The sequence below is a fragment of the Acidobacteriota bacterium genome (assembly GCA_028875725.1).
Classification (GTDB): domain Bacteria; phylum Acidobacteriota; class Thermoanaerobaculia; order Multivoradales; family Multivoraceae; genus Multivorans.
Window position 1 is genome coordinate 1 of record JAPPCR010000009.1, and the last position, 57671, is coordinate 57671.

Sequence of the window (57671 nt, forward strand, 5' to 3'; positions counted from 1 at the left end):
GGTGGAGGCCGCGATCTCACTGACTGTCCGGCCCTCCGCCAGCAGCGCGGCCACGCGGCTCTCGACCGGCGTCAGGTCGTACAACCTGGCGACCTGGCGCGTATCGACGCTCTGCTTGCCGCCGCCTAGCCTCGTCAGCAGGACTTGCACGGACACGCCGCGAGAGTCGAAGGTCGTATGGTCCGGCGCTACCGGGCAGGCACAAAGCAACAGCGGTTCGCTATCGGCCGGCCCACCGCAAGGATGGAGCGTCATCGAACCACCGACGCCCTTGCGGCAGCAAACGGAAAGAAGCCGGCCCAGCCTCGCAGCCGAGTCCGAACCTGGCGCCGACAACTGACCGTCCCGCTGCAGGATGACTTCGCCGGTTGCGAGCAGTTCCCGAGCGGGGGCGTTCGCTTCCAACACGCGACCGGTTCGGTCGAGGTAGAGCACCGCCAGACCGGATCGTTCGAGCAGACCGGTCAACGAAGCTTCTCTGGCGTCGGCCGACGCCAGCGCCTAGCGAACCCGAACGAAATGCCGAACGTGACGCAGGAGACGCTCGACGACAGCGATCTGTTCGGAACTCCAAACGCGGCCCATCGGCGCCGACAGACACCAGTGGATGTCCGTGTCATGCACGCCCTCGAGGCGCACGACAGCCTGGTTGTTGCTGCCGACTCGGGGCAGGAAACCGCAGTACAACGGCGACGTCTTCAGCTCGCGTTCGGTGAAGAGCTCCGTGTTGTGGACCAAACGTCCGTATGGCAGAGCCCGGAGGCGGGAACTGCGCTCATCTCGAGACGCGTAGTCCTGAACGTACGTCCGCTCCACGTCGTCGCGCGGCTCGCCGTGAATCAGGATTCGGCTGAACAGGAACTCCGAAGGCAACCCGCGCCGCGGAAGCACAGAGAGGTGACTGCCCTCGATGCGGGCTGCTTGGTCGATCAGCGCCGACGCAACAGGCCAGCGTTCCTCGTCGAGTGCTGCTTCCTGCAGCTCCCCGATAGCCCCCTCCAGCCGAGCAGCGACGGTGGCCACACTCACAGCACCGCTACCGTGGCCGCTCTCCGGCGGCCATCGACAGCACGAGTCGCACAAGGTCCGACTGCCGATGGACACCCAGCTTCGAGTGCAGGTTGCGCACGTGCCAGCGCACCGTGCTCTCCTTGCGGCCCGTGGACTCGGCAATCTCGCCCACCGTTCGGCCTTCCGCCAGCAGCACCGCCACCCCGCTCTCCGCGGCCGTCAGGTCGTACGCCTCCGCCAGCGACCGAGGATCGACGACGGGACCTGAGCCGGCCTCGGTCAGCAGCAGTTGCGCCGCGACGCCGCGCGTGTCGAAGCTCGTCAAGTCGGGACTCACTGGACAGGCCTGCAACGTCACCGGACCGGCATCGAGGGACTCACCGGTGGGCCGCACGGTCATCGAAGCGCCCACGCCGTCCAGGCAGCAGGCCGCAAGAAGCCGACCGAGCTTCGCATCGTCGCTGCGCCAGCGAGCACCCAGTTGACCGTCGCTCTTCGCGATCAGGCGGTCGCCGGCCCGCAACAGGGAACGGGCCGGCTCGTTGGCCTCCAGCACTCGCGCCCGGCTGTCCAGATGGATCACGCCGAGTCGCGTGCGATCGAGTAGTCCGGCCAGCGACTCGACCTGAGCGTTCGCAGCCGCCAGCGTCTGGCGCACATTGACGAACTGATGCACGTGAGGCAAGAGATGGTTGACGACACCGATCTGCCGCGACGACCAGTCACGGTCCGGCCGCGCCGAAAGAACCCAGACGATGTGATTGCCATGGAGACCATTCAGCCGAACGTTCATCTGGTTGTTGCTGCCGAACCTGGGAAGGAAGTCGCGATAGACAGCCGACGTCCGTTGCTCGGTCGGCGTGTACACCTCCCTGTTGTGAAGCAATCGTCCATTCGGCCAAGCCTCGAAGCGACGAACGCGCTCGTCCCGGAACGCGTACTCCTCGATGTAGGTCCGCTCGGTCTCAGGGTCGGGTTCGCCTCGAACCAAACAACTGCTGAACAGGAACTCGAAGGAACCGCCCCGCCGCGCCATAACCACGAGGTGATTCGAAAAGCCTCCGACGGCATCTTCGATCCGTGCCGACAGGGCGCTCCACCGCCTTTCGTCGAGAGCCGCCTGCTGCAGGCACCCAACGATTTCCTCCAGCCCGGAGGCAGCGGTCGCGGGGCCGCGCGGCGCCTTCGCGGTCACTGCTCCGCCGGCGCCGCAACGGCCGTCGACAGCACGAGGCGCACCAGGTCCGCCTGGCGATGGACGCCCAGCTTGGAGTGGAGGTTGCGGACGTGCCAGCGCACCGTGCTCTCCTTGCGGCCGGTGGTCGCCGCAATCTCGCTTACCGCCGCGCCCTCGGCCAGCAGCGCAGCCACCCGGCTCTCGGTCTCCGTGAGGTCATAGGTCACCGCGATGGGTGCGGGATCGATCGGTCCAACGGAGTGTGGTTCGGTCAGCAGTACCCGGGCGGCCACACCCCGAGTGTCCCAGTTCGTCAGGTCGGAAGGCACCGGAGAAGCGTGTAGCACCACCGGACCCGCGATGGAATCGTCGCAAGACGGACGGATCGTCATCGATCCGCCCACGCCCTCGCGACAGCAGGACGCAAGCAATCGGCCGAGCTTTGCGTCGTCGCTGCGCCAGCGGGCCCTCAGCCTGCCACTTCGCTCCCTCAAGCAACGCCCCGTGGCAAGCAGGCGACGTCCATGCGTGTTCACTTCCAACACGCGGGCCCGTTGATCAAGGAGGACGGCGCCCAGACCGATCGTCCCCATCAACTCGGTCAGCGAGGCGTCGCGGGCGTCCGCAACTGCCAGTGCTTGCCGGACACGCACGAAGTGGGCCGCGTGCGGAAGGAGACGCTCCAGGAAAGCCACCTGCTCCGACGTCCAATCAAGGCCAGCGGCTTTCGTCAAGGCCCAGACGATGTCGGTGTCGTGGAGTCCGTCAAGGCGCACGTTCAACTGATTGTTGGACCCGACCCGGGGAAGAAAGCTGCAGTAGACCGGCGACGTTCTCTGCTCCTGTTCCGTGTAGATCCGCCGGTTGTGCACCAGGCGCGCGTTCGGCAGATCCCGCAGCCGAGGCAAGCGTTCATCCCGGAATCCATACTCCTTGACGTAGAGCTCTTCGGCTTCTCCCATCGGTTCTCCGCGGAACAGACCCCGGCTGAACCGATACTCCGGAACGGAACGCCGTCCGGTCAGCACGACCAGGTGGCTGCCCATCAGGTCGCAAACGTCGTCAAGGGATCGTGAGACCTTTGCCCAACAGTCTTCGTCGAACGCCGCCTCCTGCAAGCCTGCGACGATTCCCTCGAAGCGAGACGCCGCAGCGGACCCGCCAGACCGTGCCCTGACAATCACTGCTGCCTTCCCGGATGCGTTTCTTCGTCCTCCGAGCCCACGCGCCGAACCGGCGGCGTCGCAGCCGCGGTCGAGAGCACGAGGCGCACCAGATCCGCCTGACGATGAACACCCAGCTTCGAGTGCAGGTTGCGGATGTGCCAGCGGACCGTGCTCTCCTTCCGACCCGTAGAGACGGCGATCTCGCCGACCGTACGGCCTTCCGCCAGCCACGCCGCCATCTCGCTCTCTGTCGGCGTCAAGCCGAGGGCCGCGGCCACGGGACCTGGATCGATCGGTCCGATAGAGCGAGGCTCGGTCAGCAGCACATGCGCAGCGACGCCGCGGGTGTCCCAACACCCCCGGTCAGGCGGGATCGGACAGGCATGCAGCACGAGCGGCCCGTCAAGGGCCTGGAGGCTCATCGAACCGCCGACGCCATCCCGGCAGGCGGCGGTGAGCAACTTGTTCAGCTTCGCGCCGTCCGCCCGCCAACGGGCTCGGAGCCGGCCGCCGCGTTCCGACAGGCAACGCCCCGCCTGCAGTATGGAACGCCCCTGCGCGTTCACTTCCAGCACGCGGCCCCTTCCGTCGAGGAAGACCACGCCCAGGCCGGCACTGTCGATCAGTCCAGCGAGGGACGTGGTACGGGTATCCGCTTCCGCCAGGGCCTGGCGTACGTTGACGAAGTGCTCGACATGGGGCAGCAAGCCGTTCAGGAGTGCGATGTGACCGGACGTCCAGTCACTGGAAGCCTCTCGAGTCAGCACCCAGACGATCTCGCTGTCGTTCCGGCCCGCCAAGCGCACGTTCAACTGGTTGTTCGAGCCGATGCGGGGAAGAACACCGGCGTACACGGGCGAGGTTTTCTGCTCGCGAGCGGTGTAGATCTCCGTGTTGTGGATCAGGCGCGCGTAGGGCAAGTCGGCCAGACGCGGCACGCGCTCGTCCCGAAACGCACACTCTTCAACATAGATGCGCTCGGCTTCTTCGTCAGCCACCCCGCGCCTCAGGAGCTGGCTGAATCGGAACGGCCAGGCCTCCCCAGAATCGGAGAGGACCGCCAGGTGGCTGGCCATCGCTCCGCAAGCGTCGTCGACTGCAGCCGAAGCAGCCGCCCAGCGGTCCTCGTCGAACGCCGCCTCCTGGAGCGTGGCTACGATGCTCGCCATCCGGCCTCCTGCGCCCGCCCCGGTCGAAGGCGCAGTCGTGCGAAGTGCAGCCGCCACACGGGGCTTGCTTGACCCTGACCCAAGGCTGACGCGATGCTGACTCAAAGGCTTGACTCTCAGCGTAGCGACGCCCACCAGTCGCCCGCAATACTCCCAACTGGGAGATCCGGACAGGGCGTTCGCCATCACAAGACGCGACCGTGCGCCGGCTGCGAGCGGCGATAGGGTCCGCCAAATGCGTAACCGTCTGCTTCTCGCGATTGCCGGTCTGGCCCTGGGCCTCGCCGCAACGGCCATCCCCGCAGCCGCCCAATCCGAGGCGACGACCGGCATCATCCGCGGCACGGTCCGCGGGCCCGACGGCGCCACCGTCGGGGGCGCCCTGGTTCTCATCCAGCACGCCGAGACCGGGTTCACGACATCCGTGGAGACCACAGCGGGAGGGACCTTCGCCCGCACTCTGCTGCCGCTCGGAACGTACGAACTGATCGTGACCAGGGACGACGAGGGACTGATGGAGCGGCTCGCCGGCCTGACCCTTCGCGTCGGCGAGAGCCTGAACCTCGACATCGAACTCAAGGAGGTCGTCGCCGAGGAGATCACGGTGTCAACGGACGCCTACGGCACGGCGGCCACCGAAGACGTTACGACCTCCCAGCGGCTCTCCGACGAGGTGATCGAGGGCCTGCCGGTGAACGGCCGCAACTTCTTCGACCTGACCCTGCTGACCCCGGGGGCCTCGCTCTCCCAGGGGCCGGACGGCGACGAACTGAACATCAGCGGCCAGCGCGGCATCTTCAACAACTTCATCGTCGACGGCGCCGACTTCAACAACTCCTTCTTCGGCGAGCAACGCGGCGGCCAGCGTCCGGCCTTCACCTTCAACCAGGACGCGATCCAGGAGATGGTGGTCATCAACCAGGGCGCGACGGCCGAGTTCGGCCGGTCGGCCGGCGGCTTCGTCAACGTGATCACGAAGTCCGGCACGAACGAGCTCGAGGGCACGCTGCACACGTTCCGGCAATGGGACGGGATCTCGTCCGAGCATCCTTCCGGTGAGGCGGCGAAGCCGGAGTTCGAGCGGCTGCAGTACGGCTTCACGCTCGGCGGGCCGGTCAAGCGGGAGCGCGTGTTCTTCTTCGGCGCGTACGACGAGCAGGACGCTTCGGAGACCAAGCAGCTCGTGCGCGGCGTCGCCGGGCCCGCCAACCTCGAGCGGCTCGACCGTTTCCTGCAGGACCGCTGGCCCGGCCTCTTCGACGACGAGTTCGGGCCCATCGAGCGCAGCGACGACAACCGCGCCCTGATCGCCAAGCTGGACTTCAACCTGAACGAGAGTCACCAGGCGTCGGTCAAGTACAACTACACCTGGTCGGAGCAGGAGAACGGCACGTTCGACGTCGACTCCTGGGGCCTGTCGGCGAACGGCATCGAGCAGGACTACTCGCACGCCGTCAACCTCAGCCTGCGCTCCCTCCTCAGCAACCGGACCTCGAACGAACTGCGCCTCCAATGGGCTCGCGAGCACCGTCCGCGGCGCTACGGCGGGCCGCTCCAGCCGGGAGTCGAGCCGCCGCCCCAGCCGCCCTACATGGCTCTGGGCGGCCGGCCCTTTCCGGACATCGCGATGGACTTCGCGGACGGCTTCCGCATCGGTCTGCCTTTCTTCCTGCCGATCGGCGCCGACGCGGCGGACGACCGGAAGCAGCTCGTCGACAACGTCTCGACGCTGCTCGGCGATCACCTGGTCAAGGCGGGGATCGAGGCGAACCGGACCGGCATCGCCCAGCAATTCCTGGGCTTCGGCAACAGCCGCTACATCTTCGACTCGGTGGACGGCTTCATCAACTTCATGGAACAGGGCAACCACTACGTGACCTGCTCCGACGGCACGAGCAGCGCCGCCGGCCACTGCCCACCGGGAACCGGGATCACCGGACCGGTCCTGCTCTACCTGCAGGCCGCGACCGTTCCCGGCATTCCGCCGGAAGACCTGGGCAAGCAGGCATTCGACGTCGACGAAGTCGGTCTCTTCCTCCAGGACACCTGGCAGGCGAGCGAACGGATCGTCCTGAATCTCGGGGTGCGCTGGGAGGGAACCTGGAATCCGGACCCGCTGATCGCCCCGCGCGACACCTGGTTCGCGCCCTACCTGGACGATCCGCGGTTCCCTTCGGACGGCACGATCCCCGACGATCTCGACAACTTCCAGCCCCGCCTCGGCCTGGTGTGGGACGCCTCGGGCGACGGCTCCAACGTGCTGCGGCTGAACGCCGGCTCCTACGTGTCGCGCATCCCCAGCCTGGTCCTGGCAGGTCCGCGCACGACGAACGGCGCCTTCCAGCAGGTCCTGTTCAGGAGCAGCGCCGCCTCGCCGGCGCTGGGCCCGGTACCGCCCATCGACCAGCAGATCGACGGCTCGGACACGGTTCCCTTCCTGCCCGACATCACCGTCGTCGACCGGGACCTGGAACTGCCGGAGACCTGGTCATTCGGCGCGGGCTTCGAGCGCCGGCTGGGCCGTGGCGTGACGGCCGAGCTCTCCTACCAGCACGCGCGAACCGACGAGCTGTTCCGCTTCGTGGACCGCAACCACCCGGGTTTCGGCGCGCCCTTCGGCATCGGCACCCATCCGGGCGGCGGCGGCATCAATGTCCTGAACAACACGGAAAGCTCGGCGCGCTCCCGCTACCACGGCCTGACCGCCACCCTGCGCGGGCGGGGCGCCTTCGACGGCCTGCTCACGTTCGAGGTGAACTACACCCTCAGCCGGGATCGCTCCGACGACGACAACGAGCGGGACCCCTTCACGTTCCGCTACGCCGATCCGACGAACCTCGGACCCGAGTTCGGCTGGTCCGACCGCGACCGCCGGCACCAGGTCGCGGGCTATCTGCTCTTCGCCCTGCCCGGCGAGGTCCAGTTCAGCAACGTGTTCCGCTACCTCTCGGCCTCGCCCGTGTCGGAATCCTGCGCGGAACCCGGTCGAAGAGCCGCCCAGCCGTCCGACCGCATCTGCGCAGGCGGGCGCATCCTCCAGCGGAACACGCTACGCCGCGACAACGACTTCCTGACCTGGGACGTCCGGCTTTCGCGCCCATTCACCCTCGGGCCCGGCATCACGCTCGAACCGGTCTTCGAGATCTTCAACCTGACGAACGCCGACAACCGCCTCGACGCCTCCCAGGGCTCCCTGCTCTTCAACTTCGACGGCACGATCCGCAGTGGCCTCGGCGACAGCCGCCGCGGCCAGATCGGCCTGCACCTTCACTTCTGAAGGGGCGCTGTCGAGGGCTCAGGCTCCGAGGATCCGCAGCTCCCTCGGCGACGACGTGAGCAGGTCGCAGCCCTCCGCGGTGACGCGTACGTTGTCCTCGATCCGCACGCCGCCCCAACCTTCGAGATAGAGGCCCGGCTCGATGGTGAACACGGCCCCCTCCTCGACAACGTCGGTGTTGCCCGCCATGACGGACGGCGGCTCGTGGATCTCCAGACCCAGGCCGTGCCCGGTGCGATGGGTCATGAACTCCTTGAAGCGCGCGGCGCGCAGGTTCGCCTGGCAGTTCTTGTGGACGTAGTCGTAGGTGACGCCGGGACGTGAGGCCGCCACTCCGCGGATGTTCGCCTGCAGCACGGCCTCGTAGACCTCCCGCATGCGGTCCGTCGGCGAGCCGCTGACGACGAACGTGCGGGTGATGTCGCAGTGGTAGCCGTCGAACGACGTGCCGAAGTCGATCAGCAGGAACTCGCCCTCCTCCATCTGCCGCTCGTCGGGGACTCCGTGGGGCAGCGCGCTCTTCGGACCGCTGAGAACGATCGGGCCAAAGGAGATGCCGCCTCCGCCGCGGCGCAGCAGCTCACTCGAGAGCTTGGCCGCGATCTCGCGCTCGGTGCGTCCCGGCTTGACGTCCCGCAGCGTGAACTCGAGCGCCGCCTCGGCGATCTTCGACGCCTGCTGGATCGCTTTCGCCTCCTCGTCGCTCTTCTTGAGCCGCAGTTCGCTCACGATCGATTCGGCGCTTTCGAGCCTCGCCTTCGGAAGCTCGCGGGACAGGTGCTGGACTTCCATGAAGCGCAGGCTGAGCGGTTCGACCGCCACCCGCGCCGCCTTCCCGAGATCCTTGAACGCGGCGGCCGCGGCTTTCTCCGGACCGTCCGCGTCGTCCCAGAGATGCACCGACTCGACCGCTGGCGCAACGCTCCGGAAGTTCGCCTCCTCCAGCGCGGGAACGATGGCCACCGGAGCGTCGGCGGTCGGCACGACGAGCAGGAAGAGCCGCTCGTGCCCGTCGAAGTGGTGGCCCAGGAGCCATCTCAACGTAGCTCCCGGCGTCAGCACCACGGCGTCGGCGCCGGATGAAGCCGCGGCCTGCCGCAATTGCTCGAGACGCACGGCATCGCGGCTCGAGGGCCTCGCTGCGCCGGCGTCCTCGGTCCCTTCCGCGAGCCCTTCTGCCACCGTGTCGTCGCCCATCTTGTCGTCGCCACCCTTCCCGAGGTTGTCCTTCGACGGAGTGTCGAACCCGACAGCTTACTCCGAACGCTCCAGGGTGCTGACGAGGACCCCCGGGCGCGATAAAGTCGCGCCCATCATGGACACATCGATCGGCTCCGAGTACGACTCCCTCCGCGAGGAGATTCGCTCCTTCCTCACCGCCAATGAGGACGTTGCCGTCCCGGCCGGTCCTGGCTTCGGCGGTGACGCATCGCAGATCCGTGAAAGAACCCTGGAGTGGCAGAAGCGGCTCTTCGACGCCGGCTACGCCGGCCGCACGATCCCCAAGCGCTACGGCGGCGCCGGCCACGAGCCCGATGCCCTCGCGAGCCTGGTGATCGAGGACGAGTTCCAGAACGCCGGGATCTCCCTTGGGATGGAGAACCAGGGCACCGGAATGTTCGTCCCGACGCTGCTGCACTTCGGCCGCGAGGACCAGAAGCAGGACCTGATTCGGCCCACGATGCGCGGCGAGCTGATCTGGTGCCAGGGGTACAGCGAGCCGGGATCCGGCTCCGACCTGGCATCGCTGCGGACCTCCGCGGTGCTCGACGGCGACGAGTACGTGATCAACGGTCAGAAGATCTGGACCAGCGGCGCTCGCGAGGCCGACATGATGTTCGCCCTGATTCGCACCGAAGCGGACGGCGGAAAGCACGGCGGCATCAGCTACATCGTCCTGTCGATGGACACTCCCGGCCTCGACGTGCGCCCGTTGATGACGATGACCGGCGACGCCTCCTTCAACGAAGTCTTCTTCACCGACGTGCGGGTGCCCGCCATGAACGTCGTGGGCCGCCCCGGCCAGGGCTGGGAGGTCGGCACCTACACCCTGCGCTTCGAGCGCAACATGCTCGGCCGCTCGAACACGACCGAGAACTACCTCGCCGGCTGCGTCGACATCCTGCGCGAGACCGGCCTGATCGACTCGCCCGTCTACCGGGACCGGCTGCTCAAGCTCGAGGGCCGGGTGCAGGCAATGAAGTACCACCAGTTGCGCCTTCTCACCGACAGGTTGAAGAAGCGCGACTCCGGCGCCGGTGGACTCATCGTCAAGCTGAACAGCTGCCAGTTGAACTACGACGTCTGCGCCCTGGCGATCGACGCGATGGCCGAGCGCGGCGTCCTGAAGCGCGGCTCGAAGCACGTGCGCGACTACGGCAACTGGCAGCGCAACTACATGTACGCCCTCGGCCTGATCATCGGCGGCGGCACCGCCCAGATCCAGAAGAACATCATCGGCGAGCGGGGCCTCGGCCTGCCGCGGGAGCCGAAGCCGGCAGCGGCCTGACGGCCGGGCCCACAAGGAGTCCTCGAACATGGACTTTGGACTGACGCAGCCGCAGGAGCTGCTCCGAGACTCGATCGCGCGCTTTCTGGCCCAGGACGTGGGCGTCGAGCGCGTCCGCCAGGTGATGGACTCGGAGTCCGGCCGCGACGCGGCGATCCACGGCCAGCTCGGCGACCAGGGCATCACGGGTCTCCTGATCGACATGGACCTGGGCGGTTCGGAACTCGGGATGCAGGAGGCGGCGATCGCCGCCCAGGAGATCGGGCGCGCCGCGGCGCCGGTGAACTTCCACTCGTCCTACGTCCTGGCGCCGCTGCTGATCGCCGGCGCCGACGCCGGCGAACGCCGAAGCGCCCTGCTCGAAGGGATCGCCGAGGGGAGGACCCTGCTCACGCCGATTCTCGACGCGCCGATCGAGAGCGGCCGGGTCGACGGTTCCGTTCTCTACCTGCCCGACGCCACCTGGGCGGACGCCTTCCTGCTCGAAGACGGGGGCAGTCTGCACCTGCTCGACGCGACCACGCCGGGCATCGACGTGGAGCCCCTTCAGACCGTCGACGACACCCGCCGGGTCGCCGAAGTCACCTTCTCCAACGTCGACCTGGGCGCGGCCGAGAACCTCGGCGGCAACTCCGACAGCACGCGGCGAGCCGTCCATGCGGCCCAGATCGCCCTCGCCGCCGACGCCCTGGGCGCCGCCCAGAAGGGGCTGTACATCGCGGTCGAGTACGCCAAGGAGCGCAAGCAGTTCGACCGCATCATCGGCTCCTTCCAGGCGGTCAAGCACATGTGCGCAGAGGTCCTCACCGAGGTCGAGCCGGTCCAGTCCCTGCTCTGGCACACCGCCGACGTCTGGGACGACGGATCGGACGAGATCGACCACCTCGCTCCCCTGCTCAAGGCCCACGCCACCGACGTGGCCAACCACGCCGTCACCATGACCACCCAGGTCTTCGGCGGCATCGGCTTCACGCACGAGTGCGACATGCACATCTTCTACAAGCGCGCCGGCTACGACCGCCAGATGCTGGGGAATCCGACGGCGCTGCGGGAAGAGGCGGCGGCGGTGATGTACGGCTGAGGCGGACGCCCTCAGTCCGCCGCGCCGAACAGCCGCACCATGCTCACCGTCACGCCTATCCCCTCCGCCTCCACAGCCGAGGGCACGGTGACCCGGACGTCCGGAAAGTCGGCCACCCAGGACTCGTCGCCGTACTCGCTGTAGGTCGCCTCGAATCGCAAGGCGATCCGGCGGGCGTACTCGCCGCTGCCGAACCGCTTCTCCAGACCGACGCCCCAGGTGGTGGCGACCGCATCCACGTCGCGGCCGTCGGCCCCGGAGACGAACTCGGAGGCTGAACACGGCTCGGCGTTCAGACACCCTTCGAAGGTCGTGCTGAAGCGCGACTTGAAGAGGCGAACGCCGCCGAGCAGGTAGAGGCTCACGTCCCGGGACTGGAGCGAGTCCGGCAGGAAACCAAGCCGCAGGGTCAGCCCGTAGCTGCGCTTCTTGTCGAGGGACCACGCATCGGGCCAGCTCTCGCCCAGTTGCTTGTGTTCGGGCGATGTGCCCACGCCGGCGAGCCGGCCATCCGGCTCGCCGCTGTGGAACATGACGTCGAGTTCCGTACTGAGGTACGCGCCGCCGGCGCCGGGGGCCGTGCGGTAGCCAACGATGAAGCCGGCCGCGAGATCCACCGTGTCGGCGGAGTCCTGATCGTGGAAGACCATGCCGCGCCGCGGCTCGGGCACGAGGGTGTCCGGATCCGTGTTGTCGACGTTCTTCGAAAAGGTGGCGTCGAACTGCTCGGCCGAGGCTGTGTAGCCGGCATAGAAGCCGCCTTCCTGGGCAAGAGATTCTCCGGCCAGGATCAGCAGCGACGCGGCGCCGAGGCCCACTGCCCTGAGCTTGCGCATCTTCATCTCCTCGCGCCTACTCCACGATCGCCTGATAGGTCAGCACTTCCATCGTCGGACGCAGGGGATAGGTGCCGGTAGGCAGCAACTGGGTCAGCACCATCGCGACGAGGTCCTCCTCCGGATCGACGAGGAAGTCGGTCGAGGCGGCGCCGCCCCAGCCGTAGGTGCCCGGCGAGGCCGGCAGACCGGTCAGTCCGGTGTCGGTGATCGAGTAGCCGCCGAGGCCGTAGCCCATGCCCTCGCTCATCCCCATGTCGAGATTGAGGCTCGACATCGGCGACGGCCCGTAGGCCGCTCCCAGGTGGTTGTCCATCATCAGGGCCACCGTCTCCGGTCCGAGGATCCGCACCCCGTCGAGCTCGCCGCCGTTCGCCAGCATCTGGGCAAAGCGCAGGTAGTCGCCGGCGGTGGCGACCAGGCCGGAACCGCCCATCTCGACCTTCGGCGGCTTGCGGTAGGCGCTGGCCTCGGGATCGTCGAAGACGACGATGCCGCCCTCGGGCGTCGGCGCGTAGTTCACGGCGAGACGATCGAGCTTCTCGTCCGGAACGTAGAAGTCCGTGTCGACCATGGCCAGCGGGTCGAAGATGCGCTCCTTCAGGAAGTCCCGGAAGCTCTGCCCCGAGACGACTTCGACCACCCGGCCCGCGACCTCCAGCCCGACGCTGTAGTTCCAGGCGGTGCCGGGGTGAGCGAGCAGAGGCTGCTTCGCCAGCTCCCGGACATAGTGCGCCAGGTCGTCGTGGGGAACGGCGTCCGCCGAACCCTCGAGTCCCGCCGTCGCGTAGCTGGCGGCCACCGGGCTGGGGATGAAGGTGTAGGTCAGCCCGGACGTGTGTGTCATCAGGTCGCGGATGACGATCGGCCGTCGCGGCGGCTCCGTCTCCATGTCATCGCCGTCGCCGGAGACGTAGACCTGCGTGCCGGCAAACTCGGGAAGGACCTGGGACAGAGGCGTCGACAGCAGGAAGTGGCCCTCCTCCCAGAGCATCATCAGCGCCGCCGAAGCGATCGGCTTGGTCATCGAGTACATGCGGAAGAGCGTGTCCTCGGTCATCGGCTCGCCGGCCTCGACGTCCTGGTAACCGCTGGCCTCGAAGTGCACGACCTGACCGTCGCGGGCGACGACGGTGATCACGCCGGACAGCTTGCCGTCCGTCACGTAGCGTTCGAACACCGGCCGGATCCGCTCGAGCCGTTCGCTCGACATGCCGGCGCTCTCGGGCGTTACGCGAGGCAGGCCCGCAAACGTGCCGGCGGCGTCCGTGCTGTCCGCCTCCTGTGGCGCGCACGCGGCGAGCAGGGCGGCGGCAAGGATGGAAGCGAGAGCGCCGCTGAAGATCTTTCGCTGGTGCATGTTCAAGTCCTCTCTCAGTCGTCGCCGAGCAGCCAGGTCTCATCGAAGCTGACGTGCTTGATGCTCTTTCCCTGGCCGCCGTCGTCGAGTGCGCCGGCGACGTGGTAGCTGTAAGTCACGTGGATGCGGCCGTCCCGCGCCTGGACGACGGACGGGTAGTGGTAGCGGCCGACGCCCTTCTCCTCGCGCTCGATGTAGCGCCTGCGCTTGAAGGTCCTGCCCTCGTCCTCGGAGACCGATACCGCGAGCCGGTAGCGGCCGTCCGGGATGTCGTTGTGGACGACGATCCAGCGGCCGCTCTCGAGCTTCAGGACTTCAAGGCCGGCGCCGGTCTCAACCAGGTCCGGGTGGTCGCGGGCGATGGACCACGTGGCGCCCAGATCCCGGGACTCCGCGACGTGAGCCCGCTTGGGCGGCGGGCCGTTGTCGCGCATGTAGGCGACGAGGGTGCCGTCGTCGCGAAGCGCGAAGGTGGGCTGGATGTTGCCGCCGCCGATGATCGGCTCGCTCATCGTCCAGGTGTGGCCGCCGTCGTCGCTGTACGTGGCGGAAGCGAAGCTGAAACCGTCCGAGTAGAGCCCCAGAAGCAGCCGCTGGCCCCCTTCGGGAAGCGGCAGGATGACCGGATGGGCGCGGGTGAACCAGCCGATGCGGCGGGTCAGCTTGTCCGCCGCCTGCTCCAGATTGCGGGCCGCCCACTGCCGGGCCGACTCCGGTGCGGCAGGATCCCTGGCGTCCGCGAAGCCGAGGCTCCGGAAGTACTCGTCCGTCCTCTCAGCCACAAGGTCGTGAAAACCGTCGCCGGGCTTCATGTGGAGCACGTCCTGCCACTGCCACACCGGCGGCCCCGGCCCGTCGAAGTCGGTCGAGACCTTGACCTTCATCAGCGCGCTTTCCCACAGGTTCGCCTGGATCGTGGGCCAGAACAGCCACAGCCGGTAGCCGCCCGCGCTGACCGGCTCGACCAGCAGGGTGCAGTTCGTGTCGGGAAATCCTGGCGTGTCCGCGAGCAGGAAAGGCTCGCTCCAGGCAGTGCCACCAGCCCGGAGGCGGGCGCCCATGATCCGCACGTCGTCGGATCGCCGCTCGCCCGATCCATGGAACCAGGCCACCAGCAGATCGCCGTTCGGAAGTTCGACCACGGAAGAGCCGTGGTTGTGCCAGTGCTCGAGCGGGAAGATCAGCTCCCCCACCGGACCCTGGGCATCCGATCCCGCCTGGGCGGAGGCCGGCACGGCCGCGAGAATCGCGGCCGACGCGAGGACCACGGCCAGCCGGATCGGCTCAACTGCCACGAGCGCTATTCGGCGGCCAGGGACACACGGATGATCTCCTCGTCATTGCGCGCGACGATGTGGCGGTTGGCATAGGCCGGGTGCGTCCAGTTCACCATCGCATCGAAGAGGCGCCGCGGACCGAAACCGGACTGCGTCGTCGGTTCGATCAGCCTGGTGCGATCGATCTCTTCGTAGCCGTCGCGCGAGAAGCGGGCGATGATCAGGTCACCGAGATCGTTGTTCACGAACCAGCGGTCGCCGTGCCTGACCATGAAGGCTGTCCCCCAGCGGCCCTGCCGGGTCATCTCGTCGCTCTCCCAGAGCCGGGAGCCATCGGCGGCGTTCAGACCCCGGAGCTGACCGTAGCTGCAGACGCCGTAGATCGTGTCGCCCTCCAGGATCGGCGTCGTGATCAGGGAGTGGAGTCCCTCCGTCTCCTCCGGCATCTCGCTGCGGCTCTGTCCGCGCCACAGCTCCCGCACCTCGGGCTTCTCGGAGTCGAACTCGAGCAGCAGCGAACCGCGATAGAACTGGCTGAAGAGCAGCCGGTCGCCGTCGATAACCGGAGTCGTCACGGTCATCCCCGAGGCCACTTCCCAGGGCACGCTCCAGTAGACCTCGCCGCTCGCCGGGTTGAGTGAGTTGACCGCCTTCGGCTCCCAGATGACGAGTTGCTCGACGCCGCCGCGCTCGAAGATCATCGGCTGGCCGTAGCCCATCTCCCAGTCCGAGGAAAGCGACCGCCAGACTTCTTCGCCCGTCTGCTTGTCGAAGGCGATCACCTTGCCGTCCGGTTCAGCGCCCACGACCTGAATCAACAGGTCGCCGTAAACGAGCGGCGAGCTCGTGAAGCCCCAGATCGTGATACTGGCGTTGCCCTGCTCCACGGAGTCGTAGCTCCAGATCACCTCGCCGGTCTCGGCTTCAAGCGCGATCAGATGGCCAACGGCGCCCATCACGTAGAGCGTGTCGCCGTCGACGGTCGGCGTCGAACGCGGACCGATCGCGTAGCTCTGCTGCAGCGCCGAGTAGTTCACGTCCCACTCGTGACTCCAGAGCTCCTCGCCGGTCTCCTCGTCGAGCGCCAGCACGCGTTCCTTGCCCGTGATGGCGCGCGTTCCCTCAATACGCTGCCAGTCGGTTACGAACACGCGGCCGTCCGCCACCACCGGCCCCGAGTAGCCGCCGCGGATGGGAACACGCCAAACCACCTCGAGGCCCCCCTCGGGGAACTGCTCCAGGATGCCGTCCTCCTGCCACACGCCGGAGCGGTCCGCGCCCCGCCACTGCGGCCAGTCGTCGGCTATCGCCGGCACGCACAGCGTCAGACCGAGCACCAGACCAAAGATGCGAATCGCTATGCCTTGCATGAGAAGGGACCTCCTGCTCCTTGGCTGCGCCCACTCGCTCGTCGGCGCGTGTTCTGCAATGACGGCGCAACGGTAGCAGCAACGTGCTCTGGGTGCGCGGGTCTTCTGACCCGCCCTCGGTCGGAGCCGCGAAGCGGCGCAGACGGGGCAACAAGGCCGCCGGCCGGAGGTCGGCGACCACTTTGGACGCCGCCTGCGGCGGCAGCCGGTGGGGGCGCCGGCGCACCCAGAATGCGCCGGCGCCGTGACCAGGTGCCTAGATGTCGTAGTACAGCGCGAACTCGTGCGGGTGCGGCCGCAAGGCCACCTCCTGGCACTCGCTCTCCCGCTTGTACGCGATGTGGTTCTCGATCACGTCCTCGTCGAAGACGCCGCCGGCGGTCAGGAACTCGTGGTCCTCCTCGAGGGCGTCGAGCGCTTCGTCCAGGGTCGCCGGCGTGGTCGGAACGCCCTGGCTCTCCTCCGGCGACAGATCGTAGATGTCGACGTCGAGCGAGCTGCCCGGGTCGATCTCGTTCTGAATGCCGTCGAGCGCCGCCATCAGCAGAGCCGCGAAGGCGAGGTACGGGTTGCAGCTCGGGTCGGGGCAACGGAACTCGACCCGCTTCGCCTTCGGCGACGGCGAGTACATCGGGATCCGCACCGCCGCGCTCCGGTTGCGCTGCGAGTACACAAGGTTCACCGGCGCCTCGAAGCCCGGCACGAGCCGCTTGTAGCTGTTCGTCGTCGGGTTGGTGAAGGCGAGCAGTGCCGGCGCGTGCTTGAGCAGGCCGCCGATCGCGTGCATCGCCATGTCCGAGAGGCCGGCGTAGCCGTCGCCCGCGAAGAGAGGCACTCCATCCTTCCAGAGCGAGAGGTGGGTGTGCATGCCGCTGCCGTTGTCCTCGAACAGGGGCTTCGGCATGAAGGTGACCGTCTTGCCGTGACGGGCGGCGGTGTTCTTGATGATGTACTTGTAGAGCATCATCGCGTCCGCCATCTCTACGAGGGGCGCGAACCGCAGGTCGATCTCGGCCTGACCGCCGGTGCCGACCTCGTGGTGCTGGCACTCGGGGTTGAGACCGAGCTCCTCCATCGTGAGGATCATCTCGCTCCGCATATCCTGGTGCTTGTCGGTCGGCGGCACCGGGAAGTAGCCCTCCTTGTACCGCGGCTTGTAGCCAAGGTTCGGACCTTCGTCGGCGCCGCTGTTCCAGCGGCCCTCGATCGAGTCGACCTCGTAGAAGCCGAAGTTCGGACCGCCGTCGAAACGCACGTCGTCGAAGATGAAGAACTCGGCCTCCGGGCCGAAGAAGGCGGTGTCCGCCAGACCCGTCGACTGCACGTAGGCCTCGGCCGCCCGGGCGACACCGCGCGGGTCGCGGCCGTAGCTCTCCCGCGTGATCGGATCGACGATGTTGCAGGTCATGACGAGCGTCTTGTGCTCGAAGTAAGGGTCGATGAACGCCGTGTCCGCGTCGGGGACCACCAGCATGTCCGACTCGTTGATCACCTGCCAGCCGCGGATGCTCGAGCCGTCGAAGCCGAGCCCGTCCTCGAAGGTGCCCTCGTCGACCTCGCGGGCCGGCACCGAGAAGTGCTGCCACAAGCCGGGAAAGTCGGTGAACCGGAAATCGACGATCTGGATCCCCTCATCGCGGATCCGATCGAGAATCGACTTGGGGCTTGCTCCTGACATGAAGTTCTCCTTTGCTGTTCCTTGCTGCGGACCGAGCCGCGCCAAATCTGTTGTGGCCGAGACGCCGCCCGGCCGCACGCTCAAACACGAATCGCCAAGGCCGCGTGTCTATCAGCGCGGCCATGAACTAGGCAAGCCACGGGCCGGACGCTATAGATTTCGGTAGCAACGTCCATGCCCAACCCGTGTTCCGGCGAAGAACCGGCCTCCGCGCTGCGAATGAACCGCCCGAACCATCCGGCCGGGCCTCGGGGAGGCGACAACTCTGTCGTCTACAGGCCCCCGGATCCCACGTTTCTGTAGCACCGCCTGCGCGGCTACCCGGTCTCCAGGCGGCTCAGGACCGCGGCATCCTCGCGCCAACCCGGCTCTGTCCGTACCCGCAGCTCCAGGTAGACCCGCCGCTCCAGGAACGCCTCCAGATCCCGTCGCGCCGCCGTACCGATCTCCTTGATCCGCCGGCCGCCACGGCCGACGACGATCCCCTTGTGGCTCTCCCGGTCGACCAGGATGCTGGCAAGCAGGTCCGTCCGCTTCTCGCCGTCCTCCCAGACCTCGATGACGACCGCGGTCGTGAACGGCAGTTCGTCGCGTGTCTGCTCCAGGACCTTCTCGCGGATCAACTCCGCGACGAGGAAGCGCTCGGTGTGGACCGTCAGCAGTTCCGGGTCGTGCCGCGGCTCGCCGGGCGGCAGGTGGCTCCAGAGGAGTTCGAGGAGTTCGTCCACGCCGTCGCCAGTGAGCGCCGAAACCGGAACGATCTCCTCGAACACGGCACGGCCCGCATAGCGCTCGATCTCGGGCAGCAATCGGGGCTTGGCGATCAGGTCGATCTTGTTCAGCAAGCAGAACATCGGCCTGCTGCGCGCCTCCGCCGCCGTGGCGACGAGATCGAGAGCGTAGGCGTCGCCCCGGCCGAACGGGGTCGCGACGTCCCGGAGCAGGCACACGACGTCGGCTTCCTTGAGCGCCGCCGCGGCGGCATGAACCATCCGCCGGTTCAGGCGGTGCAGGGGCCGGTGCAGGCCGGGCGTGTCGTGAAACACCATCTGGCCTCGCTCCGTGCTCAGAATGCCGATCAGGCGGTGGCGGGTCGTCTGCGGTTTGTCCGAGACGATCGCCAGCTTCTCCCCCAACATGCGGTTCATCAACGTCGACTTGCCGGCGTTGGGCCTGCCCACGAGGGCTACCGTGCCGGATCGTTGGGATCCCGGAACCTCCGACGGCTCCAGGAAGCGGGCCCGCAGCCGAGTTTCCATCGCCTCCATCTCGCCGTCGTCAGTCTCGTGGTCATAACCCAGGCAGTGCAGGATGCCGTGCAGCGTCAGAACCTTGAGCTCCCGTTCGAGGGAGATCCCGCCGCCGGCGCCGGCGGTCTCGACCGAGATGACCACATCGCCCAGGTGGCGGCCTTCCGGCGTCTCCTCGCCCGGAAAGGAGAGCACGTCCGTCGCCCCGTCGACCTGCCGGTACCGGCGGTTCAGCTCCCGCATCTCCGCGTCGTCGACCAGGCGCAGGGTGAACGTCGCCGGCGCCGGCGCCAGTTCGGCAACCGCCTCGTCCGCCACCGCGCGGAGCCCCGGAAGACACTCGCGGCACCTGGCTTCCACCGGGGCCGCGACCTGCAGATCGATGGTCGCCACCGGCGGAGTCAGTCGCCGCCCGGAGCGCCGCCGGCGCCGCCGGACAGAACCCGCAACGGACCGCGGCCGCCGCGTCCGAACTCGAAGCCCGGATACTCCACCCGATGATGATGCACCGTCCTCAGAACATTCTGCAGGGTGTAGCGCATCCGCCGGAGGTCGGCGAGCGTCAGGTCGGTCTGGCTGAACTGATCGTCCTCGAGGATGTCGTTCAGCAGGCGTTCGACCAACGCACGGATCGACCTCTCGGAGAAGTCTCCGAGTGTACGGCTCGCCGCCTCGACGGTGTCGGCCACCATCAGCGCGGCAAGCGTCTTGCTCTGGGGCATCGGGCCCGGGTACCGGTACTGGTGTTCGTTGACCTCCTCGCCCGGCTCTGCCTGCTCCTTCGCCTTGGCCAGGAAGTAGTTCAGCCTCCGCGTGCCGTGGTGCTGCTCGATGGCGTCGACGATCGGTTGCGGCAGCCGGTTCTCGCGCGCCAGTCGCGCGCCTTCCTTGACGTGATCGATGATGATCAGGGAGGACATGGAGGGCGAGAGGCTGTCGTGCGGGTTGTCGCCCTCGCGCTGGTTCTCGACGTAGTACTGCGGCCGCAGCACCTTGCCGATGTCGTGGTAGAGGCCGCCGACATAGGCCAGGGTCGGATTTCCGCCGACCGCCTCACAGCAGGCCTTCGCCAGGTGCGCGACCATCAGGGAATGCTGGAACGTCCCGGGCGCCTCGAACGCCAGGCGTTGCAGCAGCGGCAGGTTCGTGTCAGAGAGTTCCAGCAGCTTGATGTCCGTGGTCCTGAACAGCACTGCCTCGAACACCGGAACGGCGAAGCTGACCGCGGCCGCCACCATCAGGCCGCCCAGGAATCCACAGAGCACCTCGAACCCCCAAACGGCCACCGTGACGCCATCCCCGAGCAGCGTCAGCATCGTCACCGAGGCGACGTTGACGAGTCCGACCAGGAGGCCCGCTCTCGTCACTGCGGACCGCCGCTTCAACTGGTCGAGCGCGAACACCGCGGCGAGGCTGCCGGTCAGGCAGTAGAGCATCGTGCCGCCCGCCAGCCCGAGCTCCGCATTCGCCGCCTCCACCCAGCCCAGCCGGCCGACCAGGACCGAGAAGACGACGCCGGCGAGCAGGCCGGCGCCGCGACCGTAGAGCACCGACACGAGCAGCGCCACGGCCGCGAAGGGGATCGCGAACACGTAGCTCCGTGCCGAACTCAGGGCCTCGATCGGGAACGAGGCGGCCAGCGCATCCGCAACCAGAAATCCGACCCGTGTCGCCGCGAGGCCCAGGACGAGAATCAGGACGACGCTGCCGAAGTCGCGGCCCTCCACCGCGACCAGGCGCTTGCGGCGAAACGCCACCCACAGGAACGCCACCGCGAGGCCGAGCACCAGGGCCGACGCCAGCGGCGACCGCAGGAGGATCAGACTGCTCTCGCTGCCGGTCATCTCCCGCAGCAGACGCATCGATTCCGGGTCGACCTCGTCGCCCTTGCGCACGATGACCTGACCGGCCCGAATCTGGTTGAACACCGGCCCGACGTCCTCCGCCGCGGCGTTGCGCCGTTCCTGGGTCTCGTTCAGGTTCAGGTAGACGTTGGGCGCCAGGTTGACCATCAGGAAATCGACGAACGTCTCCCGCTCGGCACGCGACCACCCCGCCCAGCGGCCGACCTCCGCCTCCAGGTAGGCCTCCACCTCGACCGGATATCCGCGATAACCGAAGAGGTCAAACTCGACCGACTCCTCGCCGGTCTGCATGTTGTGCAGCGTGACGCCCTCGAGGCGGTTCTGGAGCAGCGTTTCCTTGTTCTCCACGATCCCGGCCCGGAGCAGCAGCCCCACCAGGCGGGTCAGGCTTTCCTCCAGCTCCGCGCCCTCGTCCTCGCCGCCCGTGCGGGCCGCCAGCAGGTCGGCGTGGCCCTCATCGACCCGCAGGCCGCTCCCGATCCTCAACCTTCGCAGCCGTTCCTCGGCCACGTCCTCCTCGGGCAGGAGTTCGGCCACCTCGTCGAAGCCCCGCTCGATCTCGAAGAGGCTCGCGATTCGCGCCTCGACTTCGTCCGCCTGAACGGCGTCGAAGTCGTAGAGCGGACGGACGTCGGCGCGGGCCCGCTCCTTCAGTTCCTCCGAGGTCTCCTCGTCGAGAAGCAGCACGTCCCGGGTCGCGTGATAGTCGCGGTTCGCAATGTCCCCCTCGCCCAGATCCGGCCGGAAGAAGACGCCCGGCGGCGCCATGATCCAGACCCCGGCCAGGACCATGACCACGACCCAGACGATGTCGCGTTCCAGCGCGTAGTGCCACAGGCCGGCGACGGTCAGCCGATCGCCGTGGCGCCGGTACATGCTGCGGCGCAGCCGCTTGCGAGCCTCGCGCCTGCGATCCGACCGGCGGCGCTTCGGCGCCTTGACCACCGCGGTCACCGGCTGCCCCTCTCCGGAGTTCCAGCCTCCCGCGGCCGCGTACCGTGACGGGTCTCCCAGCGGTCGTACGCGCCGACGATCCGCTGCACGAGCTCGTGCCGGACGACGTCGGACTGCCCGAAACGCACGAACTCGATGCCCTCCTCGCCCCGGAGCACCTGGAGCGCGTGCTTGAGACCGGACTGCTGTCCGGGCGGCAGGTCGATCTGGGTGATGTCGCCGTTGACGACGGCCTTCGAGTTGAAGCCGATGCGGGTCAGAAACATCTTCATCTGTTCCGGTGTCGTGTTCTGCGCCTCGTCCAGGATGATGAAGCTGTCGTTGAGCGAACGGCCGCGCATGAAGGCCAGGGGCGCCACCTCGATCACCTCCCGCTCCATCATCCTGGACACCTTGTCGAAGCCGATGATGTCGAACAGGGCATCGTAGAGGGGGCGCAGGTAGGGATTCACCTTCTCCGCGAGATCGCCGGGCAGAAAACCGAGCTTCTCGCCCGCCTCGACCGCGGGCCTCGCCAGCACGATGCGCCGCACCTTCTGCTCCTTCAGCGCCGATGCCGCGACCGCCACCGCCAGGTAGGTCTTCCCGGTGCCGGCCGGCCCGGTCGAAACGACCAGTTCATGGTCCAGCATAGCGCGCAGGTAACGCTTCTGGTTCAGGCTGCGCGGCGCGACGAGCCGGCGCGAAGCCTGAATCAGGGCGCCCGTCCGGAAGAAATCGACCAGGGAAGCCGCCGGCTCCTGAGCCACCACCCGCAGGGCCGTGGCCAGATCGTCGGAGCGGAGCCTGCGGCCCGCCGCGGCCAGGGCGCCGAGATCGGTGAGCAGCCGCTCGGCCGCTCCGACCGCCGCCGCCGCGCCCTCGATCTGTACCGCGGAACCGCGTACACCGAGGGTGACCTCGAGAGCCTTCTCCACGCGTCGCAGGTTCTCGTCGTGGGCGCCGCAGATCGCCTGCACCGATTCCTCGGGCAGGGTCACCTGCGCCCTGGCCCGCGCCGCCGGCTCAACTGTAGTCAAAGAAGCCCTTGCCCGTCTTGCGCCCCAGATGTCCCGCCTGGACCAGTTGCTTCAGCAACGTCGGCGGCGCGAAGCGCGTCTCCCGGTACTCGTCGAACATGATGTTGGCGACCGAGTACATCGTGTCCAGGCCGATGAAGTCGCTCAGCGTGAACGGCCCCATCGGGTAGCCGCAGCCGAGCTTCATCGCGGTATCGATGTCCTCCATGCTGCCGACGCCGCTCTCGTAGGCGCGAACGGCGTCGAGCAGGTACGGAATCAGCAGCCGGTTGACGATGAAGCCGGAGTTGTCGCCGCAGGCCACCGGCGTCTTGCCCACGCGCTCGGCCAGGTTCCAGCAGGCGTCGTAGGCCTCGTCCGAGGTCATCAGGGTCCGCACCACCTCGACCAGCCGCATCGCCGGCACCGGGTTGAAGAAGTGGAGCCCGACGAACCGGTCGGGCCGGGCCGTCGAGGCCGCGAGCTGCGTCAGGGTCAGCGAGGACGTGTTGCTGGCGAAGATGCAGGCGTCGCCTACCATGCCGTCCAGCGCGACGAACAGCTCGCGCTTGGTTTCCAGGTCCTCGACGATCGCCTCGACCACCAGGTCGGAACCGGCGAGATCGGACAGTTCGACGGTTCCGGTCAGGTTCGCCAGTGCCCGGTCATGTTCCTCGACATCGATGCGCCGCCGCTCGAGGCTCTTGGCCAGGGATGCACGCACCGCGCCGAGCCCCTTGTCGAGCACGTCCTGGTTGACTTCGCGCACAGTGACCGGGATACCGGCCCGTGCACAGATCTCCGCGATGCCCCGGCCCATCAGACCGCAGCCGACCAACCCTACGCGTTCCACTTCCATCGGTTCCGTTCCTCTTCTGCTCGTTCCCAGTTTTCCGGCGTCGAGAGTGTCTCTGGCGGACAGAGGCGGCACCCTAACAGCCCCGGATCCGGTTGCAGGTGCGTCAGTCAAGGATCTCGACCTCCCGCTCCTCCGGCCCGGCGCCCATGCGCAGCCGCACCTCGACCGCGGACGGCGGCTGCGGCAGACGGTCCGCCCACTCCACGACCTTGACCCCGTCCCCCGCCAGGAACTCATCGATGCCGATCGCCTCCACCTCCTCCGGCTCCAGGCGGTAGAGGTCGACGTGCACGAGGGGCACGGGTCCCCGGCCGGAAACGGGACTCCGGTCGTACTCGTGAATCAGCGTGAACGTCGGCGACTGGACCAGGGTCGCGTCCAGCCCCAGGCCCTCCGCGATGCCCTGCGTCAGCACCGTCTTGCCGGATCCGAGGTCGCCGAACAGAAGCGCCGTGCCGTCGGGTCGGAGCCGGGCTGCCAGTTCGACACCGAGTTGTCGGGTTTCGTCGGCACTCTCTGTGCGAACGATCATGGCGCGAGTAACCGAAACGTGGCTCGAACAATGGCATCCCGCCTCGGGTAGCGCATCATTCTTCGAGTGACTGGAACGCGGCCCCCAGCTCGTCCACGAGGTCGCAGGCGGCCATCGAGATCTCCCCCCAGCGCTTCGCCGCCAGGTCGCCGGACAGCCCATGAGCGTAAGCGCCCAGCCGGGCGGCCGCGGGAGGGTCGAGTCCCTGGGCCAGGAGCGCCGCGATCACACCGGTCAGCACGTCGCCGCTACCGCCCGACGCCATACCCGGATTCCCCGTCGGGTTGACCCAGGTGCCCAGGGCCGGGTCCGAGATCAGGGTCTGGCGGCCCTTGAGCACGACGACCGCTCCCGTCTCGCGGGCTGCCCGCCTCGCATGCTCCCAGCGGCTTTCCGTGACCGCCGACACCGACACGCCGAGGAGCCGGGCAAGTTCTCCCGGATGCGGCGTGATCACCAGGTCCGAGTCGCGCGCGAGAAGCGCCTCGGGGTCGCCGGCGAAGGCGGAGATGCCGTCCGCGTCGAGCACGACCGGCGCCGCGCTCCGGGCGACGATCTGTCGCGCCAGCACGCGGGCATCGTCGGAGAGCCCCAGGCCCGGACCGAGCGCCAGCGCGCCGGGCGAGGCGCGCTCCACGATCGTCTGGAGCAGCGGTTCGACGGCGTCACGGGACCACCCCTTTCCCAGCCTCGGCAGCCCAAGGGTCATCGACTCGATCGAACCGGCGTCGACCACCTGAACGAGATGTTCGGGCACTGCCGCCGTCACCAGGCCGGCGCCGCCCCTGACCGCCGCTCGCGCAGCCAGCACCACGGCGCCGCTGTAGCCGGTCGAGCCGCCCGCGACGACTACGTGGCCGAAGGTCCCCTTGTGCGCGTCGCGCTGCCGGGCCCGAAGGCAACCAGCCAGGTCCTCCCGTCGCGACTGGTAGAGGGCGTCCGGGCCCGGCGGCGGTTCGGGCAACGGAACGCCGAGATCGCCGATCCAGAGACGGCCGCCGGCGTCCGCTGCCGGTGCCAGCACGTTCGCGACTTTGGGGAACCCCAGCGCCACGGTCAGATCGGCCGCCACATGGGGACCCGGGGGCACCGCCGACGACGCGTCGACGCCCGTCGGCAGGTCGACCGAGACGAGCGGCACGTCGCCGCGGCGCCTTCCAAGCCAGTCGACCCAGTTCGCCACCGGTCCCTCGACGGGTCGGTTCAGGCCCGTGCCGAGCAGGGCGTCGACCCAGAGCTCATAGTCCTCGTTCACTTCGTCGTCCGTGGCCGGGTCCGGCACCGACCGGGGCGAGAGCCCGAGCTGTTCGCACGACACGAACTGCCTTGTCGCGTCGACGCTCAGCCGGTCGAGCGGACCGGCAACGAAAGCCGTCGCCTCGTAGCCGCGGGTCGCGAGATCGCGGAGCAACGCGAGCCCGTCGCCGCCGTTGTTGCCCCGGCCGCAGGCGATGGCGATCCGCCGGGCACACGGAAAGCACTCGGCGATCGCGTCCGCGGTCGCGCGCGCGGCGTTCTCCATCAGGACGATCGCCGGCACGCTGAGGCTCTCGATCGCCGCGGCCTCGACGTCGCGCATTTCCTCGGAGGTGACGACCCTCACAGGAGGACCTCGGCGGTGCGCGGACAGAGCGAACGCAACTCGGCCCGGCGCTTGAGCCGTTGGCGGAAGCGGGCGAGGTCAGCCACCGTGTCGAGATCATGCGCCTCGGGCAGAAGCCCCGTGTCCAGGCCGAGTTCGCCCAGACGCGAAAGCGTCGTGACGAACACCGACGGGGAACCCCAGACAATGCCCTCGAACAGGCGCGGGCAAAGCGCTTCCCGCCGTAGCGCGATCAGGTAGTAGCCGCCGTCCGCCGCCGGCCCGAGCACGGCATCACGGCCGGCGTCGAGTGCCTCGAAAGCCTCCTCCACGCGCGCGGAGTCGAGGTCGGGGTGGTCGCTACCCACCGCCGCCACCCGGTCGGCGCCATCGACCGCCCAGCGAAGCCCGTTGTAGAGACGCTCCCCCAGGTCCCGCCCCTCCTGAAGACGCCACGGCACGGCGACGGGCGCCAGGTCCGAGGGGGGCTCGGCGTCCGCTGTCAACGCCCACATCAGGACAAGCTCCCAGGCACCGGCGCTTAGGCGGTGTCCCAGATCCGCGACGAGCGCGCGGTGCAGCGAAGCGGCGCCGGCAGCCGTGAGCCCCCCGGGCGCCACCAGCCGGGTCTTCACCCGGCCCGGGACCGGAGCCCTGGCGAAGAGGAGCAGGCGTCGCGTACTCACCGCTTCCGGAATCGCCGCAGCGACCACGCGATGGCGATGCCGAGAGCGCCGGCCGCGATCGGCAGAACCCAGGCCGCCCCGGCCCTTCCCGGAGATGACCTTCCGGAAAACGCCGCCAGGCGAGGGCCGCCCGCCCTCTCGAGGGCGCCTCTAACGTCCGCCACCGCCTCGCGGACCTCGTCGCGGCGGCGTGCCAGCGCCGCTGCCCGCGCCCGCGCCTCCGACTGCCGCCTCACGACGTTCCCCCAGGTGCCGTTCCCCCAGGTGCATCATCCCCGCCTTCGTCCGACTCCAGCACGTCGCGCCAGAAGTCAAGGTGGCTGCCGACGCGGCGCCTGACGGTGCCAACCGGTGACTCGAGCCGGCGCGCCCGCAGCCGAACGACCCGAATCAGGATGAGCGCCAGCACCAGCAGGCCGCCGGCCACCGCAAGCGCCGCCGCCCACACCGGCAGCACGTGGGCCAGGCCCGCACCCGCCGCGAAGACCAGAGCGCCGAGCGCCCAGAACACGGCGCCGAAGACAAAGGCGGCGAGCAGGACCAGACGGAGCAGACGAGCCCAGTTCCGCGCCAGGTCGAAGCGCAGTTGCTCGACTTCGGCCTCCAGCAGCGCCGCCGCCGACCGTGCCAGCGAACCTCCCAGTCCGCTCAGGGTCGCGAGAGCCTCGACGATCTTCGTGGTCATTGGGGCTGAGGCCTCAAGCCGGCGTCATCGCCGGACGGAGTTCAGGCGCCGCTCAGGCGCCGACACGCAGGGTCCGCGTGACGAAGGAAGTTGCTCCAGCAACCTCGTCCCGCACCGCCACCGTCAGGCGCTGGTCGCCCTCCTTCATGATCAACGGCAGCGTGTACGTGTAGTAGCTCTCCATGGCGCGTTCCAGGTCCCCGGCCGGGATCGTGAGTTCGAACGGCTCGACCTGGGGCGGGGAGATGTCGCCGTTCGATGCCAGCGCCTGCACCCAGATCCGGGCGCGCAGGAGGTGCTCGCCCTCGGTCCCCACCGGCACCAGGGTCATCTCGCCGATCGGAACCTGGACGTCGACGTGAACCGTGTAGAGGCCCCGCTCCTCGCGGCGGATCTCGTCCGCCTTGACGAGCGAAATCTCCAGGTCGTTCTTCTCGTAGCCGAGCTTGAGTGCCGCCAGGGTGCCTTCGGTCATCTCCGTGTCGACCGACTTGTCGCGGTAGCTCTCGCGGTGGCGGACGAAGCGCTCACGCCTGAGGCCGAGCCGTTCCTGCGCCTCCTTCGTGAGGTCGACATCGATGTTGTACTTCCGGCCCGTGCCCGCGTGACCCGGCTGGAAGCCGAGCGAGTAGTAGCTCGCGAAGTCGAGAGCGATCCGGTTCAGACCGTCGCGGAAGTTGTTCGTGTTGACGATGTACTGGCCGCCGGTCTCTTCGGCCATGTACATGACGGAAGAGTGCATGTTGTCCCGGGCGACGGAGTCGATGTTCGACGAGAAGGCCATGCCCTGCATCGAGGCGTCGCGGGAGTTGATGCCCATCGGCCCCGAGGCGTCGACGGTGTAGAACGAGACCTCGTTCGCGTTGGCCGTGTCCACGAGGTCGGTGAAACGCCGGCTCGAGTCGTACTGCAGCGAGTCGAGGAAGAAGTTCTGGTTGTACTCGATCGAGTCGACGGAGCGGCCGCGCTGGTCCAGCGCCTCCCACATGTCCGCGCCGGCCCTCATCGGCAGCCCGTCCGAGACGTAGAGGAAGGCCTTGCGGCCCGGCATGCCCGCCAGCGAGATGACGCTGTCCTTCAGTCCGTCGAGCGTGAACTGCATGTCGTTGTAGATCTGCTGCGAGTAGATCCGCACGCGCCCCTGCACGAAGTGGTAGTCGCGATCTTCCTCACCGATGTCGCGGATCAGATCGGCCCGGTCGGAGTCCCACATCGTCCGGCCGCCGGTGTGCTTCTCCAGGTCGTAGAGCGCGTTGGCGATCATCTGGGGGTCGCTCGTGAACTCACGCTCCACCTTCACCGAACGGTTGAAGGTCAGGAGCATGACGCGGTCGTCGCGGGTCACGTGCTGGCGCAGGAACTCCCGGACGTAGCGGAAGAAGCGGTTCCGGTTCTGGGGGCGGATGTTGTGGTGGTCGACGTAGATCACCAGGTTCAGGCGCTCGTCCTCGGGCACGACGTAGTTCCGGCGCGCAAGCCCGGGCCGGTCGATGATGTGCTGCTCCGGCTCGCCCGGCACCAGGCCGGCAACCGCGCCGACCTTGACCCGCTCGTGGACCTCGTAGAAGTTCGTGATCGGTACCGGACGCTTCTGCTCAAGCAGGACGAAGTCGTCCTTCGTCAGACCCGTCACGGGGTTGCCGTCCCGGTCGCGGACGAAGACCTGGACATTGATCACCTTGACGTGGACGGTGTCCTCGAACGTGGCGCCGGGCGGCCTGGAAGGCACCTCCTGGCCGGCGAGGGAAAGCGGAGCGATCAGCATCGACCCGGCGAGCAGTGCCGGAACGAACGCAGGCGATCGAAATGAGAGCGTTCCGTTCATGGCAGGTCGATTATAGGGGACCAACCCGGCAAACCGTCGGCGCCGGCCGCGGCATTCCCAACGCTTCGCATTCACCGCCGGCCGCGGCGGCCTGCCATCGGATCGAGCGAACCGTGTCCGCCGCTCCGCCCCAGAGGGTAGGAACCCCGCAGCGCGCGTTCGACGAAGGCGACCGCCCGCCGTACGGCTTCCTGGAGCGGCAGATGCCAGCCCAGCCCGGCCGCGACCGCGGCCGAGAGCGTACAGCCCGTGCCACGCCGCCAGCGCGTCCGGATCCTCGGGTGGACGAAGGCCTCGAAACGGTTGCCGTCGAACAGCAGATCCGTCACTTCGCCGCCGCCTCCGGCCGTACCGCCGTTCGATCGGTAGGCGGCAGCCGGATAGCCGTGGCCACCCGTGACCAGCACGCTCGGACCCATCCGCTCGATCCGGCGGGCCGCGTTGCGGGCTTCCTCCAGACCGGTGATCGTCTCCCCGGAAAGAGCCTCCGCCTCGAACAGATTCGGCGTCACCAGCAGAAGCTGTGGAAGCAGCCGCTCCACGAGCATCGGCATCGCCTCCGCGTCGAGAAGCGCCGTCCCCGAGGTCGATCTGAGCACCGGGTCCAGCACCGCCGGCGTCGGCGGCAGCCGCTCCAGCCAGCTTGCCACGACTTCCACGGTCGCCGCGTCGGCGAGCATGCCGATCTTGATCGCCTCGATGCCGATCTCCTCGGCCGTCTCCAACTGCTGGCGCACGAGGTCGGGCCCCAGGGGCTCCACCGCACGCACCTCGGCCGCCGACTGGGCGGTGACCGCGGTCAGAACGCACAGTCCGTGAACCCCGTAGGCCGCGAACGTCCTCAGGTCCGCTGGGGCACCCGAGCAGCCGCCGGAGTCCGAACCGGCAATCGTCAGGACGCGCGGCGGCGGTGCAGCCATAGCGAAGCGATCAGAAGCAGGATGGCGATGGCGATCAACTGAGCCACTGTCAGAACGCCAAAGAACCGATCGTCCTTGGCGCGCAGGAACTCGACCAGGAAACGCTCCAGCGACAGCAGGCCGACGACCGGAAGGGCCACGCCGCCCGGCGCCGTCCCGCGGGCGAGCAACGACCTGCCGAACCAGAAGATCAGCAAGGCGGTAACGGTCTCGTAGATCTGCGTGGGGTGTACCGCGACCAGGGCGTCGGCGGCGATGTCCGGCGGCAGTTCGACCCCGAACTCCCGCTCCATCGCACTCGCCACCGTGGGGATGGGACCTTCCGCAAAGGTCATGCCCCAGGGCAGGTCGGTGGGCACGCCGTAGTCGTCGCCGACCAGCAGGCAACCGATGCGGCCGACGCCGTAGCCGAGCGCCAGGGCGGGCGCGGTGGCATCGGCGGACTGCCAGAGCGGCATTCGCCGGCGCCGCATGACCAGCAGCACCGCCGCCGCACCGACCAGGAACCCGCCATACCAGACCAGCCCGGCACGGCTGTAGAGCAGGTGCCAGTCGCCATACAGCAGCGCGTAGTACGCCTTGCCGCCGACGATGCCGCCCACGGCGCCGGCCAGCAGCAGGGCAGCCGCGTCGTCCGCGGCACGGGAAGCGCTCGAGCCCACCTGCCGGAGGCCCCAGCGCAACTGGAGGCTGGCCGCGAACAGCGCCGCCACGAGCATCACGCCAAACGGAGAAACGGAGAGCGGACCGATGTGGAACAGCTCGGAGATCACCGGCCGATCCTAGCTCGCGGCGCTAGCATGAGGACGATGCTGAGCGAACTGGCCCGGAGCCGTTTCGCCGCGTTCCGCGAGTACATCGAGCACACGGATCCGCGGGCGCGCTGGCTCGTCCTGACCCACAACAACCCGGACCCCGATGCGCTGGCCGCCGCGGCCGCCCTGGCGAAGGTCCTGCGGTCCGGGTTCGGGCGCCCCGCCACGCCGGCCTACGGCGGCATCATCGGCCGAGCCGAGAACCAGGAGATGGTTCGCTCCCTCGACCTCGACTTCAGCCAGGCCCGGCGGCTGAAGCTAGCCAACTACCGCTACGTGGCGCTGGTCGACTGTCAACCGGCGACCGGCAACAGCCCGCTACCGGCCGAGCGGATGCCCGAGGTCGTCATCGATCACCATCCGCCCCGTCCGAGCACGGCCGCAACGCCCTTCCACGACCTCAGAACCGACTATGCCGCCGCCGCCACGATCGCCGCCGAGTACCTGCTCGCCGCCGGAGTGCCGGTCACCCGCCGGGAAGCGACCGCGATCGTCTACGCGATCCGTAGCGAGACCCTCGACTTCTGCCGCGGCTCCAGCGCCGCGGACCGCGCGATCCACGACCACTTCAACGCTCAGGCCCTGCCACGCTTGCTGGGCCGGATTCGGAACCCCAGGCTGCCGCTGAACTACTTCGAGACCCTGCGCGAGGCGCTAGCCAACCTCTACGGCGTGGACACCCTGATCCTGAGCCGGCTCGGCCCGGTGGCCCAACCCGACATCGTTCCCGAGATCGCCGACCTGCTGCTGCGCCTGGAAGGGTGCACCTGGTCGATGTGCAGCGGCCTCCACGAAGACCGCCTCTACTGCTCGATCCGGACCACGAACACCCGCGCCGACGCTTCGCGCATCATGCGCCGCCTGGTCGGACGCAACGGCCGCGGCGGCGGCCACGGCATGATCGCCGGCGGCTGGATGCCCAGGGCCAGGGGAGACGATGACGCGGTGCGCCGCCAGCAGGACCGGCTGGCAGCCAGGCTGGCCCGACTCCTGCGCAAGGATCCGGACCGGATCACGCCCATAGCCCGCGGCTGATGGCGGCCCGCCTCACTCCCATTCGATCGTGCCGGGCGGCTTGCTGGTCAGGTCGTAGACGACCCGGTTGACGCCCGCCACCTCGTTCACGATCCGACCCGCGACGCGGCCCAGGAACTCATGGGGCAACTGGCTCCAGTCCGCCGTCATGAAGTCCTCGGTCTCGACCGACCGGAGCGCGACCACGTTCTCGTAGCTGCGGCCGTCGCCCATCACGCCGACGCTCTGAACCGGCAGCAGCACGGCCAGCGCCTGACTCACCCGGTCGTAGAGCCCGGCCTCGCGCAACTCGTCGATGAAGATCGCGTCCGCCTCCTGGAGCACGGCCACGCGGTCGGCGGTGACGTCCCCCAGAATCCGGACCCCCAGCCCGGGACCCGGGAAGGGATGCCGTCCCACGAACTCCGAGCCGAGACCGAGCTCCCGGCCGAGCTTCCGCACCTCGTCCTTGAACAGGAAACGAAGCGGCTCGATCAGATCGAAACCAAGCTGTTCGGGCAGGCCGCCCACGTTGTGGTGGCTCTTGATCATCGCCGACGGGCCGAAGGCCGAAACCGACTCGATCACATCCGGGTAGAGCGTGCCCTGGACCAGATAGCGGATCCTGCCGCCGTCTCCCGTCCTCTCCAGCCTCTTCGCCTCGCGCTGGAACACCTCGATGAACACCCGGCCGATCGTGCGCCGCTTCTCTTCCGGGTCGGTGACGCCGGCGAGTTCTCCCAGGAACTCGCTCGCGGCATCGACCACGACCAGATGGAGGTCGAGCCCGGCACTGAGACTCCCTTCCACGGTCGTCCGTTCGTTCTTGCGCAGCAGGCCGTTGTCCACGAACACCGCGGTCAGGCGATCGCCGACCGCCCGCCGCACCAGGCTCGCCGCCACGGCCGAGTCGACACCTCCCGAGAGGGCGCAGAGAACCCGGTCCGTCGGCCCAACCTGTTCCGCGATCGCCGCCGTGGCCTCCTCGGCGTAGGACGCCATCCGCCACGCGCCGGACGCGGAACAGGCGCCGTAGAGGAAGTTCCGCAGCATCTCGCGCCCGCTGTCCGTATGGGTGACCTCGGGGTGGAACTGAATCCCGAACAGGGCCCGTTCCCGGTCCTGGACGGCCACCACCGGCACGGTCGGCGCCGAGGCGGTCGCCTCGAAGCCCGACGGCACCTCGTCGACGCGGTCCCCGTGCGACATCCAGACTTCCTGCTCCGCATCGAGTCCCGCGAACAGGCCTCCGTCCAGGGCGGACAGGGAAATCTCCGTGCGGCCGTACTCGCGCATGCCCGACGCCACGACGCGGCCGCCGAGGACCTGGGACATCCACTGCATGCCGTAGCAGATGCCGAGGACGGGAATGCCCAGCCGCAGCAGTTCCGGGTCGGCCTGCGGCGCGTTTTCCTCGTAGACGCTGTCCGGCCCTCCCGAGAGCACGATGCCGACGGGCTTGCGGGCCCGCACTTCGTCGACGGACAGGTCGAACGGGTGGATCTCGCAGTAGACCCTGAGTTCCCGCACCCGCCGTGCGATCAACTGGGTGTACTGGCCGCCGAAGTCGAGGACGAGAACGGTCTCGTGCTCGGTCACAGGGCGGACTCTACCTTGAGTTCACGCCCCATCAGATCGCGGATCGCCGCCGCCGGTTTCTTGCCCCGATAGAGGATCTCGACCATCTGTTCCGTGATCGGCAGTTCGACCTTCCTGTCGGTCGCCAGTTCGAGCAGCGCGAGGGAGTTCCGCACACCTTCGGCGACGCCCGCGCGACCCGTCTCGATCTCCTCCAGCGTGCGGCCGCGCCCCAGCTCGATGCCCGTACTCCGGTTGCGCGACAGGCCGCCGGTGCAGGTCAGCACCAGGTCGCCCAGACCGCCGAGCCCGGCAAAGGTCGCCGGCCGGCCGCCGCAGGCGAGACCCAGGCGCATCATCTCGTGCAGGCCGCGGGTGATCAGCGCCGCGCGGGTGTTCGAGCCGTAGCCGAGACCGTCGAGCACGCCCGCGGCTATGGCGATCACGTTCTTCGCCGCGGCGGCGATCTCCACACCCACCACGTCGGTCGAGGTGTAGAGCCGCAGCGCCCCGCAGGAGAGCTCGGCCTGCAGCCGCTCCGCAACGCCGGTCTCCTCCGAAGCGACGACGCAGGCGGTCGGCAGTTCCACGGCCAGCTCCGCGGCGAACGACGGGCCGCTGATCGTCGCGAAGTCGATGTCGACGGCCGCCGACGAGGCCTCCTCGGCACAGACGTCGCTCATCCGCCGGAAATGGCCCTGATGGTCGGATTCGATCCCCTTGGCGCCCGAGACCAGGGTCACCCGCCCGGGAAGCAGGGCGTCGTCGCCCAGGCTGGAGCGTGCCTCCAAGAAGGAGCGGACCACCGCGCGAAAGCCGTGGGACGGCACGACGACCAGCACCGTGCCGCTCGCGGCGGCCTGTCGCAGGTCCCACGTCACGCGGACCTCGGCCGGCAGCTCCACGCCCGGCAGGTACCGTTCGTTGACCCGTTCGGAAGCCAGCTTCGCGCCGAACTCGGCCGAGCGGGCCCACAGCAGCACCGGCGTACCCGCCCGGGCCGCGTGAACGGCAAGCGCGCTGCCCCACGCGCCCGCCCCAAGCACGGCGATGCCGCCGCCCTTTCCGGCGCCGCTCAACCGGAGGCCTCCACCTCGGGCGCCTCTGGATCCGGCTGCGATTCGGCGCCCAGTCGCGATTCCGTTCCGGCCCGCAGCCGCACCAGGTTGGCCCGGTGCTTGACGATCACGAGGGCGGCGATCGCCGCCGTACCCGCGAGCAGGGCCGCCCCTGGATCGACCTCGGGCTCAGTCCGATAGGCGCCGCCAAGCCAATAGACGCCGACCAGCAACGGCAGCGCCACGGCCGCCGAGATCGAGCCCAGAGAGACGTAGCGCTTCCACGCCACCATCACGGCGAACACAGCCAGCGCCCCGAGCGCCGCCCCGGGCACCAGCAGCGCCAGGACGCCGGCGGCCGTCGCCACTCCCTTGCCGCCCCGGAACCCGAGAAACAGAGGGAAGACGTGCCCCGCGACCGCCGCGACCGCGGCCGCCGCCAGCCACCAGGAGCCGACGTCGAGAGCGCGAGCCAGGAGGACCGCCGCGGCGCCCTTGGCGGCGTCCAGTAGCAGCGCGAGCAGAGCCGCCCACTTGCCCGAAGCCCGCAGCACGTTCGTCGCGCCGGCGCTCCTGCTGCCGATCATGCGTACGTCGATGCCCCGGTGGAGACGCACGATGAGGTAGCTCCAGGGCAGAGAACCCAGCAAGTAAGACAAAGCGACGGCGACCGGACCGACCGCCGTCACGGCGGACCCATCCGCGACGGCGCCGCCCAGGGCAGGGCGTCGGCCGGCCCTGCACCGGCGAGCAGCATCCGCCGCAGCATCTCGAGTGCGAACTGGGTGGAGAGCTGCCTGACCCGTGCCCGATCTCCGGGGAACCGGGCTTCGAAATGTGACCGCGAGTCCGCCGGTCCGGCCACGGCGATGTGGACCGTGCCCACGGGCCGCGACTCGCTGCCGCCACCCGGGCCCGCGACGCCCGTGATGCCGATGCCGTAGTCGCTGCCGCAGCGCTCCCGGGCGCCCGCGGCCATCGCCAGCGCCGTCGGTTTCGACACGGCGCCGTGTTCCATCAGGGTGTCCCGGGGCACTTCCGCCAACCGCATCTTGAGCACGTTCGAGTAGGTCAGGAGTCCGCCCACGAACCAGGCGCTGCTGCCGGCGGTCGCCGTCAACCGCTGGCCGAGCAGGCCGCCGGTGCAGGACTCGGCGACGGCGACCGTCTCGCCGCGCGCCGCCAGCAAGCCGCCGACGACAGCCTCGAACTCGATACCGTCCTCGATCGGTCCGACGCAGAACACCGCGTCACCCAGGGCGTCCCGAACCGCCTCCTCCATCTCGGCCAGACGCGGCGACCGACCTTCAACGGCACCGCCTGCACGCAGACGCAACCGGATCTCACCCGGCCGCGCCAGGACAGACACGTTGCCGTCCCCGAAGCGCTCGTAGACCGGCGAGATCCTCTCTTCGACCACCGACTCCGGCAGACAGGCGACACGCACCTCGACCTGATCGAAGCCCGCGCCGTCCTCGGTCCGTACCGCAAGCCACGGATCGAGGGCGTCCTCGACGATGGCGTGAAGTTCCCGCGGCACGCCAGGGAACAGGTAGTAGGTCGTGCCGCGCGGCACGGGGGACGGATCCTCGATCCGCTGCCCCGGCGCGACGCCGGCGCGGTTGGGCAGCATCTCCGCTCCGTCGACCCGCTCCGCCTGTTTGCGGTTTACCCGCGGGATGCGGCGCCCCAACTTGCGGAACCCGCGTTCGATCTGGTCCCATAACTCTTCGTCGACCGCGATGGACCGCCCCAGTAGCCGGGCCAAACCCTCCCGCGTCAGATCGTCCCGCGTCGGACCCAGCCCGCCGGTCACCAGCAGCAGCTCCGCTCGCTCCCGTAGCGCATCGAGGGTCTCCGCGATCTCGACCACGTCGTCGCCGACGACTGCCTTCGAAACCAGGTCCACGCCCCGCCGCCGCAGAACCTCCGTCAGCGCCAGCGAGTTCGTGTCGAGCCGGTCCGTACCGAGCAGCTCGTCGCCGACCGCGAGTATCGAAGCCTTCACCGGCCGCAGTGTAGCGAGGCGGCTTGCACCCGCCCGCTCCGGTCCGGGGGGAAGGTCCCAGGGGACGCTCGCCCTCAGAGAGAGAATGGGGAGTCTGGGCTCGCTGTTGTCGGCTGCGTTCCGCCACGGCGGTAGTTCAGGCGAGGGCGCGGGCAGTCACTTGCCTCCGACCCCCTGGGACCCTCCCCCCGGACCGGAGCGGGCTGGACGTCGTCGGTGTCCCCGAACGCGACGTTGCGGTGTAGATGCGCCCAGCAGTAGCGGCAGGACGGATCGTCGTCACGAAGCCGCTTTCTTTACCTCTTGACCCAGAGTAAAGAACACGGCTAGTCTTCGCTCGCACCGACGACCCGGGAAGGAGCGACACCATGCCGCGAGTGAGCGCCAAACGCCAGATCACGCTCCCCATCGCTCAATGCAGGGAAGCCGGAATCGAACCCGGCGACGAGTACCGCTGCTTCGTTGCCGATGGCCGCATCACCATTGTGCGGAAGGAGGCGGGCGCGGCCAAGGGCTTTCTGCGGCACGTCATCGGCGACGCGGCGCTGAGTGACGACGAGTCGCTTCAGAGCGCACTCGACGTGTCGAGGCCTTGATCGCGGTCGACACGCGCGTCCTGCTCCGCTATCTGCTTGAGGACGACGAGGAGCAGGCGGCACGTGCCGCCAAGGTCTTTGCTGCCGGCGAGACGATCCTGGTCACCGACGTTGTCCTGGCGGAAACGGTCTGGACACTCTCCGGCAGGAAGTACAGACTGCCGAAGGCTCAACTGGTAGCCGTCCTCGAACGGCTGTTCAGCGAGCCGAGCATCCGCTTCGAGGACGACCAGGTCGTATGGCGAGCGCTCCACGCCTACCGCAGCGACGGAGCGACGGAGGCAACGGCGTCGCCCAAGCGCGTCGGATTCGCAGACGCGCTGATCGTGTTCAAGGCGCTCCGGACCGCGGCGAGCGACGGCGAACTGCTGGACGGCGTCTACACCTTCGACGCGGCCATGCAGCGGCTTCCCCACGCCGCGGCGCCCCAAGAACGATCGAGCTGGTCACCGGTCGCCAAGGGTGACGAGCTGAACGAACCCCGTTGACCGCTCCCCAGGGCTCAAGCGGCTGACGCGCTTGCGCCGGCAAGATCGGCCATGTCGTTGGCGAGGTCGTAGAGGTCGCGGCGAAGGTCAGGCCAAGATTGGCCAAGATCGAGCCGAACGGACCTCGATCGGGTGGCCGGGAAAGCCGTACGGGTGGCGGAACGAATGGCCGTCCGTGGCGTACCGTTGCCTTCTTTCGGCCCGCGCTACTCCATCACGGCTGGCGGCGGCTCGACTTCTTCGCCGATGACGAGCGCCGCGGCGACCTCTCGCTGCAGGAGTTCAGGATCCCGGCGCACGTAGAGGCGCACCAGTTCCTGGCCGCGCTCGATTCTCTCGCCCAGGCGGATGTCGTAGCGAAGGGCGACGGCGTGGTCGATCCTGGTCGGATCGCGGTCCGGGCGGCAGGCGTGGGCGAAGGCGTTGCCTATGCGGCGACAGTCGACGGCGGTGAGATAGCCGGAGTCCGGGGCGGTCACGACGGCTTCGACCGGCGCCAGGTCCAGTGCCTCGGTCCAGCCCGGCTCGGCGCCCTGCGCGTCGGCCCAGTCGACGAGCTTCTGCCGGGCGGCGCCGGAGTCGATCGCCGAGTCGATCGCCCGCGGCGGAAGGCCTCTTCCCACCAGGCGGGCGGCCTTGCGGCAGATCGCGGTCACCACCTCGAGCAGTCGGGGATCACCGTCGCCGGCGAGACAATCGAGCGCTTCCCTCACTTCGGCCGCGTGGCCGACCCAACGGCCAAGAGGCTGGTTCATGTCGCTAAGGACGTAGTCGGCGGGCGTGCCGCAGGCGGCGCTGATCGAAACCAGGCTCGAAGCGAGCGAGCGGGTGTCGCGCGCGTCGGGGAAGAAGGCGCCGTTGCCGATCTTCACGTCGAACACGATCCCGGACGCTCCAAGCGCAAGTTTCTTGGACAGAATGCTGCCGACGACGAGCGGAATCGAACTCACGGTCGACGTGCGGTCCCTCAGGCCGTAAAAACGCTTGTCGGCGGGTGCGATGCCGGCCGTGGCGATGCCGATCGCCATGCCGAACCGGTCCAGCAGGTCGAGGGTGCCGACCCGGTCAAGCTCCAGGCGCACGCCGGGGATGCTCTCCAGCTTGTCGGCGGTACCGCCGCTGTGGCCCAGGGAGCGGCCCGTCAGCTTGGCCGCCGGCACGCCGCAGGCGGCAAGCAACGGCAGCGCGATCAGACTGACCGTGTCGCCGACGCCGCCGGTGGAGTGCTTGTCGACCAGGGGACCGAAGTCCTCCGCCAGTGCCCACTGGTCGCCGGACTCGAGCATCGCCAGGGTCAGTTCCCGGGTCTCATCGCGGTCGAGGCCCCGCATCGCGGCGGCCATCAGGAAGGCGGCAAGCTGGACGTCGGACCAGCCACCGGAGGCCGCGCCGCCGACCACCGACCGCACGTCCTTCGCGGTCAGCGGCCGCCCCTCCCGCATCCGGTTCAGGATGTCGAAGGGCGTCGCCATCGGGCTGTCGGGAACGGCTGCTACCCGCCGAACGTGAACGGCGACGCGCCCGCCGCTTCGGGGCCGAGCTGCTGCCGGGCGCGGATCGCGTAGCCACTGTCGGGGAACTCGTTGACGACGCGCTGGAAGGTCTCGCGGGCGCCCTCTTCGTCGCCGAGCTGCGCGAGCGTGGCGGCCAATTCGAACAGCAGGGCGTCCTTGGGCAGCGGCGAGGACTCGGTTGCCACCTCACCGCGCAGCGTGGCGGCCAGTTCCTCGCCCCGCCCCTCGGCGCGATCCAGGCTGTAGAGGTTCAACTGCACGCCGATGGCCATCGCATGATCGCGGCCGGCGGCTTCCAGGTAGCTCGTCCACAGCTCCCGCGCCTTCGCGGTATCCCCTTCAGCCGCCGCGATCTGCCCGAGGTAGACCGAAGCCAGCCGGCCGGACGAGGTCGAGCCGTAGCTCTCCCTCACGGCCTCGAGTTCCATCCTCGCGGCCGAGCGCCGCTCCGCCTCCGAGGCGAAGCTGAGTCCGTCGTCATCGCTTTCACTCCGAGCGGTCGGCTCCTCGCCATCCTCCGCAGCACCCTCGTCCGGAGCGCTGTCGGGAGGCGTGCCGAACAGATCGTCGATCGCGTCAGTCGCCGGCTGGTCGATCTGCGCCCGGTAGACCTTGAGGGCCTCGCTGAGCTGATGGCTGGCCTCCTTCTCCCGGCCATCCTGGTAGTTCAGGAACAGCACGACTCCGACGACGACCGCGATCACTGCGGCCACACCCATCAGAATCTGTCGAACGTGCTCCGCGAACCACGTGGAAGCCGAGAAGACGGCTTCCCGCACCTCGTCGCGCCGTATCTCGTCTCGTGTCAAACGGCTCATTCCGCATCCCCTCCGAAGCGCGGAACACTAGCAGCCCCACCGGCTGAACCGCGACACGCGCGGCCCTGTGGCAGACTTGGCCAGCGGCCCCGGCACCGAACGGGCCGACCCTCTACCGACCCGGCACGCAACTGCCCTGGAGCACCCAAGATGCCCACCCTTGGAATCGGCGAACTCCTGATCGTCCTTGCGATCGTCGTCCTGATCTTCGGCGCAAGCCGCATTCCGAAGCTGGCGGGCGGCCTGGGCAGCGGCATCCGCAACTTCAAGCAGGGCCTGAAGGGACCGGACGAAGACGAGGCCGAAGACAAGCCCAAGCGCGAGATCGAAGAGTAGCGAGGTCTGGTGCGCCTGGCTGTGGTGCGCCTGGAGGGACTCGAACCCCCTTGCCTGCTGATTGGGAATCCCTGTCGCGCCATCCGCTGAGATGCAGGCTGTGGTGCGCCTGGAGGGACTCGAACCCCCTTGCCTGCTGATTGGGAATCCCTGTCGCGCCATCCGCTGAGATGCAGGCTGTGGTGCGCCTGGAGGGACTCGAACCCCCGACCTGCGGATTAGGAATCCGCCGCTCTATCCGGCTGAGCTACAGGCGCCCTGGAACGTGGCCGCGACGCTGACCGTCCGCGCGGCGACGGTCGAAGGATCTCAGTATCGGACCAGGGATTCAACCACTTCGTATCCATCGAGCCGGCGGCGACCGTCCAGGTAGGTCAGCTCGACGACGAATCCGATCGCGTCGACCGTTCCGCCGACGGACTCGATCAGGTCCGCCGCTGCCTTCGCCGTGCCGCCCGTCGCCAGCAGGTCGTCGACCAGGACGACACGCTCGCCGGCTGCAACGCCGTCGAGATGAATCTCCAGGGTGTCCCGGCCGTACTCGAGCTCGTAGGTGCGCGAGGCCGTCTCGGCCGGCAGTTTCCCCGGCTTGCGCACCGGCACGAAACCGACGTTCAGCCGGTTTGCCACCAGCGGGCCGAAGATGAAACCGCGCGCCTCGATTCCCACCACCTGCTCGATGCGCCGGCCGGCGAACCGCTCCGCGAGCCGATCGGCGGTCTTGCGCAGCGCCGCCGGGTCCTTGAGCAGCGTCGTGATGTCCTTGTACAGGATGCCCGGTTTCGGGAAGTCGGGAACCTCGCGGATCCGTTCCTTCAGCCACTTCGATGAATCCCCGATCTTCGAAGGACCGCCGGTCATGTTCGCTCCTTCCCGCTCATGAGGCGGCCTCGGCCTTCGTCTTCCAACCGTGACGGCCGATCAGCGGCACGAAACGCACCGCTTCGCCGAGTTGGCGAGCGACCGTACCGTTGTTGTGTTTCTGGTAGGCAACCAGGCGCTGTTCGTGGCGATCGCCCTCAGGGATGACCAGGCGCCCGCCCGGCGCCAGTTGTTCGAGGAGCGAGGCCGGAACCCGGGGCGCGGCGGCGGCCACGAGGATCCGGTCGAACGGAGCTTCGGCGCTCCAGCCGACGGTGCCGTCGAAGACCTGGACCTTGACGTTCGGCAGCTCGAGGGCCTGGATCCGGCCGATCGCTTCCCGCGCCAGGCGGCCCACGCGCTCGATGCTGTAGACCCGGTGCGCCAGAAGAGCCAGGATCGCCGTCTGGTAGCCGGAGCCGGTGCCGATCTCCAGCACGGAGTCGTCCTCCCGCACGCCCAGATCCTCGGTCATGCGCGCCACCACGTAGGGCTGGGAGATCGTCTGCTCGCAGCCGATCGGCAGCGCGTGGTCGCCGTACGCGTCATTGACCAGATGCTCGGGCACGAAGAGGTGGCGCGGCACCCGCCCGAACGCGGCGATCACACGCTCGTCCCGCAGGCCGCCCCTTTCGACGAGGTCCGCCACCATGCGGCGGCGGGCATAGGCGTAGCCGCCCGGACCGGCCGCCTGCGTCTTCAACCCAGTGCTCCAGCGAGACGGAGCAGAACCCCGTCGCCGGCATCCAGCGACTCTCCGTCCGTCAGGTCGGCGGTGAGCGGCGTGATCGAGATGAAGCCGTCCCTGATCGCCGCCGCATCCGTGTCGTCCAGGCGCTCCGGGTCCGGCTTGCCGACGATCCAGTACATCGTGCCGCCCCGCGGATCCGCCTGCTCGACGACCGTGTTGCGGTAGGGCCGCCGGCCGAGCCGCGCGACCCTGACCCCGCGGGGCGAATCGAAAGGGAAGTTCACGTTGAGCAGCATGCGCTCGGGAATCCCCTGCTCGACCAGGGAGACGATCGCGCGGGCAGCCAGCGCCGCGGCCCGTTCCATGTCGGCGCGCCGGGCCTTCCGGTACTCCTGGGAAAAGGCGATCGCCGGCACGCCGGCCAACCGTCCCTCGAGCGCCGCGCCCACCGTGCCGCTGTGGGTCACGTCGTCACCCAGGTTGACCCCCATGTTGACCCCCGACACGAGCAGATCGGGACGCTGCTCCAGCAGCGAGTGAACCGCCAGGTTGACGCAATCGGAGGGCGTGCCGTCGACCGCGAACCAGCCCTCCCGCACCCGCCTGGCGCGCAACGGCCTGAACAGGGTCAGCGCCTGGCTGCAGCCGCTCTGCTCGCGCTCCGGGGCCACCACGTCGTAGGCGATCGGCCCCCTGGGCGTCGACGCTCCGTCGAGGGCCGCGGCAAGACAGCGCAGACCGGGCGCATCGACGCCGTCGTCATTCGTGAGGAGCAGTCTGGTGGCGCTCATCGGTTCGGTACTCCTCCCAGGACCGCTCAGTCGTCGCCGCGACCGTTGCCCAGCAGCCGACCGACGATCGGCGCCAGATCGCGCAACACGGACGCGGGAACGACGGCCGGATCGGTGATCAAGGCGTGCTCCAGCGCGTTGACGCAGGGGCACGCTCCGGGCCGGCGCTCAGCCGGCAACGATTCGACGATCCGGGCCACCGCCGCCTGTGCGGTACGGGCGTTCCGCCGCAGGACCGCGAGCACCGCCTCGACCGTCACGTCCTCTTCCTCCTCGTGCCAGCAGTCGTAGTCCGTGATCAGGGCCAGGGTCGCGTAGCAGATCTCCGCTTCGCGGGCGAGCTTCGCCTCCTGCAGGTTCGTCATGCCGATCACGTCCGCGCCCCAGCTTCTGTGCATGAAGGACTCGGCGCGGGTCGAAAACTGAGGCCCCTCCATGCACACGTAGATGCCGCCGCGATGGACCACCGCGCCGGCCGCGGCCGACTGGTCGGCGCAGACCTCCATCAGCAACGGACAGATCGGATCGGCGAAGCCGACGTGGGCCGCCAGCCCGTTGCCGAAGAAGGTATCCGGACGGTGCCGCGTGCGGTCGATGAACTGGTCCGGCACCACGATGTGCGTCGGCTGGTAGCGCCGCCGCAGCGAGCCGACCGCGGAAAGCGAGATCAACCGCTCAACCCCCAGACTCTTGAAAGCGTAGATGTTGGCGCGGAAGTTCAGCTCACTGGGCAGGATGCGGTGGCCACGGCCGTGGCGCGCCAGAAAGGCGACACGCCGGCCCCTGAGTTCTCCGAGCACGAAGACGTCCGACGGGCTTCCGAACGGTGTCTCGATCGTCCGCTCCTCATGAACCTCGAGCTCCTCCATGTCGTAGAGACCGGAGCCGCCGATGATCCCGATCGGCCAGGCGTCGACGTTCACGCGACGGCGCCCCCGGCGATCGTCGAGTTCACGAGGAGCGCCGTCTCCAGCGCCCGCCGGCCGGCCGCGCCGTCGACGAACGGCGCTTCGCCGCCGGCGCAGCGGTCGAGAAACGCCTCGAGTTCGAGCCGCAACGGCTCGCCGCCATCGACCTCGAGATCGGCGGCCAGGATCCGCCCCGCCGGCCCGCCGGCCGACACCGCGTCTCCGCCGGCAGCCGCCTCTTCGCCGCGCACGCGCCGCGCGCCCCGCACCGTCTGTTTCTGGTAGTCGAGCGAGAAGTAGCGATCCTCGAAGAAGACCCGCAACTGGCGCACTCGCTCGGCCGAGACGCGAGACGCGGTCAGGTTCGCCACGCAACCGGACTCGAGCTCGATCCGCGCGTCCGCGATGTCGACCCGGTCCGACAGGACGTCGATCCCGACCGCCCGCACGTCCCGCACCGGACTCGGGTCCAGGGCGTGGAGAATCTGCAGGTCGTGGATCATCAGGTCGAGGACGACGTCGACATCCAGGCTGCGCGGGCTGAACGGCGACATCCGTTCCACTTCGACGAAGCGGGGCGCGAGCCCTAGCGCCAGCAGTTGCTGGACGGCGGGATTGTAGAACTCGACATGCCCCACCGCCAGGACGACACCCCGGGACGCGGCCACCGTGATCAGAGCATCCGCCACGTCGAGATCCGCCGCGATCGGCTTCTCCACCAGCACGTGAATGCCGGACTCGATCAGACGCGCCGACACGTCCAGGTGATCGACCGTGGGCACCGCGACAACGGCGACCTCCACAGCGTTCAGGATCTCGTCGACCCCGGCCGCGACCGAAACGCCATGCTCAAGCGCGGCGTCTTCGGCCCGCGCCGGATCCGCGTCGACCACGAGCACCGAGTCCGTTCCCAACAAGCGGGCCAGGAGGCGCACATGGTGGCGTCCCATCGCGCCGGCGCCAATCACGGCGGCCCGAACCGGGGCTTCCGCGCTCAGGGCGAACTCCCGTTCTTCACGAGCGGGCGCCGCGGGAACCGCGCCGCGCCGAGCGGATGAAGCCCCGGTCGGAACTCCTGATGAACGCGACCAGGGCATCGACATCGGCGTGGCCGGCATGCTCGGCGTCGAGTTCCTCGAGCGCCTGGGTCGTGTTCCTCCGCGAACGGGTGAGCACCCGCACGGCCCTCTCGATGGAGCGGATGTCCTCCGGCGACTTGCCCTTGCGCTCGAGTCCGATGCGGTTGACTCCCATGCACGCCGGCTTGATCCCCACGGTGATGCAGAACGGCAGCGCGTCCATCGTGATCACGGAGTAGCCGCCGATGTAGGCATGCCGGCCGACGCGACAGAACTGGTGGACGGCCGAGAAGGCGCCGATCGTGGCGTCGTCCTCGACCTCCACGTGACCGGCCAGGGTGCCGCCGTTCGTGAACACCGTCCGGCTGCCGACCTGACTGTCGTGGCCGACGTGGGTCTGCGTCATGAACAGGTTGTCGTCGCCGATGCGGGTGACACCGCCGCCGAACGCGGTGCCCCGGTTGACCGTCGAGAACTCGCGGAACTGGTTGCGGTCGCCGATCACGAGCCGGCTCGACTCGCCCTCGTACTTGAGGTCCTGCGGGTCGAATCCGATCGCGGCATAGGGGAAAACCCGGTTGGCCCGTCCCAGAACCGTGTCGCCGAGGACCGTAGCGTGGGCGCTGATCTCCGTGTCGTCGCCGATCCGAACGCCGGCCCCGATCACCGCATAGGCGCCGACGACCACGCCATCGCACAGGTCGGCAGACCGATCGACGACCGCCGTTTCATGGATCCTCGACGTCATGGGCCGCGCCGCGGTCCGCGGTCTTTCAGGGCGCCACCATCGTGGAGGTGCAGACGGCCTCCACCGCCAGCTCCCCGTCGACCGTGGCCCGGCCCCGGAAGCGGGAGTGGACGGTGCGCAGGCGCAGCGACTCCACCTCCATCCGCAGTTGATCGCCGGGAACGACAGGACGGCGGAAGCGGGCCCTCTCGATGCCGGAAAAGAAGAGCACCCGGCGCTCCCGGTCCTCGATCTCGTGCAAAAGCAGCAGACCCGCCGTCTGCGCCATCGCCTCGATCACCAAGACTCCGGGCATGATCGGATTCCCCGGGAAGTGGCCATCGAAGAACGGCTCGTTGCGGGTCACGTTCTTGATCGCCACCACCCGCTCCCCCGGCACCAGCTCCAGTACCCGGTCAACCAGGAGGATCGGATAGCGGTGCGGCAGTACGCTCGCGATCCAGCGCGAGTCGAACGGTCCGAGCGGCGCCCTCACGGCGGCGCCGTCGGTTTCCTCCCGTTCCTTGCTCACGTCTCGTCTCCCCCGTCCGCCGCCGAATCGTCGCGGCCATCGCGACCCGCCGATTCGAGTTCCCCCACACGTCGCTCGAGCGCCCTGAGCGCGCTGCGCATCGCCGGCAGGCGCGACTGTAGCGCGTTACGCCGGCGCCAGGCCGCGATTGGTACGGCGGGAATGCCCGCGACACGCTGGTCCTCCTCGACTTCCTGGAACACCGCCGACTTGGCCGCCACCTGCACGCCGTCGCCGATCCTGAAATGGCCGGCGACGCCCGCCTGACCCGCCAGGAGCACCCGGTCGCCGATGCGGCTGCTGCCGGACACGCCGGCCTGACCGCAGAGGATGCACCCCTGACCGATCTGCGCGTTGTGGCCGATCTGCACCAGGTTGTCGATCTTCGTTCCGCGACCGATCGTGGTGGTGTCGAAGGTGGCCCGATCCACCGCGGAGTTGGCGCCGATCTCCACGTCGTCCCCGATCACGACGACGCCGACCTGAGGCAACTTGACCTGTGAGGCGGCTTCCGCGCCCTCCGCGAACCCGAAACCGTCCGCGCCCAGGACGACGCCGGAGTGCACGACCACCCGCTCGCCGATGCGCGTACCGTCGTAGACCACGACGTGGGGATGGAGCACGGTGCCGGTTCCCAGACTGCAGCCGCGGCCTACCACGGTGTGGGCGCCGATCACCACGCCAGGACCGAGCGTCGAGCCCCCGCCGACCACGGCGAAAGCGTCGACACGGGCGGCGGGGTCGACCTGGGCGGAAGCGTCGACACAGGCCGTTTCGTGAACGCCGGGCGCCACCTCTGGAACCGGAAAGAGAGCCGTCATCAGGTCGGCCAGGGCCCGGTAGGCGTCGTCGCAGAGCACCAGATCGGTGCGGAGATCGGCGAGCGTTTCGGGAGAGAGATCCCTGGACACCAGCAGCGCGCCGGCCTTCGAGGCGAGCGCCTGATCGCGGTACCGGGGGTTGGTCAGAAAGGAGAGATCTCCAGGGCCCGCGGCCAACAGGGTGGCTATGCCGTCGATCGGCCGATCCGGATCGCCCTCGAGGTCAGCTCCAACCATCGCGGCAAGATCGGCGAGGCGGTGGGTCACGAAGCGAGCCTACCGGAAGCGCGGCTCGGTCACCGGCGGACCGTGTACGATGCGCAACGACTCCTAGCCAACGTTTCCTTCCTGCGACCGGGAGGTCCGATTCGATGAAGAGTGCGACATCGCCCCAACACCGAAGCCACACCGTCATCCTCGCGGCGCTCGCCTGCGCCGCGCTCTGCGCCGGCGCGGCTGCCGCGACCGACAACTGGCCCCAGTTCCGCGGCCCGGGCATGAACCCGGCCGTCTCCGACAATCCCGCCCTTCCAGATCGCTGGAGCCAGACGGAGAACGTCGAATGGGTCGTCGAGATCCCGGGACTCGGGTGGTCCAGTCCGATCGTCTGGGGCAACCGGGTGTTCCTGACGACCGCCGTTTCCGAAGGCGAGTTCGAGCGCCCTCAGGCTGGTCTCTACGCCGCCCGCGGCCGCAGCGAACCGCCGCAGGCGCAGCACGACTGGCGCGTGTACTGCCTGGACCTCTCGACCGGCGAGGTGCTCTGGGAACGCTCGGTCAAGGCAGGCATACCCGAGTTCCCGCGCCACCAGAAGCAGACGTACGCCTCGGAGACGCCAACCACCGACGGCGAACGCGTCTACGCGCGCTTCGGCGACCTCGGCGTCTACGCCTTCACGATGGAAGGCGAAGCCGTGTGGAGCTTCGACACGCCCTACCGTCCGACCATGTGGGACTACGGCTCCGCCTCCTCGCCCGTGCTGCACGACGACCTGCTGATCATCCTCTACGACAACGAGGAAGAGTCCTGGATCGCCGCTCTCGACAAACGCACGGGCGAAGAGCGCTGGCGCACGGGCCGGGAAGAAGTGTCGAGCTGGGCAACGCCGTTCGTCTGGGCGAACGAAGCCCGCACCGAGATCGTCACGACCGGCAAGAACCGCATTCGCTCGTACGGCCTGGACGGCGAACTGCTGTGGGAGATGGACGGCCGCATGTCCTGGGCGGCCATCGCCACCCCGTTCGCAGCTCACGAGATGGTCTACGTCAACTCCGGCTACTTCCAGGATCAGCGCCGGCCGGTCTTCGCCATCCGTCCGGGGGCGCTGGGCGACATCACCCTGGAAGGGGACGCGACGGAGAGCGAGTTCGTCGCCTGGCACCAGCCCAAGGCCGGCAACTACAACACCTCGCCTCTGGTCTACAAGGGCGTCTACTACAGCCTGCTGGACCGCGGCTTCTTCGAAGCGTACGACGCGCGGACCGGCGAGCCGGTGTACGGCCGGAAGCGCGTGGCGCCGCGGGGCGGCGCCAGCTTCACCTCATCGCCGTGGGCCTACAACGGCCGCGTGTTCGCGCTCAGCGAGCAGGGCGACACGTACGTGATCCGCGCCGGCTCGGAGTACGAGGTGCTCCACACGAACAGCCTCGACGAGATGGCGATGGCGTCGCCGGCGGTCGCCGGCGACCGGCTGCTGATCCGTACCCGGTCGAAGCTCTACAGCATCCGCAACACGGAGTAGCTTCTACTCCGTGGGAGTCGCCGGGTAGGCGGCGTTGTAGCGCTCGATGATCAGATTCGTGATGTCCGCAGCGTCGGCCGCGAACAGCAGCCCCCCCTGGAACTTGTTGAAGATCGCGGTGTAGCCGAACTCCCGTCCGACCTGGGAGATGATCGGCAGCACCGCCTGCTCGATCTCGCCGAACCTCTCGCCCTGCACCTTCTGCATCTCGCGGTTCGCGTCGTCCTGGGCGCGGCGCAGGTCGATCGTCATGTCCTCGAGCTGCTTCTCGAGTTCTGCCAGACGGTCCTCGGCCAGCGTCAGCCGGCCATCGTTGTACTGCTTCTGGAGCGCCGCCAACTGCTCCTGCCTGCTCGTGAGCTCCGCCTGCTTCTCGTCCCGGAGTTGCGTCAGTTCCTGAACCGCGACCTGGCCGCGCGCCGATTCCTGCAGGAGGCGCTCGACCTCGACCACGGCGATCTTGCTCTGGGCCGCGGCCGGCCCGGCCATGACGACGCCGGCGATGACCAAGGCGGTCACCGCGGCCGCGCGGAATCCGAGGGTTTTCAGGTTCATCTTCGTAGTTCTCCGTGAGGCGTCAGAAGCTGGTTCCGATGCTGAAGTCGAAGCTGTCGAACCGCTCCCGGTCGACGCCTCCGAGGTTGTCCAGCGGATTCAGGTTCGTAGCGTAGATGAAGCGGAGCGGAGCTCCAAGGATGGGCACGTTGACGCGAAGCTCGATTCCGGCGGACATGCGCATGTGGTTGAAATCGACGTCCTGGTCGTCGCCGTAGACGTTCCCGGCGTCGAAGAAGGTCACGACGCGGAACGGACCGTTGACCAGGGTGTGGTGCTCAAGGTTGATGACCACGCTCTTGTTGCCGCCCTGGGGGAAGCCGTTCCGGTCGAGGAGGGTGCGGCCGGTCTCCGGATCGCGGACCCAGATGGAACGGAACGCGAAGCCGCGGAGGCTGTTCTCGCCGCCCAGCAGGTAGCGGTCCAGAAAGAACAGTTGGCGCACGTTGCCGGTGTCGTCCTGGCCGAACGGCTGGATGTAGCCGAGCTGAATGTTCGCCCGCCCCACCGTCCGCAGCCCGCGCCTCGTCAGCGGCACCGTGATTGCCGCGTTCAGCGAGGGGCGGATGAAGAAGGACTCGCCGCCCAGGGGGCCGCCGGCGTACTCGAGGGATGCGATCAGGCGCTTTCCCTGAGTCGGCTCCAGACGGCTGTTGTGGCTGTCGTACTGGTAGGTGGCCGTGACCGAGCGGCGGTTGAACTGGAACGCCTGCTCGAACGTGTCGCTCGTCGGGTCGTCCTGCACTTCCGGGTTGTCGAAGAAGTAGAACGTCTGCGACTGGTAGCTCTCGATGTCCATGTTGCTGTAGGACATCTGGATCATCTCCCAGCGGCGGAAGTTCCGGCCGAACGTGATGACGCCGCCCGCCTCCTTGCTCCGGTAACGCTGGTCGACGAGGAGGTCGAAGTCCGTATCCCGGTTGAAGAGTTGAACGCCGAAGTTCTGCGGCCGGTCCTTGACCCAGGGCATGTAGTACGAGACGTCGAAGATGTCGCGGTAACGGCCGGTCTGGATCGACACGCCGACGGTCTCGCCGCGGCCCAGGAAGTTGCGGGTGCGCAAAGCCGACTGGACGAAGAAGCCGTCGAGTTCGCTGTAGCCGCCGCCGAACTGGACTTCCGTCTGACCCGTCTCGCTGCCCTTGACCGTGATGTCGACCTGCTGGTCGTCCATGTCGTAGTCGACGTCGACCTGTTCGTTCTCGTCGACCACGTAGTACTCGAGCTGACTCAGGCGCAACAGGCTGGTGCGCAGCATGCCCGTGTTGAAGACGTCGCCTTCCTTCAGCAGCATCTGCCGCCGCAGGACCCGGTCACGCGTCCGGTCGTTGCCCGTGAACTCCAGCCGTCCGATCCGAAACTGGTCGTTCTCCTCGACCGTCACGAGAATGTCGGCCACCAGATCGTCCCGTTCGACGATTTCCATCTTCACGTCCGCGAAGATGTAACCGCTGTTCCGGTAGAGCTCCTGGACCTGCTCCACGCCCTCGTCGATCACGTCCGAGCGCAGCCAGCCGCCCTTCGGATCCTTGAACATCCGCACCAGCAGTTCCTCGGGCAGAATCTCCGCGCCCTCCACATCGACTTCGCCCAGCTTCCAGCGCGGTCCTTCCTCGAGCGGAATCACGAGAGCAAGCTGGCGCTTTCGCTCCTCGATGCGCCCGGCGTTCGGCTTGCGCTCGATGACGTCGAGTTCGGGCTCGCCGACCTCGACATCCTTGTAGCCGAAGCGGCGGTAGAGGTCCTTGACCTTGTCGAGATCCTCCTGAACCGTAGCCGAGTTGAACACGTCGCGCTTGCGGATTCTGGTCAGGAGGTTCGACTTCTTCGTCTTCTCCATCTGGCGTCGGAGGCGGCCGGCGGAGAACACTTCGTTGCCCTCGAAGTCGACCTGGCCGATCTTGACTCTCCCGCCCTCGTCCACGGTGATCAGCACCCGCTTCTCGCCCAGACCCGCGTCCTGGATCTCGACGTGGATACCCGCGAACCGGAAGCCTCGCTCCTCGTAAAGCTTCTTGATGGCCCCTTCGAGACGGGCCAGCTCGCCCAGGTCCAGCGGCAGGCCCTCGAAGACCGAGATCCGCTCCCGGTCCGTCATGTCGCCGATGTCGCTCCGTTTCACCTTCTTCAGACCGTCGTACTCGAGCGAGACCAGGAGCGGCCTCTCCGTGACCGTCACCCGGACCAGCACGCCTTCGTCCTGCGCCTCGGCCGCGACCGAGATGTCATCGATCAGCTTGCGCTCCCAGAGATCCTTGATCCGCTCGTTCACGCGTCCGGGATCCCAGGGCTTTCCGGCCTCGATATCCAGGTAGTAGCTCAGGCTGTCTTCGCTCAGCGTCTCGACGCCGGCGTACTCGACCGACACGATCGGCCGGCCGACCAGCAACTGGCCGGCGGCCGGTACGGCGAGCAGGAAGACGGCGACGAGCGCGCCCGGCCGTGCCAGCCGTCGAAGGTTCTTTCGATCAGGATTCCGCAAGAGCAGGTTCCTCCTCAACGGTCAGGGCGGCGCCGCCTTGAACGACCTCCAGGACCAGTTCCTCCCGGGCCAGATCCACGCGAATGCGCTCCACTGCATCACCGGTGCGCTGGATCAGCAGATCGGACACCGCATCCTGGACGTAGCGCTGGATCGTGCGACGCAATGGACGGGCGCCGGTCGACGGATCGATGCCCGCCTGCTCCAGCAGCCATTCCCGCGCCTCACCGGTGACTTCCACGGCCAGCCCCCGGTCGGCAAGGGTCTCGTTCACGTCGGAGAGCAGGAGGCAGGTAATGGCTCGCAGCTCCTCCCGACCCAGCGGATTGAACACGATCGTCTCGTCGATGCGGTTGATGAACTCGGGGCTGAAGCTCCGGCGGAGCTCCGCTTCGATCTCTTCCCTGATGCGGCCGAAGTCATCTCCGGAAGGGCCGCCGAAGCCCATGCGCCCACCCTTGAGCACCAGCTTACTGCCCAGATTGGAAGTCAGCAGCACCAGGGCATGACGGAAGTCGACGTGGTTGCCGTAGGCGTCGGTCAGGCTGCCCTCCTCCAGGATCTGAAGCAGCAGGTTCATGATGTCCGGATGCGCCTTCTCGATCTCGTCGAACAGGATCAGCGAGTACGGCTGGCGCCGAACCCGCTCCGTCAACTGGCCGCCCTCCTCGTAGCCGACGTAGCCCGGCGGCGAGCCGATCAGCTTGGATGCGGAGTACTTCTCCATGTACTCGCTCATGTCGAAGCGCATGAGAGCGGTCTGACTGCCGAACAGGAACTCGGCGAGACGCCGGGCCACCTCCGTCTTGCCGACCCCGCTCGGCCCCAGGAAGACGAACGAGCCGACCGGCCGACGGGGATCGGATACGCCGAGCCGCGACCGGCGGATGGCGCGGCTGATCGACCGGATCGCGCGATCCTGCCCCACGATCCGGCGCCGCAGAACGTCCTCCATCGTCATCAGCCGCTTCGCCTCGTCGCCCCGCACGGCAGCCACCGGAACCCCTGTCCAGGAGGCAATCACCTCCTCCACGTCCTGAGCGGTCACAACCTGATCCCCAACGTCCTGCTCATGCAACTGCTCGATGCTCTCGAGATCTTCCCGGAGCTCGATCTCGCGCTCGCGGAAGCGGACGGCGCGGTCAAAGTCCTTGTCCGAGATCGCCGCCTTCATTTCGGCCACGACTTCCCGGATCTCCAGTTCGATCCGCCGCGCCTGTCGCGTATCCCGTACCCGGCGCAGCTTGACCCGGGCGCCGGCCTCGTCGATCACGTCGATCGACTTGTCGGGCTGATGACGGTCGGTGATGTAGCGGTTGGACCCGGCGATCGCGGCGCGCAGCGCGGTGTCGTCGTAGGCGACCTTGTGGAAGCCCTGGTAGCGCTCCTTCAGGCCGACCAGGATGTCGTAGGTCTCGTCTGCGGAAGGCGGCTTGATCTGCACCGCCTGGAATCGCCGCAGCAGAGAGCGGTCCTTCTCGATGTGCCGACGGTACTCGCGCTGGGTCGTGGCGCCGATGCAGGCGATGTCGCCCCGCGACAGGGCCGGCTTCAGGATGTTCGCGGCATCGAGTGAACCCTCGGCGGATCCGGCCCCGACCAGCGCGTGGATCTCGTCGATGAAGACAAGCACGTCCTCGCCTTCCTCGAGCTCCTTGAGGATGCCCTTCAGACGCTCCTCAAACTGTCCCCTGTACTTCGTGCCGGCGACGATCAGGGACAGGTCGAGCGCGATGATGCGCTTGCGCGCAAGGAACTTCGGCACGCGGCCGTGGGACACCCGTTGCGCCAGTCCTTCGACGATGGCCGTCTTGCCCACCCCCGGCTCCCCGAGCAGGATGGGGTTGTTCTTCGTCCGTCGCGCGAGGATCTGGACGATGCGGCCGACTTCCTGCTGGCGGCCGATCAGGGGGTCGAAGTGGTCCTGCTGCGCGAGTGCGGTCAGGTCGCGGCCGAACTCCGCCAGAAAGGGCAACTCCTGCTTGCCGCGCCGGCTGGCGCGCTCGCGGGCGATGTCCGCGACGTGTTCGCGCACCGTCGCGACCTCGAGCCCGTGCCGCACGAGGACGCGCTGGGCGAGGCAGTTGTCGACCCGCAGCACGCCGATCAACAGATGCTCGGAGCCGACCGCGGCGTGGACCATGCTTTCCGCCTCGTGCGAGGCGAAGGCGAGGATCTTCTTCGACTCCTCCGACAGCGGCAGTTCGGCGGTCGACGAGATGCGCTCGACGAACACCCGCTCGCCCTCTATCTCGCGGCGAAGATCCTCCGGCTTGACCTGGAGGCGCTGGAGGAGCTCGATGATCGACTCCTCCCCCTCGCGCAGGATGCCGAGCAGGATGTGTTCCGACTCGATGACCCGGCTACCCAGCTTGCTCGCCTCGTAGCGAGCGAAGAAGAGGGCTCGCCGCGACTTCTCGTTGTACTTCTCGAACACGGCCTAGAGTTTATTCGCCCAGGGCCGTCAGGCGGCCCCCGTCGAGACAGAGCACCTTGCGGCAACGGTTCGCCACTGCCGGATTGTGCGTCACCAGCAACATCGTCGTATCCCGACGCCTGCGCAGTGTGTCCAGGAGATCGAGCACCTGTTCGCCGCTCCTGGAATCCAGGTTGCCGGTCGGCTCGTCGGCCAGCAGCACCGCAGGTTCGAGCACCAGGGCGCGGCAGATCGCGATCCGCTGCCGCTCGCCGCCGGAGAGCTGCTGCGGGAAGGCGCCGGCACGGCCGGCGAGGCCGACCTGGTCCAGGAGCGCGAGCGCCAGGGCGCTGAGAGAGGAGGTCGGGCGGCCCGCGATCCGCCCCGGCATCATCACGTTCTCGAGCGCGGTGAAGTCCGGAAGCAGTTGATGGAACTGGAAGACGAAACCGAGGGACCGGTTGCGAAAGCCAGCCAGGGCCGACGGCCTGGACGCGGTGAGATCGACGCCGTCGACTCGAACCGAACCCGCGTCCGGCGTATCGAGCGCGCCCAGGATGTTGAGGAGAGTCGACTTGCCCGAGCCGGACGGGCCAACGATGGCTGCCGTCTCGCCGCGCGCGACAACCAGGTCCACGCCGCGCAGGACCTGCCGCCGGACCGCGCCGTCCTGGTAGGCCTTGGTGACCCCGGAAACCGCGATCACGTTCGCGCGCTCCGCATCGCCTCGACCGGATGCAGGAGACTCGCCTTGCGCGCGCCGATCACGGCGGCCGCGGCGGTAAACAGAACGGTCACGGCAACCACGACGAGCACGTCCGTGCCCCGGACCAGGAATGGCACGTAGTCCACGACGTACACGTCGGACGGCGTGGAGATGACCCGGTAGCGGTCCAGAAGCGCCGCGAGCCCCGCGCCGGCCGCACCGCCGAGGCCGGCGCCGCCGACCGACAGCAGCGCGCCGAGCAGCAGGAACACGCGCTGCAACCGGGCCGGCGGCGCACCCATCGCCGCCAGCACACCGACCTCGGCGCGTTTGCTCGAAAGCACCATGGACAAGGCCGCGAGCAGGGCGAACGAGGCGACCGCGACGATCAGGGCCACCGCCGAGAAGACCAGGCCTTTCTCGAGACGCAGCACGAAGAGGAGCGCCCGGTTGGCCTCTTTCCAGGTGGTCACAGTCGCCACGGACGGATCGATTCCCCGGCGCAGGAAGTCGCCGATCCGCTCCGGATCCGCCTTCGGGGCGAGCGTCAGATCCAGTCGCCTGTCGCCCCGCGCGAACAGGGCGGAAGCCTGTTCGAGCGGCACCAGCACCGGGTCGTCCGCGTCCTCCGCGCGTTCGGACCTGTAGATCAGGTCGACTGGCAGCATCCGGGTGCGTGGCTGCGGCCCGACCGGTGTGAGCCCGGGGCGTGGAGACACGACGCGTACCATGTCGCCCACGGCCAGCCCCATCCGCAACGCCACGGAAACAGGCACGATCAGACCGGACGTCGCCTCCGGCTGGACCGGAATCCAGGGCGGCGGCCGCTTCTCGTAGCCCAGCACCTCGACCGCGAACGGACGATCGCCATCGGCCAGCCAGCCCCGCGCGTAGAGCAGCTCCTGGACGGCGGCGACGCCGTTCGTCGCGGCCGCCAGTTCGGCCAGACCCTGCACGCTTTCCGCCATTGCCGCGCCTTCCTGGCCACTGCCGGCGGCGCCGCCGCCGCCGAACTCGATCTGAAGGGCCGGCGTATGCCGCGCCAGATCTTCCAGCAGGAGGTTCTGAAAGCCGGCGAGCGCCGACAACGCCAGCACCAGCGCCGCCGTACCCACCGCCAGGCCGCCCGCCGTCAGGGTGGACAGCGCCCGGATGTGCGCGTCCGCGCGAGTGGAGCGGAAGTACCTGACGGCTATGTGCCAGACGAACCCCACGACGACGCGAGGCTACTCCGAGGCTCGCGGCTCCTCCAGCACGCCGATGTAGGGCAGGTTGCGGTAGCGGTCGTCGTAGTCCAGGCCGTAGCCGACGACGAAGACGTCGTCCACCTCGAAGCCGCGGTAGTGGATCTGAACCGGGGTCTCACGCTTGCAGGCCTTGTCGAGCAGCACGCAGAGCCGCACGGATCGCGCCCCCCTGAACCCCATCAGCGCCATGATCGTCCGCATCGTGTAGCCGGTATCCACGATGTCCTCGATCAGCAGAACGTCGCGGCCGGCCAGAGAGTGATCGAGGTCGCGTCGGATCCGCACCTCGCCGGGCGAGGTCGTCTCGCCCCGGTAGCTCGAAGTTTGGAAGAAGTCGACGACGAGCGGCCGGGACAGCCGCTGCAGGAGGTCGGACATGAAGAAGACGGATCCCTTCAGCACGCCGACGCAGAGCAGCTCCTCGCTGTCGGCGTAGTCCCTCTCGATCTCGGCGGCCAGCTCGCCGACCCGGCGGTCGAGCACTTCCCTCGAAATCAACTCGCGCGGCATGCCGTCTTCGATCATCGAACTCCTCGGGATATGGTCTGCCGCACTCCAAGCCTGGAGCGGGCGACGCGAGAGAACGCCGTGAATGGACACAAGGATACCGGCCCGGACACGAGTCTCGCAGCCGAACTCGAGGAGAGCCGGCGGCGCTGGCTGGAGGCCGGAATCCCGACGCCGGAGGCCCTCCTCGTCACCGGCTCAGGCCTGAGCCTCGATCTCGGCGAACCTGCGGCGGGTCCATGGCCCTTCTCCGACCTGTTCTCCTTCGACGTCGAGGCGATCGAGGGCCACGCCGTGACCGCCGAACTCGTGCGGACGGCCAACGGCCGACTGGTCCTCTACAGCCGCGGCCGGTTGCACGCCTACCAGGGCTACACGCCGGCTCAGGTCGTCTACCTGGTGCGGCTCAGCGCCCTGCTCGGCGCCCGGTCGCTGGTCGTCACGAACGCCGCCGGTTCGCTGCGGGCGGACCTGCCGCCCGGCTCGATCGTGGCCATCTCCGACCACATCAACCTGACCGGTCTGAACCCGCTCAGGGGCCGGCTGCCGGCCGCGTGGGGGCCGCAGTTCCCCGACCTGGCGGATGCCTACGATCCCGGACTGCGCCGCCGGTTCGCCGAACTCGGGGAACAGGCCGGAACACCGGTCGCCGAGGGGGTCTACGCCGGGCTGCTCGGGCCGTCCTTCGAGACCCCCGCCGAGAACCGCGCCTACCGCACCCTGGGCGCCGACCTGGTCGGCATGTCGACCGTGCTGGAGGTCATCGCCGCCCGCCACATGGGGCTCCGCGTGCTCGGCCTTTCCCTGGTCACGAACATGGGCGTGGGGCTGGTCGACGAAGCTGTCAACCATCAGGACGTGCTCAGGATCGGCAGGGGAGCATCCACCGCGGTCGCGCGCCTCGTCTCCGACCTGTTCGCGGACGACGCGTTCCGGCACCCGGAATCGAGCTGAGCCGTGTCTGAGCTCGAAGCACAGATCGAGAACCGGCGCGACAAGCGCGACCGCCTGCGCGAGCGAGGCGTCGACCCCTACCCGACCCGGGCGCCGTACGACCTGGAGCCGGGCGAAGTCTGCGAACGCTACGGCGAGAAGAGCGAGGCGGAGCTCGAGCAGGCCGCGGTTTCCCTCAGGGTTCCCGGCCGCGTTCGCGCCCACCGCACCCACGGCAAGGCGGCGTTCCTCGACATCTCCGACGGCGCCGACTCGAAGGTCCAGGTCCTCCTGCGCCGCAACCACGTCGGCGAGGACTGCTGGTGGCTGCTCTCGCAACTCGACATCGGCGATTACGTGCTCGCGGACGGCCTGCTGATC

The 57671-nt window shown here is 68.4% G+C and carries 53 protein-coding genes and 1 tRNA gene (1 of these 54 running past the window's edge); 10 read left to right on the forward strand and 44 right to left on the reverse strand.

Annotated features, from left to right (window positions below; genetic code table 11):
• The 5 genes from OXI49_10520 to OXI49_10540 form a co-directional block, all read right to left on the reverse strand.
• Nucleotides 1–468, reverse strand: a 468-nt coding sequence (locus tag OXI49_10520; GenBank protein MDE2690936.1) for a hypothetical protein, incomplete at its 3' end; no start/stop codon positions are given.
• Between the two features lie 33 nt (nt 469–501).
• A complete protein-coding gene (locus tag OXI49_10525; protein ID MDE2690937.1) occupies nt 502–1023 on the reverse strand; it encodes a hypothetical protein in 522 nt (173 codons plus the stop codon).
• A gap of 13 nt (nt 1024–1036) precedes the next feature.
• A complete protein-coding gene (locus OXI49_10530; GenBank protein MDE2690938.1) occupies nt 1037–2206 on the reverse strand; it encodes a helix-turn-helix transcriptional regulator in 1170 nt (389 codons plus the stop codon).
• On the reverse strand, nt 2203–3234 hold the full coding sequence (locus OXI49_10535) for a helix-turn-helix transcriptional regulator (protein ID MDE2690939.1): 1032 nt from the start codon (nt 3232–3234) through the stop codon (nt 2203–2205). Before OXI49_10535 ends, OXI49_10530 begins: the two co-directional genes overlap by 4 nt.
• 134 nt (nt 3235–3368) lie before the next feature.
• The gene (locus OXI49_10540; GenBank protein MDE2690940.1) at nt 3369–4523 is read right to left on the reverse strand and encodes a helix-turn-helix transcriptional regulator; all 1155 of its coding nucleotides are present in this window, start codon (nt 4521–4523) and stop codon (nt 3369–3371) included.
• Between the two features lie 235 nt (nt 4524–4758).
• On the opposite strand from OXI49_10540, the gene OXI49_10545 reads away from it, so the two are divergent.
• Nucleotides 4759–7800 carry a TonB-dependent receptor gene (locus OXI49_10545; GenBank protein MDE2690941.1) on the forward strand — a complete coding sequence of 1014 codons (3042 nt, stop codon included), beginning with the start codon at nt 4759–4761 and terminating at the stop codon, nt 7798–7800.
• 18 nt (nt 7801–7818) lie between these two features.
• Here OXI49_10545 and OXI49_10550 read toward each other — a convergent pair whose 3' ends face one another.
• The gene (locus OXI49_10550) at nt 7819–8997 is read right to left on the reverse strand and encodes a Xaa-Pro peptidase family protein (protein ID MDE2690942.1); all 1179 of its coding nucleotides are present in this window, start codon (nt 8995–8997) and stop codon (nt 7819–7821) included.
• Between the two features lie 118 nt (nt 8998–9115).
• On the opposite strand from OXI49_10550, the gene OXI49_10555 reads away from it, so the two are divergent.
• Both OXI49_10555 and OXI49_10560 read left to right on the forward strand, forming a co-directional pair.
• On the forward strand, nt 9116–10309 hold the full coding sequence (locus OXI49_10555; protein ID MDE2690943.1) for an acyl-CoA dehydrogenase family protein: 1194 nt from the start codon (nt 9116–9118) through the stop codon (nt 10307–10309).
• Between the two features lie 28 nt (nt 10310–10337).
• The gene (locus OXI49_10560) at nt 10338–11390 is read left to right on the forward strand and encodes an acyl-CoA/acyl-ACP dehydrogenase (GenBank protein MDE2690944.1); all 1053 of its coding nucleotides are present in this window, start codon (nt 10338–10340) and stop codon (nt 11388–11390) included.
• Between the two features lie 11 nt (nt 11391–11401).
• Here OXI49_10560 and OXI49_10565 read toward each other — a convergent pair whose 3' ends face one another.
• From OXI49_10565 to OXI49_10645, 17 genes are all read right to left on the reverse strand, one after another.
• Entirely contained in the window at nt 11402–12232 is an 831-nt protein-coding gene (locus OXI49_10565; GenBank protein ID MDE2690945.1) for a hypothetical protein, read from the reverse strand.
• Nucleotides 12233–12242: 10 nt separating this feature from the next.
• Nucleotides 12243–13586 carry a serine hydrolase gene (locus tag OXI49_10570; GenBank protein ID MDE2690946.1) on the reverse strand — a complete coding sequence of 448 codons (1344 nt, stop codon included), beginning with the start codon at nt 13584–13586 and terminating at the stop codon, nt 12243–12245.
• 14 nt (nt 13587–13600) lie between these two features.
• On the reverse strand, nt 13601–14881 hold the full coding sequence (locus tag OXI49_10575) for a sialidase family protein (GenBank protein MDE2690947.1): 1281 nt from the start codon (nt 14879–14881) through the stop codon (nt 13601–13603).
• A gap of 5 nt (nt 14882–14886) precedes the next feature.
• Nucleotides 14887–16233: a PQQ-like beta-propeller repeat protein gene (locus OXI49_10580; GenBank protein MDE2690948.1), complete on the reverse strand. Its 1347-nt coding sequence runs from the start codon at nt 16231–16233 to the stop codon at nt 14887–14889.
• A 256-nt stretch (nt 16234–16489) separates the two neighbouring features.
• Entirely contained in the window at nt 16490–17911 is a 1422-nt protein-coding gene (glnA, locus tag OXI49_10585) for a type I glutamate--ammonia ligase (GenBank protein MDE2690949.1), read from the reverse strand.
• A 317-nt stretch (nt 17912–18228) separates the two neighbouring features.
• Nucleotides 18229–19554 (reverse strand): GTPase Era, encoded by a 1326-nt coding sequence (gene era, locus OXI49_10590; GenBank protein MDE2690950.1) that lies wholly within the window; start codon nt 19552–19554, stop codon nt 18229–18231.
• A gap of 8 nt (nt 19555–19562) precedes the next feature.
• Nucleotides 19563–21980 carry an HDIG domain-containing protein gene (locus OXI49_10595; GenBank protein ID MDE2690951.1) on the reverse strand — a complete coding sequence of 806 codons (2418 nt, stop codon included), beginning with the start codon at nt 21978–21980 and terminating at the stop codon, nt 19563–19565.
• Nucleotides 21977–22999: a PhoH family protein gene (locus tag OXI49_10600; GenBank protein ID MDE2690952.1), complete on the reverse strand. Its 1023-nt coding sequence runs from the start codon at nt 22997–22999 to the stop codon at nt 21977–21979. The genes OXI49_10595 and OXI49_10600 overlap by 4 nt, the downstream gene beginning before the upstream one ends.
• Nucleotides 22986–23837, reverse strand: coding sequence for a 3-hydroxybutyryl-CoA dehydrogenase (locus tag OXI49_10605; GenBank protein ID MDE2690953.1), 852 nt, complete (start codon nt 23835–23837; stop codon nt 22986–22988). The genes OXI49_10600 and OXI49_10605 overlap by 14 nt, the downstream gene beginning before the upstream one ends.
• A gap of 103 nt (nt 23838–23940) precedes the next feature.
• Nucleotides 23941–24369 (reverse strand): tRNA (adenosine(37)-N6)-threonylcarbamoyltransferase complex ATPase subunit type 1 TsaE, encoded by a 429-nt coding sequence (gene tsaE, locus OXI49_10610; protein MDE2690954.1) that lies wholly within the window; start codon nt 24367–24369, stop codon nt 23941–23943.
• A 55-nt stretch (nt 24370–24424) separates the two neighbouring features.
• The gene (locus OXI49_10615; GenBank protein ID MDE2690955.1) at nt 24425–25972 is read right to left on the reverse strand and encodes an NAD(P)H-hydrate dehydratase; all 1548 of its coding nucleotides are present in this window, start codon (nt 25970–25972) and stop codon (nt 24425–24427) included.
• On the reverse strand, nt 25969–26637 hold the full coding sequence (locus OXI49_10620) for a TIGR04282 family arsenosugar biosynthesis glycosyltransferase (protein ID MDE2690956.1): 669 nt from the start codon (nt 26635–26637) through the stop codon (nt 25969–25971). Before OXI49_10620 ends, OXI49_10615 begins: the two co-directional genes overlap by 4 nt.
• On the reverse strand, nt 26634–26873 hold the full coding sequence (locus tag OXI49_10625) for a hypothetical protein (protein MDE2690957.1): 240 nt from the start codon (nt 26871–26873) through the stop codon (nt 26634–26636). The genes OXI49_10620 and OXI49_10625 overlap by 4 nt, the downstream gene beginning before the upstream one ends.
• Nucleotides 26870–27322, reverse strand: coding sequence for a phage holin family protein (locus tag OXI49_10630; GenBank protein ID MDE2690958.1), 453 nt, complete (start codon nt 27320–27322; stop codon nt 26870–26872). Before OXI49_10630 ends, OXI49_10625 begins: the two co-directional genes overlap by 4 nt.
• 52 nt (nt 27323–27374) lie before the next feature.
• Nucleotides 27375–29147, reverse strand: coding sequence for a VWA domain-containing protein (locus OXI49_10635; GenBank protein MDE2690959.1), 1773 nt, complete (start codon nt 29145–29147; stop codon nt 27375–27377).
• Between the two features lie 71 nt (nt 29148–29218).
• Entirely contained in the window at nt 29219–30067 is an 849-nt protein-coding gene (gene thiD, locus OXI49_10640) for a bifunctional hydroxymethylpyrimidine kinase/phosphomethylpyrimidine kinase (GenBank protein MDE2690960.1), read from the reverse strand.
• Nucleotides 30040–30840, reverse strand: a complete 801-nt coding sequence (locus OXI49_10645; protein MDE2690961.1) for a prolipoprotein diacylglyceryl transferase — start codon at nt 30838–30840, stop codon at nt 30040–30042. The genes thiD and OXI49_10645 overlap by 28 nt, the downstream gene beginning before the upstream one ends.
• A 36-nt stretch (nt 30841–30876) precedes the next feature.
• Between OXI49_10645 and OXI49_10650 the strand changes: the two genes are divergently transcribed.
• Nucleotides 30877–31917: a DHH family phosphoesterase gene (locus OXI49_10650; protein ID MDE2690962.1), complete on the forward strand. Its 1041-nt coding sequence runs from the start codon at nt 30877–30879 to the stop codon at nt 31915–31917.
• A gap of 12 nt (nt 31918–31929) precedes the next feature.
• Here the strand turns inward: OXI49_10650 and guaA are convergent, their stop codons facing one another.
• From guaA to OXI49_10670, 4 genes are read right to left on the reverse strand one after another with little or no spacing between them, the layout of a single operon-like run.
• The gene (gene guaA, locus OXI49_10655) at nt 31930–33495 is read right to left on the reverse strand and encodes a glutamine-hydrolyzing GMP synthase (protein ID MDE2690963.1); all 1566 of its coding nucleotides are present in this window, start codon (nt 33493–33495) and stop codon (nt 31930–31932) included.
• Nucleotides 33492–34553 carry an NAD(P)-dependent glycerol-3-phosphate dehydrogenase gene (locus tag OXI49_10660; GenBank protein MDE2690964.1) on the reverse strand — a complete coding sequence of 354 codons (1062 nt, stop codon included), beginning with the start codon at nt 34551–34553 and terminating at the stop codon, nt 33492–33494. Before OXI49_10660 ends, guaA begins: the two co-directional genes overlap by 4 nt.
• On the reverse strand, nt 34550–35221 hold the full coding sequence (gene plsY / locus OXI49_10665; protein MDE2690965.1) for a glycerol-3-phosphate 1-O-acyltransferase PlsY: 672 nt from the start codon (nt 35219–35221) through the stop codon (nt 34550–34552). The genes OXI49_10660 and plsY overlap by 4 nt, the downstream gene beginning before the upstream one ends.
• Nucleotides 35218–36540: a CinA family nicotinamide mononucleotide deamidase-related protein gene (locus OXI49_10670; GenBank protein ID MDE2690966.1), complete on the reverse strand. Its 1323-nt coding sequence runs from the start codon at nt 36538–36540 to the stop codon at nt 35218–35220. Before OXI49_10670 ends, plsY begins: the two co-directional genes overlap by 4 nt.
• A 368-nt stretch (nt 36541–36908) precedes the next feature.
• On the opposite strand from OXI49_10670, the gene OXI49_10675 reads away from it, so the two are divergent.
• Both OXI49_10675 and OXI49_10680 read left to right on the forward strand, forming a co-directional pair.
• Nucleotides 36909–37136 (forward strand): AbrB/MazE/SpoVT family DNA-binding domain-containing protein, encoded by a 228-nt coding sequence (locus OXI49_10675; GenBank protein MDE2690967.1) that lies wholly within the window; start codon nt 36909–36911, stop codon nt 37134–37136.
• Nucleotides 37133–37624, forward strand: coding sequence for a type II toxin-antitoxin system VapC family toxin (locus OXI49_10680; GenBank protein MDE2690968.1), 492 nt, complete (start codon nt 37133–37135; stop codon nt 37622–37624). Before OXI49_10675 ends, OXI49_10680 begins: the two co-directional genes overlap by 4 nt.
• Before the next feature lie 206 nt (nt 37625–37830).
• Here the strand turns inward: OXI49_10680 and OXI49_10685 are convergent, their stop codons facing one another.
• Nucleotides 37831–39096 carry a thymidine phosphorylase gene (locus OXI49_10685; protein MDE2690969.1) on the reverse strand — a complete coding sequence of 422 codons (1266 nt, stop codon included), beginning with the start codon at nt 39094–39096 and terminating at the stop codon, nt 37831–37833.
• A gap of 20 nt (nt 39097–39116) precedes the next feature.
• On the reverse strand, nt 39117–39956 hold the full coding sequence (locus OXI49_10690; protein ID MDE2690970.1) for a tetratricopeptide repeat protein: 840 nt from the start codon (nt 39954–39956) through the stop codon (nt 39117–39119).
• Nucleotides 39957–40106: 150 nt separating this feature from the next.
• On the opposite strand from OXI49_10690, the gene tatA reads away from it, so the two are divergent.
• A complete protein-coding gene (tatA, locus tag OXI49_10695; protein ID MDE2690971.1) occupies nt 40107–40292 on the forward strand; it encodes a twin-arginine translocase TatA/TatE family subunit in 186 nt (61 codons plus the stop codon).
• Between the two features lie 180 nt (nt 40293–40472).
• Here the strand turns inward: tatA and OXI49_10700 are convergent.
• The 9 genes from OXI49_10700 to lpxD form a co-directional block, all read right to left on the reverse strand.
• Nucleotides 40473–40549 (reverse strand) — tRNA-Arg (locus tag OXI49_10700).
• 52 nt (nt 40550–40601) lie between these two features.
• Nucleotides 40602–41153, reverse strand: coding sequence for an adenine phosphoribosyltransferase (locus tag OXI49_10705; GenBank protein ID MDE2690972.1), 552 nt, complete (start codon nt 41151–41153; stop codon nt 40602–40604).
• A 16-nt stretch (nt 41154–41169) separates the two neighbouring features.
• Nucleotides 41170–41805: a protein-L-isoaspartate(D-aspartate) O-methyltransferase gene (locus tag OXI49_10710; GenBank protein ID MDE2690973.1), complete on the reverse strand. Its 636-nt coding sequence runs from the start codon at nt 41803–41805 to the stop codon at nt 41170–41172.
• A 47-nt stretch (nt 41806–41852) separates the two neighbouring features.
• Nucleotides 41853–42635, reverse strand: a complete 783-nt coding sequence (gene surE / locus OXI49_10715) for a 5'/3'-nucleotidase SurE (GenBank protein MDE2690974.1) — start codon at nt 42633–42635, stop codon at nt 41853–41855.
• 26 nt (nt 42636–42661) lie between these two features.
• Nucleotides 42662–43558, reverse strand: coding sequence for an S-methyl-5'-thioadenosine phosphorylase (mtnP, locus tag OXI49_10720; protein ID MDE2690975.1), 897 nt, complete (start codon nt 43556–43558; stop codon nt 42662–42664).
• Nucleotides 43555–44640: a Gfo/Idh/MocA family oxidoreductase gene (locus tag OXI49_10725; GenBank protein ID MDE2690976.1), complete on the reverse strand. Its 1086-nt coding sequence runs from the start codon at nt 44638–44640 to the stop codon at nt 43555–43557. The genes mtnP and OXI49_10725 overlap by 4 nt, the downstream gene beginning before the upstream one ends.
• Entirely contained in the window at nt 44558–45370 is an 813-nt protein-coding gene (gene lpxA / locus OXI49_10730; GenBank protein MDE2690977.1) for an acyl-ACP--UDP-N-acetylglucosamine O-acyltransferase, read from the reverse strand. The genes OXI49_10725 and lpxA overlap by 83 nt, the downstream gene beginning before the upstream one ends.
• 25 nt (nt 45371–45395) lie before the next feature.
• Complete coding sequence (fabZ, locus tag OXI49_10735) at nt 45396–45881, reverse strand: 3-hydroxyacyl-ACP dehydratase FabZ (GenBank protein MDE2690978.1); 486 nt, start codon at nt 45879–45881, stop codon at nt 45396–45398.
• Nucleotides 45878–46969: a UDP-3-O-(3-hydroxymyristoyl)glucosamine N-acyltransferase gene (gene lpxD, locus OXI49_10740; protein MDE2690979.1), complete on the reverse strand. Its 1092-nt coding sequence runs from the start codon at nt 46967–46969 to the stop codon at nt 45878–45880. The genes fabZ and lpxD overlap by 4 nt, the downstream gene beginning before the upstream one ends.
• Nucleotides 46970–47073: 104 nt before the next feature.
• Here lpxD and OXI49_10745 point away from each other — a divergent pair, with 104 nt between their 5' ends.
• Nucleotides 47074–48444: a PQQ-binding-like beta-propeller repeat protein gene (locus OXI49_10745; GenBank protein ID MDE2690980.1), complete on the forward strand. Its 1371-nt coding sequence runs from the start codon at nt 47074–47076 to the stop codon at nt 48442–48444.
• A 3-nt stretch (nt 48445–48447) separates the two neighbouring features.
• Here the strand turns inward: OXI49_10745 and OXI49_10750 are convergent, their stop codons facing one another.
• The 6 genes from OXI49_10750 to hpt are packed head-to-tail and all read right to left on the reverse strand — an operon-like array spanning nt 48448 to nt 56375.
• The gene (locus OXI49_10750; protein ID MDE2690981.1) at nt 48448–48999 is read right to left on the reverse strand and encodes an OmpH family outer membrane protein; all 552 of its coding nucleotides are present in this window, start codon (nt 48997–48999) and stop codon (nt 48448–48450) included.
• 22 nt (nt 49000–49021) lie between these two features.
• Nucleotides 49022–51481, reverse strand: coding sequence for an outer membrane protein assembly factor BamA (gene bamA, locus OXI49_10755; protein MDE2690982.1), 2460 nt, complete (start codon nt 51479–51481; stop codon nt 49022–49024).
• Nucleotides 51468–53918, reverse strand: coding sequence for an ATP-dependent Clp protease ATP-binding subunit (locus tag OXI49_10760; protein MDE2690983.1), 2451 nt, complete (start codon nt 53916–53918; stop codon nt 51468–51470). The genes bamA and OXI49_10760 overlap by 14 nt, the downstream gene beginning before the upstream one ends.
• Nucleotides 53919–53928: 10 nt before the next feature.
• Entirely contained in the window at nt 53929–54603 is a 675-nt protein-coding gene (locus tag OXI49_10765) for an ABC transporter ATP-binding protein (protein MDE2690984.1), read from the reverse strand.
• Nucleotides 54600–55817: an FtsX-like permease family protein gene (locus OXI49_10770; GenBank protein ID MDE2690985.1), complete on the reverse strand. Its 1218-nt coding sequence runs from the start codon at nt 55815–55817 to the stop codon at nt 54600–54602. The genes OXI49_10765 and OXI49_10770 overlap by 4 nt, the downstream gene beginning before the upstream one ends.
• A 12-nt stretch (nt 55818–55829) precedes the next feature.
• Nucleotides 55830–56375 carry a hypoxanthine phosphoribosyltransferase gene (gene hpt, locus OXI49_10775; protein MDE2690986.1) on the reverse strand — a complete coding sequence of 182 codons (546 nt, stop codon included), beginning with the start codon at nt 56373–56375 and terminating at the stop codon, nt 55830–55832.
• A 63-nt stretch (nt 56376–56438) separates the two neighbouring features.
• Between hpt and OXI49_10780 the strand changes: the two genes are divergently transcribed.
• Nucleotides 56439–57311, forward strand: coding sequence for a purine-nucleoside phosphorylase (locus OXI49_10780; protein MDE2690987.1), 873 nt, complete (start codon nt 56439–56441; stop codon nt 57309–57311).
• Nucleotides 57312–57314: 3 nt separating this feature from the next.
• Nucleotides 57315–57671, forward strand: the start of a protein-coding gene (lysS, locus tag OXI49_10785) for a lysine--tRNA ligase (protein ID MDE2690988.1). The gene runs 1131 nt beyond the window's last position; 357 of the gene's 1488 nt are visible here — the first part of the coding sequence; it begins with the start codon at nt 57315–57317; its stop codon lies beyond the right edge, outside the window.

What these genes read in the sequence shown, in the direction of transcription:
- OXI49_10535 (MDE2690939.1), bottom strand. Translation starts at nt 3,234, where the DNA reads ATGGGCAGCCACCTGGTCGTGCTGACCGGACGGCGTTCCGTTCCGGAG.
- OXI49_10540 (MDE2690940.1), bottom strand. Translation starts at nt 4,523, where the DNA reads ATGGCGAGCATCGTAGCCACGCTCCAGGAGGCGGCGTTCGACGAGGAC.
- OXI49_10545 (MDE2690941.1), top strand. Translation starts at nt 4,759, where the DNA reads ATGCGTAACCGTCTGCTTCTCGCGATTGCCGGTCTGGCCCTGGGCCTC.
- OXI49_10550 (MDE2690942.1), bottom strand. Translation starts at nt 8,997, where the DNA reads ATGGGCGACGACACGGTGGCAGAAGGGCTCGCGGAAGGGACCGAGGAC.
- OXI49_10555 (MDE2690943.1), top strand. Translation starts at nt 9,116, where the DNA reads ATGGACACATCGATCGGCTCCGAGTACGACTCCCTCCGCGAGGAGATT.
- OXI49_10560 (MDE2690944.1), top strand. Translation starts at nt 10,338, where the DNA reads ATGGACTTTGGACTGACGCAGCCGCAGGAGCTGCTCCGAGACTCGATC.
- OXI49_10565 (MDE2690945.1), bottom strand. Translation starts at nt 12,232, where the DNA reads ATGAAGATGCGCAAGCTCAGGGCAGTGGGCCTCGGCGCCGCGTCGCTG.
- OXI49_10570 (MDE2690946.1), bottom strand. Translation starts at nt 13,586, where the DNA reads ATGCACCAGCGAAAGATCTTCAGCGGCGCTCTCGCTTCCATCCTTGCC.
- OXI49_10580 (MDE2690948.1), bottom strand. Translation starts at nt 16,233, where the DNA reads ATGCAAGGCATAGCGATTCGCATCTTTGGTCTGGTGCTCGGTCTGACG.
- glnA (MDE2690949.1), bottom strand. Translation starts at nt 17,911, where the DNA reads ATGTCAGGAGCAAGCCCCAAGTCGATTCTCGATCGGATCCGCGATGAG.
- OXI49_10605 (MDE2690953.1), bottom strand. Translation starts at nt 23,837, where the DNA reads ATGGAAGTGGAACGCGTAGGGTTGGTCGGCTGCGGTCTGATGGGCCGG.
- tsaE (MDE2690954.1), bottom strand. Translation starts at nt 24,369, where the DNA reads ATGATCGTTCGCACAGAGAGTGCCGACGAAACCCGACAACTCGGTGTC.
- OXI49_10630 (MDE2690958.1), bottom strand. Translation starts at nt 27,322, where the DNA reads ATGACCACGAAGATCGTCGAGGCTCTCGCGACCCTGAGCGGACTGGGA.
- OXI49_10635 (MDE2690959.1), bottom strand. Translation starts at nt 29,147, where the DNA reads ATGAACGGAACGCTCTCATTTCGATCGCCTGCGTTCGTTCCGGCACTG.
- thiD (MDE2690960.1), bottom strand. Translation starts at nt 30,067, where the DNA reads ATGGCTGCACCGCCGCCGCGCGTCCTGACGATTGCCGGTTCGGACTCC.
- OXI49_10650 (MDE2690962.1), top strand. Translation starts at nt 30,877, where the DNA reads ATGCTGAGCGAACTGGCCCGGAGCCGTTTCGCCGCGTTCCGCGAGTAC.
- OXI49_10675 (MDE2690967.1), top strand. Translation starts at nt 36,909, where the DNA reads ATGCCGCGAGTGAGCGCCAAACGCCAGATCACGCTCCCCATCGCTCAA.
- OXI49_10685 (MDE2690969.1), bottom strand. Translation starts at nt 39,096, where the DNA reads ATGGCGACGCCCTTCGACATCCTGAACCGGATGCGGGAGGGGCGGCCG.
- OXI49_10690 (MDE2690970.1), bottom strand. Translation starts at nt 39,956, where the DNA reads ATGAGCCGTTTGACACGAGACGAGATACGGCGCGACGAGGTGCGGGAA.
- tatA (MDE2690971.1), top strand. Translation starts at nt 40,107, where the DNA reads ATGCCCACCCTTGGAATCGGCGAACTCCTGATCGTCCTTGCGATCGTC.
- OXI49_10705 (MDE2690972.1), bottom strand. Translation starts at nt 41,153, where the DNA reads ATGACCGGCGGTCCTTCGAAGATCGGGGATTCATCGAAGTGGCTGAAG.
- OXI49_10710 (MDE2690973.1), bottom strand. Translation starts at nt 41,805, where the DNA reads ATGGTGGCGGACCTCGTCGAAAGGGGCGGCCTGCGGGACGAGCGTGTG.
- surE (MDE2690974.1), bottom strand. Translation starts at nt 42,635, where the DNA reads ATGAGCGCCACCAGACTGCTCCTCACGAATGACGACGGCGTCGATGCG.
- OXI49_10725 (MDE2690976.1), bottom strand. Translation starts at nt 44,640, where the DNA reads ATGCCCTGGTCGCGTTCATCAGGAGTTCCGACCGGGGCTTCATCCGCT.
- lpxA (MDE2690977.1), bottom strand. Translation starts at nt 45,370, where the DNA reads ATGACGTCGAGGATCCATGAAACGGCGGTCGTCGATCGGTCTGCCGAC.
- OXI49_10745 (MDE2690980.1), top strand. Translation starts at nt 47,074, where the DNA reads ATGAAGAGTGCGACATCGCCCCAACACCGAAGCCACACCGTCATCCTC.
- OXI49_10750 (MDE2690981.1), bottom strand. Translation starts at nt 48,999, where the DNA reads ATGAACCTGAAAACCCTCGGATTCCGCGCGGCCGCGGTGACCGCCTTG.
- hpt (MDE2690986.1), bottom strand. Translation starts at nt 56,375, where the DNA reads ATGATCGAAGACGGCATGCCGCGCGAGTTGATTTCGAGGGAAGTGCTC.